Annotated in this window: 63 protein-coding genes (1 of these 63 only partly in view); 39 read left to right on the top strand and 24 right to left on the bottom strand. The window is 69.3% G+C overall.

The window, feature by feature from the left end; translation table 11 throughout:
- Both ACK4SE_RS08970 and ACK4SE_RS08965 read right to left on the bottom strand, forming a co-directional pair.
- Window positions 1-284: the 5' portion of an electron transfer flavoprotein subunit alpha/FixB family protein gene (locus ACK4SE_RS08970; RefSeq protein WP_409691397.1), read on the bottom strand. The gene continues 649 nt to the left of window position 1, outside the view; 284 of the gene's 933 nt are visible here — the first part of the coding sequence; it begins with the start codon at window positions 282-284; the stop codon falls past the left edge of the window.
- Window positions 284-1048, bottom strand: coding sequence for an electron transfer flavoprotein subunit beta/FixA family protein (locus ACK4SE_RS08965; protein WP_409691394.1), 765 nt, complete (start codon window positions 1046-1048; stop codon window positions 284-286). Before ACK4SE_RS08965 ends, ACK4SE_RS08970 begins: the two co-directional genes overlap by 1 nt.
- A gap of 129 nt (window positions 1049-1177) precedes the next feature.
- On the opposite strand from ACK4SE_RS08965, the gene ACK4SE_RS08960 reads away from it, so the two are divergent.
- The 5 genes from ACK4SE_RS08960 (at window position 1178) to ACK4SE_RS08940 (ending at window position 5150) form a co-directional block, all read left to right on the top strand.
- On the top strand, window positions 1178-1516 hold the full coding sequence (locus ACK4SE_RS08960) for a hypothetical protein (RefSeq protein WP_409691393.1): 339 nt from the start codon (window positions 1178-1180) through the stop codon (window positions 1514-1516).
- A gap of 64 nt (window positions 1517-1580) precedes the next feature.
- Window positions 1581-2339 carry an ABC transporter ATP-binding protein gene (locus ACK4SE_RS08955; protein ID WP_409691390.1) on the top strand — a complete coding sequence of 253 codons (759 nt, stop codon included), beginning with the start codon at window positions 1581-1583 and terminating at the stop codon, window positions 2337-2339.
- On the top strand, window positions 2336-3115 hold the full coding sequence (locus ACK4SE_RS08950; RefSeq protein ID WP_409691388.1) for an ABC transporter permease: 780 nt from the start codon (window positions 2336-2338) through the stop codon (window positions 3113-3115). Before ACK4SE_RS08955 ends, ACK4SE_RS08950 begins: the two co-directional genes overlap by 4 nt.
- Before the next feature lie 80 nt (window positions 3116-3195).
- The gene (locus ACK4SE_RS08945) at window positions 3196-4059 is read left to right on the top strand and encodes a hypothetical protein (RefSeq protein WP_409691385.1); all 864 of its coding nucleotides are present in this window, start codon (window positions 3196-3198) and stop codon (window positions 4057-4059) included.
- Entirely contained in the window at window positions 4056-5150 is a 1095-nt protein-coding gene (locus ACK4SE_RS08940) for a DUF2336 domain-containing protein (RefSeq protein ID WP_409691383.1), read from the top strand. The genes ACK4SE_RS08945 and ACK4SE_RS08940 overlap by 4 nt, the downstream gene beginning before the upstream one ends.
- A 3-nt stretch (window positions 5151-5153) precedes the next feature.
- Here the strand turns inward: ACK4SE_RS08940 and ACK4SE_RS08935 are convergent, their stop codons facing one another.
- The 4 genes from ACK4SE_RS08935 to ACK4SE_RS08920 form a co-directional block, all read right to left on the bottom strand.
- Complete coding sequence (locus ACK4SE_RS08935) at window positions 5154-6434, bottom strand: hypothetical protein (protein ID WP_409691381.1); 1281 nt, start codon at window positions 6432-6434, stop codon at window positions 5154-5156.
- A gap of 105 nt (window positions 6435-6539) precedes the next feature.
- Complete coding sequence (locus ACK4SE_RS08930) at window positions 6540-6878, bottom strand: hypothetical protein (protein ID WP_409691378.1); 339 nt, start codon at window positions 6876-6878, stop codon at window positions 6540-6542.
- Window positions 6879-6959: 81 nt separating this feature from the next.
- Window positions 6960-8636 (bottom strand): peptide chain release factor 3, encoded by a 1677-nt coding sequence (locus ACK4SE_RS08925; protein ID WP_409691376.1) that lies wholly within the window; start codon window positions 8634-8636, stop codon window positions 6960-6962.
- A 99-nt stretch (window positions 8637-8735) separates the two neighbouring features.
- Complete coding sequence (locus ACK4SE_RS08920; protein ID WP_409691373.1) at window positions 8736-10271, bottom strand: DUF1570 domain-containing protein; 1536 nt, start codon at window positions 10269-10271, stop codon at window positions 8736-8738.
- 172 nt (window positions 10272-10443) lie between these two features.
- Here ACK4SE_RS08920 and ACK4SE_RS08915 point away from each other — a divergent pair, with 172 nt between their 5' ends.
- Window positions 10444-10593 carry a hypothetical protein gene (locus tag ACK4SE_RS08915; RefSeq protein WP_409691371.1) on the top strand — a complete coding sequence of 50 codons (150 nt, stop codon included), beginning with the start codon at window positions 10444-10446 and terminating at the stop codon, window positions 10591-10593.
- On the opposite strand, the gene ACK4SE_RS08910 is transcribed toward ACK4SE_RS08915, so the two are convergent.
- Both ACK4SE_RS08910 and ACK4SE_RS08905 read right to left on the bottom strand, forming a co-directional pair.
- Complete coding sequence (locus ACK4SE_RS08910) at window positions 10594-10974, bottom strand: hypothetical protein (RefSeq protein WP_409691368.1); 381 nt, start codon at window positions 10972-10974, stop codon at window positions 10594-10596.
- A gap of 97 nt (window positions 10975-11071) precedes the next feature.
- Window positions 11072-11410 (bottom strand): DUF1491 family protein, encoded by a 339-nt coding sequence (locus ACK4SE_RS08905; protein ID WP_409691366.1) that lies wholly within the window; start codon window positions 11408-11410, stop codon window positions 11072-11074.
- Window positions 11411-11465: 55 nt separating this feature from the next.
- On the opposite strand from ACK4SE_RS08905, the gene ACK4SE_RS08900 reads away from it, so the two are divergent.
- Window positions 11466-12329, top strand: coding sequence for a hypothetical protein (locus ACK4SE_RS08900; protein ID WP_409691364.1), 864 nt, complete (start codon window positions 11466-11468; stop codon window positions 12327-12329).
- Between the two features lie 66 nt (window positions 12330-12395).
- Here ACK4SE_RS08900 and ctrA read toward each other — a convergent pair whose 3' ends face one another.
- A complete protein-coding gene (gene ctrA, locus ACK4SE_RS08895; protein ID WP_021698001.1) occupies window positions 12396-13097 on the bottom strand; it encodes a response regulator transcription factor CtrA in 702 nt (233 codons plus the stop codon).
- Window positions 13098-13439: 342 nt separating this feature from the next.
- On the opposite strand from ctrA, the gene ACK4SE_RS08890 reads away from it, so the two are divergent.
- The 4 genes from ACK4SE_RS08890 (at window position 13440) to ACK4SE_RS08875 (ending at window position 17254) form a co-directional block, all read left to right on the top strand.
- Window positions 13440-13844 carry a helix-turn-helix domain-containing protein gene (locus tag ACK4SE_RS08890; protein WP_409691361.1) on the top strand — a complete coding sequence of 135 codons (405 nt, stop codon included), beginning with the start codon at window positions 13440-13442 and terminating at the stop codon, window positions 13842-13844.
- Window positions 13841-14548, top strand: coding sequence for a DUF6456 domain-containing protein (locus ACK4SE_RS08885; RefSeq protein ID WP_409691358.1), 708 nt, complete (start codon window positions 13841-13843; stop codon window positions 14546-14548). Before ACK4SE_RS08890 ends, ACK4SE_RS08885 begins: the two co-directional genes overlap by 4 nt.
- A gap of 148 nt (window positions 14549-14696) precedes the next feature.
- The gene (locus ACK4SE_RS08880) at window positions 14697-15959 is read left to right on the top strand and encodes a hemolysin family protein (protein ID WP_409691356.1); all 1263 of its coding nucleotides are present in this window, start codon (window positions 14697-14699) and stop codon (window positions 15957-15959) included.
- Window positions 15956-17254, top strand: a complete 1299-nt coding sequence (locus tag ACK4SE_RS08875; RefSeq protein WP_409691354.1) for a hemolysin family protein — start codon at window positions 15956-15958, stop codon at window positions 17252-17254. The genes ACK4SE_RS08880 and ACK4SE_RS08875 overlap by 4 nt, the downstream gene beginning before the upstream one ends.
- An 81-nt stretch (window positions 17255-17335) precedes the next feature.
- Here the strand turns inward: ACK4SE_RS08875 and ACK4SE_RS08870 are convergent, their stop codons facing one another.
- Window positions 17336-17779 (bottom strand): SufE family protein, encoded by a 444-nt coding sequence (locus ACK4SE_RS08870; protein WP_409691689.1) that lies wholly within the window; start codon window positions 17777-17779, stop codon window positions 17336-17338.
- Window positions 17780-17964: 185 nt separating this feature from the next.
- Here ACK4SE_RS08870 and ACK4SE_RS08865 point away from each other — a divergent pair, with 185 nt between their 5' ends.
- Window positions 17965-19617 carry a sensor histidine kinase gene (locus tag ACK4SE_RS08865; protein WP_409691352.1) on the top strand — a complete coding sequence of 551 codons (1653 nt, stop codon included), beginning with the start codon at window positions 17965-17967 and terminating at the stop codon, window positions 19615-19617.
- A gap of 207 nt (window positions 19618-19824) precedes the next feature.
- Here the strand turns inward: ACK4SE_RS08865 and ACK4SE_RS08860 are convergent, their stop codons facing one another.
- The 6 genes from ACK4SE_RS08860 to ACK4SE_RS08835 all read right to left on the bottom strand — a co-directional run bounded on the left by ACK4SE_RS08860 (window position 19825) and on the right by ACK4SE_RS08835 (window position 24194).
- The gene (locus ACK4SE_RS08860) at window positions 19825-20253 is read right to left on the bottom strand and encodes a MucR family transcriptional regulator (RefSeq protein ID WP_409691349.1); all 429 of its coding nucleotides are present in this window, start codon (window positions 20251-20253) and stop codon (window positions 19825-19827) included.
- A gap of 157 nt (window positions 20254-20410) precedes the next feature.
- Window positions 20411-21628, bottom strand: a complete 1218-nt coding sequence (locus ACK4SE_RS08855) for a DUF2336 domain-containing protein (protein WP_409691346.1) — start codon at window positions 21626-21628, stop codon at window positions 20411-20413.
- 31 nt (window positions 21629-21659) lie between these two features.
- On the bottom strand, window positions 21660-22028 hold the full coding sequence (locus tag ACK4SE_RS08850; protein WP_409691344.1) for a type II toxin-antitoxin system VapC family toxin: 369 nt from the start codon (window positions 22026-22028) through the stop codon (window positions 21660-21662).
- Window positions 22029-22041: 13 nt separating this feature from the next.
- On the bottom strand, window positions 22042-22308 hold the full coding sequence (locus ACK4SE_RS08845; protein ID WP_409691341.1) for a type II toxin-antitoxin system VapB family antitoxin: 267 nt from the start codon (window positions 22306-22308) through the stop codon (window positions 22042-22044).
- Between the two features lie 60 nt (window positions 22309-22368).
- Window positions 22369-23349, bottom strand: a complete 981-nt coding sequence (gene cysK / locus ACK4SE_RS08840; protein WP_409691338.1) for a cysteine synthase A — start codon at window positions 23347-23349, stop codon at window positions 22369-22371.
- 233 nt (window positions 23350-23582) lie between these two features.
- On the bottom strand, window positions 23583-24194 hold the full coding sequence (locus ACK4SE_RS08835) for a DUF3800 domain-containing protein (protein ID WP_409691335.1): 612 nt from the start codon (window positions 24192-24194) through the stop codon (window positions 23583-23585).
- A gap of 156 nt (window positions 24195-24350) precedes the next feature.
- Here ACK4SE_RS08835 and fliI point away from each other — a divergent pair, with 156 nt between their 5' ends.
- Both fliI and ACK4SE_RS08825 read left to right on the top strand, forming a co-directional pair.
- Complete coding sequence (gene fliI, locus ACK4SE_RS08830; protein WP_409691333.1) at window positions 24351-25706, top strand: flagellar protein export ATPase FliI; 1356 nt, start codon at window positions 24351-24353, stop codon at window positions 25704-25706.
- Window positions 25703-26113 carry a flagellar FliJ family protein gene (locus ACK4SE_RS08825; RefSeq protein WP_409691331.1) on the top strand — a complete coding sequence of 137 codons (411 nt, stop codon included), beginning with the start codon at window positions 25703-25705 and terminating at the stop codon, window positions 26111-26113. Before fliI ends, ACK4SE_RS08825 begins: the two co-directional genes overlap by 4 nt.
- Here ACK4SE_RS08825 and ACK4SE_RS08820 read toward each other — a convergent pair whose 3' ends face one another.
- Window positions 26114-27268 carry a helix-turn-helix transcriptional regulator gene (locus tag ACK4SE_RS08820; protein ID WP_409691328.1) on the bottom strand — a complete coding sequence of 385 codons (1155 nt, stop codon included), beginning with the start codon at window positions 27266-27268 and terminating at the stop codon, window positions 26114-26116.
- Between the two features lie 160 nt (window positions 27269-27428).
- On the opposite strand from ACK4SE_RS08820, the gene ACK4SE_RS08815 reads away from it, so the two are divergent.
- The 4 genes from ACK4SE_RS08815 to recA all read left to right on the top strand — a co-directional run bounded on the left by ACK4SE_RS08815 (window position 27429) and on the right by recA (window position 31123).
- Complete coding sequence (locus ACK4SE_RS08815) at window positions 27429-28109, top strand: hypothetical protein (protein WP_409691325.1); 681 nt, start codon at window positions 27429-27431, stop codon at window positions 28107-28109.
- A complete protein-coding gene (locus ACK4SE_RS08810) occupies window positions 28106-28771 on the top strand; it encodes a hypothetical protein (protein WP_409691322.1) in 666 nt (221 codons plus the stop codon). Before ACK4SE_RS08815 ends, ACK4SE_RS08810 begins: the two co-directional genes overlap by 4 nt.
- A 48-nt stretch (window positions 28772-28819) precedes the next feature.
- Window positions 28820-29893: an endo-1,4-beta-xylanase gene (locus ACK4SE_RS08805; RefSeq protein ID WP_409691320.1), complete on the top strand. Its 1074-nt coding sequence runs from the start codon at window positions 28820-28822 to the stop codon at window positions 29891-29893.
- A gap of 156 nt (window positions 29894-30049) precedes the next feature.
- Window positions 30050-31123: a recombinase RecA gene (gene recA / locus ACK4SE_RS08800; RefSeq protein ID WP_409691318.1), complete on the top strand. Its 1074-nt coding sequence runs from the start codon at window positions 30050-30052 to the stop codon at window positions 31121-31123.
- A 251-nt stretch (window positions 31124-31374) separates the two neighbouring features.
- Here the strand turns inward: recA and ACK4SE_RS08795 are convergent, their stop codons facing one another.
- Complete coding sequence (locus ACK4SE_RS08795) at window positions 31375-31767, bottom strand: response regulator transcription factor (RefSeq protein ID WP_409691315.1); 393 nt, start codon at window positions 31765-31767, stop codon at window positions 31375-31377.
- Between the two features lie 213 nt (window positions 31768-31980).
- On the opposite strand from ACK4SE_RS08795, the gene ACK4SE_RS08790 reads away from it, so the two are divergent.
- On the top strand, window positions 31981-34647 hold the full coding sequence (locus ACK4SE_RS08790; RefSeq protein WP_409691312.1) for a M14 metallopeptidase family protein: 2667 nt from the start codon (window positions 31981-31983) through the stop codon (window positions 34645-34647).
- Window positions 34648-34656: 9 nt separating this feature from the next.
- Here ACK4SE_RS08790 and ACK4SE_RS08785 read toward each other — a convergent pair whose 3' ends face one another.
- On the bottom strand, window positions 34657-34995 hold the full coding sequence (locus ACK4SE_RS08785; RefSeq protein WP_409691309.1) for a DMT family transporter: 339 nt from the start codon (window positions 34993-34995) through the stop codon (window positions 34657-34659).
- Window positions 34992-35552, bottom strand: coding sequence for a TetR/AcrR family transcriptional regulator (locus ACK4SE_RS08780; RefSeq protein ID WP_409691306.1), 561 nt, complete (start codon window positions 35550-35552; stop codon window positions 34992-34994). Before ACK4SE_RS08780 ends, ACK4SE_RS08785 begins: the two co-directional genes overlap by 4 nt.
- A 105-nt stretch (window positions 35553-35657) precedes the next feature.
- On the opposite strand from ACK4SE_RS08780, the gene ACK4SE_RS08775 reads away from it, so the two are divergent.
- From ACK4SE_RS08775 to ACK4SE_RS08755, 5 genes are all read left to right on the top strand, one after another.
- Window positions 35658-37490 carry an ABC-F family ATP-binding cassette domain-containing protein gene (locus tag ACK4SE_RS08775; protein ID WP_409691305.1) on the top strand — a complete coding sequence of 611 codons (1833 nt, stop codon included), beginning with the start codon at window positions 35658-35660 and terminating at the stop codon, window positions 37488-37490.
- The gene (locus tag ACK4SE_RS08770) at window positions 37478-37966 is read left to right on the top strand and encodes a YcgN family cysteine cluster protein (RefSeq protein ID WP_409691686.1); all 489 of its coding nucleotides are present in this window, start codon (window positions 37478-37480) and stop codon (window positions 37964-37966) included. Before ACK4SE_RS08775 ends, ACK4SE_RS08770 begins: the two co-directional genes overlap by 13 nt.
- A gap of 53 nt (window positions 37967-38019) precedes the next feature.
- Window positions 38020-40818: a PAS domain-containing protein gene (locus ACK4SE_RS08765; protein ID WP_409691302.1), complete on the top strand. Its 2799-nt coding sequence runs from the start codon at window positions 38020-38022 to the stop codon at window positions 40816-40818.
- Between the two features lie 394 nt (window positions 40819-41212).
- A complete protein-coding gene (locus ACK4SE_RS08760) occupies window positions 41213-41668 on the top strand; it encodes a hypothetical protein (protein ID WP_409691299.1) in 456 nt (151 codons plus the stop codon).
- Window positions 41625-42842, top strand: coding sequence for a DNA-packaging protein (locus ACK4SE_RS08755; protein WP_409691296.1), 1218 nt, complete (start codon window positions 41625-41627; stop codon window positions 42840-42842). The genes ACK4SE_RS08760 and ACK4SE_RS08755 overlap by 44 nt, the downstream gene beginning before the upstream one ends.
- Window positions 42843-42845: 3 nt before the next feature.
- Here the strand turns inward: ACK4SE_RS08755 and ACK4SE_RS08750 are convergent, their stop codons facing one another.
- Window positions 42846-43250, bottom strand: a complete 405-nt coding sequence (locus tag ACK4SE_RS08750) for a type II toxin-antitoxin system VapC family toxin (RefSeq protein WP_409691294.1) — start codon at window positions 43248-43250, stop codon at window positions 42846-42848.
- The gene (locus tag ACK4SE_RS08745) at window positions 43243-43506 is read right to left on the bottom strand and encodes a type II toxin-antitoxin system Phd/YefM family antitoxin (protein WP_409691291.1); all 264 of its coding nucleotides are present in this window, start codon (window positions 43504-43506) and stop codon (window positions 43243-43245) included. The genes ACK4SE_RS08750 and ACK4SE_RS08745 overlap by 8 nt, the downstream gene beginning before the upstream one ends.
- A gap of 156 nt (window positions 43507-43662) precedes the next feature.
- Here ACK4SE_RS08745 and ACK4SE_RS08740 point away from each other — a divergent pair, with 156 nt between their 5' ends.
- From ACK4SE_RS08740 to ACK4SE_RS08690, 11 genes are all read left to right on the top strand, one after another.
- Window positions 43663-44805, top strand: coding sequence for a phage portal protein (locus ACK4SE_RS08740; protein WP_409691289.1), 1143 nt, complete (start codon window positions 43663-43665; stop codon window positions 44803-44805).
- Between the two features lie 96 nt (window positions 44806-44901).
- A complete protein-coding gene (locus tag ACK4SE_RS08735) occupies window positions 44902-45123 on the top strand; it encodes a hypothetical protein (protein WP_409691286.1) in 222 nt (73 codons plus the stop codon).
- Between the two features lie 57 nt (window positions 45124-45180).
- Window positions 45181-45633, top strand: coding sequence for an HK97 family phage prohead protease (locus ACK4SE_RS08730; RefSeq protein WP_409691684.1), 453 nt, complete (start codon window positions 45181-45183; stop codon window positions 45631-45633).
- 84 nt (window positions 45634-45717) lie between these two features.
- On the top strand, window positions 45718-46119 hold the full coding sequence (locus ACK4SE_RS08725; protein WP_409691284.1) for a hypothetical protein: 402 nt from the start codon (window positions 45718-45720) through the stop codon (window positions 46117-46119).
- Window positions 46119-46637: a hypothetical protein gene (locus ACK4SE_RS08720; RefSeq protein ID WP_409691282.1), complete on the top strand. Its 519-nt coding sequence runs from the start codon at window positions 46119-46121 to the stop codon at window positions 46635-46637. The genes ACK4SE_RS08725 and ACK4SE_RS08720 overlap by 1 nt, the downstream gene beginning before the upstream one ends.
- 8 nt (window positions 46638-46645) lie before the next feature.
- Entirely contained in the window at window positions 46646-47125 is a 480-nt protein-coding gene (locus ACK4SE_RS08715) for a hypothetical protein (RefSeq protein WP_409691280.1), read from the top strand.
- A 201-nt stretch (window positions 47126-47326) separates the two neighbouring features.
- Complete coding sequence (locus ACK4SE_RS08710) at window positions 47327-48577, top strand: phage major capsid protein (RefSeq protein ID WP_409691277.1); 1251 nt, start codon at window positions 47327-47329, stop codon at window positions 48575-48577.
- A gap of 335 nt (window positions 48578-48912) precedes the next feature.
- Window positions 48913-49179, top strand: coding sequence for a head-tail connector protein (locus ACK4SE_RS08705; RefSeq protein ID WP_409691274.1), 267 nt, complete (start codon window positions 48913-48915; stop codon window positions 49177-49179).
- Complete coding sequence (locus tag ACK4SE_RS08700; RefSeq protein WP_409691271.1) at window positions 49176-49472, top strand: phage head-tail adapter protein; 297 nt, start codon at window positions 49176-49178, stop codon at window positions 49470-49472. Before ACK4SE_RS08705 ends, ACK4SE_RS08700 begins: the two co-directional genes overlap by 4 nt.
- On the top strand, window positions 49469-49876 hold the full coding sequence (locus ACK4SE_RS08695) for a DUF3168 domain-containing protein (RefSeq protein WP_409691268.1): 408 nt from the start codon (window positions 49469-49471) through the stop codon (window positions 49874-49876). Before ACK4SE_RS08700 ends, ACK4SE_RS08695 begins: the two co-directional genes overlap by 4 nt.
- A complete protein-coding gene (locus tag ACK4SE_RS08690; RefSeq protein WP_409691265.1) occupies window positions 49873-50289 on the top strand; it encodes a phage major tail protein, TP901-1 family in 417 nt (138 codons plus the stop codon). Before ACK4SE_RS08695 ends, ACK4SE_RS08690 begins: the two co-directional genes overlap by 4 nt.
- Here ACK4SE_RS08690 and ACK4SE_RS08685 read toward each other — a convergent pair.
- The gene (locus ACK4SE_RS08685) at window positions 50286-50654 is read right to left on the bottom strand and encodes a hypothetical protein (RefSeq protein WP_409691262.1); all 369 of its coding nucleotides are present in this window, start codon (window positions 50652-50654) and stop codon (window positions 50286-50288) included. The genes ACK4SE_RS08690 and ACK4SE_RS08685 overlap by 4 nt on opposite strands.
- A gap of 25 nt (window positions 50655-50679) precedes the next feature.
- Here ACK4SE_RS08685 and ACK4SE_RS08680 point away from each other — a divergent pair, with 25 nt between their 5' ends.
- From ACK4SE_RS08680 to ACK4SE_RS08670, 3 genes are all read left to right on the top strand, one after another.
- The gene (locus ACK4SE_RS08680; RefSeq protein ID WP_409691259.1) at window positions 50680-50985 is read left to right on the top strand and encodes a GTA-gp10 family protein; all 306 of its coding nucleotides are present in this window, start codon (window positions 50680-50682) and stop codon (window positions 50983-50985) included.
- Window positions 50986-50996: 11 nt separating this feature from the next.
- Window positions 50997-51149: a phage tail assembly chaperone gene (locus tag ACK4SE_RS08675; RefSeq protein ID WP_409691256.1), complete on the top strand. Its 153-nt coding sequence runs from the start codon at window positions 50997-50999 to the stop codon at window positions 51147-51149.
- Window positions 51150-51277: 128 nt separating this feature from the next.
- Window positions 51278-51814, top strand: a complete 537-nt coding sequence (locus tag ACK4SE_RS08670; RefSeq protein ID WP_409691254.1) for a phage tail tape measure C-terminal domain-containing protein — start codon at window positions 51278-51280, stop codon at window positions 51812-51814.
- Here the strand turns inward: ACK4SE_RS08670 and ACK4SE_RS08665 are convergent, their stop codons facing one another.
- Entirely contained in the window at window positions 51815-52486 is a 672-nt protein-coding gene (locus ACK4SE_RS08665) for a DUF805 domain-containing protein (RefSeq protein ID WP_409691252.1), read from the bottom strand. It lies immediately after the preceding gene.
- A gap of 78 nt (window positions 52487-52564) precedes the next feature.
- On the opposite strand from ACK4SE_RS08665, the gene ACK4SE_RS08660 reads away from it, so the two are divergent.
- Window positions 52565-53176: a TIGR02217 family protein gene (locus ACK4SE_RS08660; RefSeq protein WP_409691250.1), complete on the top strand. Its 612-nt coding sequence runs from the start codon at window positions 52565-52567 to the stop codon at window positions 53174-53176.
- Window positions 53177-53265 lie beyond the last annotated feature (89 nt).

The raw sequence follows: 53265 nt of genomic DNA, 5'->3' as shown, positions 1-53265 counted from the left end.
TCCGACGAAGCGGGCGACAGGATGGCGTCATAGTCCCCGGCCATGGGGACCACCACGGCCTCGACGGCTTCGGCGATGGTCTTGCCCAGTTCCGCGGACTCGGCCAGCAGCACCTTGCGCACGCCCGAGATTTTCGCAGCCGCATCGGCGGCGGCCTGGGCGCCCTGGCCCACCACCAGGATGTCGATGTCGCCCGCGTTCAGCTGCTGGGCGGCGGCGACGGTCTTGTGGGTGGTGTCGCGCACGTGGGCGTTGTCGTGATCGGCGATGACGAGAACGGCCATTACAGGACTCCTTCGGACTTGAGCTTGGCCACCAGTTCGGCGGCGTCGGCCACCTTGATCCCGGCCGAGCGCTTGGGCGGCTCGGTGACCTTCAGCACCTTCAGGCGCGGCGCCGTGTCGACGCCGTAGTCGGCGACCGCCTTGGTGACGATCTCCTTCTTCTTGGCCTTCATGATGTTGGGCAGGGAGGCGTAGCGCGGGGTGTTCAGACGCAGGTCGGTGGTCACCACCGCCGGCAGGGTCGAGGCCAGGGTCTGCAGCCCGCCGTCGATCTCGCGGGTCACCACGGCCTTGCCGTCCTTGATCTCCAGCTTGGAGGCGAATGTGCCCTGCGGCCAGTCCAGCAGGGCGGCCAGCATCTGGCCGACAGCGTTGTTGTCGCCGTCGATGGCCTGCTTGCCCATGAGGACCAGGTCGGGCTTTTCTTCCTCGACCACGGCCTTCAGCAGCTTGGCCACGGCCAGCGGCTCCAGGTCGGCATCCGACTGGATCAGGATGCCCCGGTCAGCGCCCATGGCCAGGGCGGTGCGGATGGTCTCCTGCGCCTGGCTCGGGCCGATGGAGACCACCACGATCTCGTCGGCGGTGCCGGCGGCGTGGTGCTCCTTGCCTTCCTTGAGACGCACGGCCTCCTCGACGGCGATCTCGTCGAAGGGATTCATGCTCATCTTGACGTTGGCGAGGTCGACGCCCGACTGGTCCGCCTTCACGCGCGCCTTGACGTTGTAGTCGATCACCCGTTTGACGGGGACAAGAACCTTCATGCCGAACCCTTTTCGAAACTTTGGTCTGGAAAGCCGCCCGGCCGCGGCCTTATTGGTGCGGCAGGACATGGAACGGCCGTCGCGGCCTGTCAACGTAACGCCAAGTCAACTTCCCGGGGATTCTCGCGCGTGTATCTGAGCTTCAAGCGGCTAGGCTTCCTGTTTCTGATCGTATTCGCCGTTCTCCTGATCGGCGTCGTGATCTTCCGCGTGTTCTGGACCGCGCCCGGCGACCGCTGCGAGGCGGACGGCGGCTGGTACGACATCCAGACCCGCACCTGCGCCACGCCCATCTACATTCCCGACATCACCGGCCGTCAGCCGGGCGAGAGCCGCGAGGACGCCTCGCGCCGCAACGCCAACGAACTGGTCCAGCTCGAACGCCAGATCGCGGCCCGCGAGGCCGCCCGCCGTCAGGCTATCGAGCAGGAACGCGCCCGCATCCGGCAGGCCCGGCAGGACGACTGAAACAATTCTTCCGTCGCGCCCCGGCTCGTGGAACAGTCCAGCCTTCTGACCGGGCTGGACGGCCATGACCCCTGACCCTTCCCTGATCGCCCGGCTGGACGGAGTGGTCGTTCGACACCCTGATCGCGGCCCCATCGGCCCGGTGGATCTGGATGTGACGCGCGGCGAGATCGTCGCCCTTGTGGGGGCGTCAGGCTGCGGCAAATCCACCCTGCTGCGCCTGCTTGCCGGGCTGGAGACGCCCGACGCGGGCCGGGTGGAGCGGCGGGTCGACAGGGGCCGCACCGGGCTGGTGTTCCAGAACGCCACCCTGATGCCGTGGGCCGCCGCCGTCGACAACGTGGCCCTGCCCCTGCGGCTGTCCGGCCAGCCGAAGGACCAGGCCGATGCGCAGGCGCGGGCCGCCTTGGCGCAGGTGGGGCTGGGCGACCGGGCGGGGGCGCGGCCTCACCAGCTGTCCGGCGGCATGGCCATGCGCGCGTCCCTGGCCCGGGCGCTGGTGACCGATCCCGACCTGCTGCTGCTGGACGAGCCGTTCGCGGCGCTGGACTCCGCCACCCGGCGGGCCCTGATCGAGGACATTCACGCCCTGTGGGCGCGGACACGGCCCGCCGTGGTCTTCGTCACCCACGACGTTGAGGAAGCGGCTTACATGACCGGGCGGGTGCTGGTGATGGGGGCCGCTGACGGCCGCATCGCCGCCGAAATCAGGACGCCCGGCGCCCTGCCGCGCCCCGCCGGCCATCGCCTGGACCCGGCCCACGCCCGCTGTGTCGAGCAGATCGCCACGGCGCTGGATGCGGCCATGGAGCCTGCGGCATGAGGCGCGCGGGCGACATGCTGGCCCCGCTGGTCCTGCTGGCTGTGCTGCTGGCGGGGTGGGAGATCGCCTGCCGCGCGCTGGCCGTGCCCGCCTACTTCCTGCCGCCACCCAGCGCGGTCCTCATGGCCCTGGCCGAGACCGGTCCGCGTCTGGCGGCCTCGGCCTGGGCCACCTTCTGGATGGCGCTGCAGGCCCTGATCGTCGCGGGCCTGATCTCGACGGCGCTGGCCCTGACGGTGTCCCTGAACGCCACGGCGGAGCGGGCGGTGCGGCCGCTGGCGGTGACGCTGCAGGTGACGCCCGTGGTGGCCATCGCGCCTTTGGTGCTGATCTGGGCCGGACTGGACAACGCCGACCGGGCCGTGGTGGCGCTGGCCGCGACCGTGGCCTTCTTCCCTCTGTTCTCCGGCGTGCTGACGGGGCTCAAGGCGGCGGATCCGGACCTTGAGCGGCTGTTCGACCTTTACGGGGCCTCGCCCCTTCAGCGACTGTGGCGGCTGCGCATCCCCGCCGCCGCGCCTTTCGCCCTGGAGGGCCTGCGGGTAGGGGCGGGCCTGGCGGTGATCGGGGCGGTGGTGGCCGAATTCGTCTCGGGCACAGGCCAGACGCAAGGGCTGGCCTGGCGCCTGCTCGAGGCGGGCAATCGCCTGCGCACCGCCGAGCTTCTGGCAGCCCTGACCTGCCTGGCCGTGATGGGGGTGGCGCTGAACGCCCTGATCGGCGGGATCGAGCGCGCGGTCCTGCGCCGCCGGGGTGGAAATCGAGGCCCCCGTTAGCGACGGGTTAAGGCCGGCCCGGCTAGCCTTGACCGATATCCGGCCGATGTTGCGGCCATGATTTCGAGGGGGCTTCGGCCATGGCGCCACGACGAGGGAACCACAGCGTCCTGTGTTCAGGTCTGCTGGCGGCCGGCCTGGTCATGGCGGCCTCGTCAGCGGACGCCCAAAGCGCCGGGGATCGGGGCGCCAGCCGTCAGGCTGGCCTGCGCATGCTCAGCTGGCCCGGCAAGGCTGAGGCGCCGCGCCCTGAACAGCCTGCCGCCGTCCCCGTCGCTGAAGCCCTCGACGTCGGCCCGCCCGCGCCGCTCCAGATTCAGCCCAGCGTGCTGCCCGACTATACCGCGGCCGCCCGGCCCTTTCCCCAGCGCCTGACGCCGGCCAACGCCTTCGGATCTCCCCCGGTGGTTTCCAGCGGCCAGGCCCGTTCGACGCCGGTTCCCTACAGCCAGGTCGCGGCGGTCGAGACTGCGCCGGTTCACACCACCCCGGCGCCGCGCACCCCGGCGGCCCAACCTCCGGCGGCCCAGACGCCCGTGACCCAGACTCCGGTCCGCTCGCCCCGCACCCAGGCGGCGCCCCATAACGCGCCCCAGCCCCCCTCCCAGATCGCGCCGCAATCGGCGCCCCCGACCGATCCCATGGCGCCGCGCGCGGATGCCCCCATCTGGCGCATGGGCGCTTCCGGGGGCCAGGCCGCACCGCAGCCGGCTCCCGAACCGGCTGCGCAGGCCGTCCCCCAACCCCGCCCGAGCGCCGACGGCCGTGACGGCGCACGCTATTATTCGGTGCATCGCGAGGCAGGCCGCACGCCGGACGTCACGACGCTGCCGGCGCCCTTCTTCCTCGACAGCGCGCCGGTGGATCTGGCCGAGCCGCCACCGCCGCCGACCCTGATGCGCAACCAGGGTGGCCTGGCGCCTTCGGTGGCGGGCGACCTGTGAGCGACGCCGCCGTGACCAGTTCGCGCCTGCCGGAGCTGATCGGGCTCGCACGCGAGGATTCCAGCGAAAAACGCCGCACTCTCCTGCGCGAACTGACCGAGCACTTCTTCGGCTCTACGGCCCATTCCCAGGCTGAGAACGAGCACTATGGCATCGTGCTGGCGCACCTGGCTGACGACATGGAGGAAGCGGTCCGCGCGGAGCTTGCGGAGCGCTTCGCCGCCGTGTCTGACGCCCCGCGCCGCTTGATCCGTCGCCTTGCCGAGGACGGATCCGATGCAGTCGCCGCCCCCGTGCTGGCGGCGTCGCCGGTGCTGGACCATGCCGATCTCATGAAGGCGGTGCGTGAAGGCGGGCAGGAGCGGCTGCGGGCTGTCTCCAGTCGGTCGTCCGTTTCCGAAGACATCTCATCGGTCATCGTGGAGCGCGGCGACGACGAGACCCTGGGCGCGCTTCTACGCAACGAGGGCGCGCGCCTGTCGCGAGCCTCCAGCGAGGCCGCTGTGGACCGCGCGCGAGCCAACCCCGCCCTGCATGAAGCCGTGGTCAACCGCCAGACTTTGCCGCCCGACCTGCTGAACGAGATGTATTTCGTGGTCGAGGCCCGGCTGCGCCAGCAGATACTGGAGCAGAACGCGCAGATGGATCCGGCTCTGCTGGAGAACGCGCTGGAGGCCGGCCGCACCCGCGTGGCCGCCGCCGACGGGGTCCTGCCCGCGGACTACAAGGAACAGCTGGCCTATGTGCATGAGCTCAAGGCCGCCAACCAGCTTACCCCCCAGGTGCTGGCGCGGTTCCTGCGCTCGGGTGGCCGCACCGCCTTCCTGATCGCCCTGGCTGAGTTGGCGGACATCGATTTCCACACCGCCCGCAACATCGTCGAGCGGCGCGAGATGGATGCGCTGGCAGTGGTGTGCAAGGCGGCGGACCTCGATCGGGCCCTGTTCCTCACTTATGCCGTGGTGCTGCTGAACCGCGAGGACAACGCCATGGGCAAGGCGCGTCAGTACGCCGCCCATTACGCCGAGCTGCCCCGTGAGACCGCCATGCGGACCCTGCGGTTCTGGCGCCTTCGTCGTCAGGCGGCCTGAGTCTCAGGCGGGGCTGCTGGGGAAGGTCTGGCGCACCGCGGCCAGCAGCTGGTTCGCCCGATCCGCGATCAGCCCGGCCCCCAGTTCGCGCGCCGTCTCGGCCGCTTCCACCAGAACCAGTCCCAGATGCCCGGCGTCGCCGCGGCCGGTCATCCGCATGCGCGTCAGCTGCACCTGGGCCAGGGTGATCTGGTCCACGGCCCAGTCCAGCGGATTGTCGCTCGCCTGACCGGTGGTCAGGCGGCGGCGCAGGCGCGTCTCCATCCGGCCCAGCCGGCTGGCGTCGCGGCTCTGTTCCGCCTGTTGCGTCTCCACGGTCACTCGCCGCTCCCGGGCCAGGGCGCCGAGGATCAGACCCTCGCCTGCTGTGACGGCCTCGATCTCGATCAGGCGATTCAGGTCGGGATTCATGTCCCGGGCGGCGCGGGCCAATTCGATGGCGGCCCAGTCCAGCGGGCTGTGGTCGGGGGTGAAGGTGTCGGCGGCGGCGTCGAACAGTTCGTGCGCCTTGGCCCGGGCGGCTTCGTCGTCGGCCAACGCCGCCAGCGCAGAAAGACCCGCCGCGCACAGGGTCAGGGCCCGAGCCCGCGTCACCGGCCGGTATTCGGGCGAGGCGGCGGCGACCAGGGCGCGCAGGTCGCGCCCCGCCTGGTCCAGCAAGCGCGTGTCGCCGCGCAGCAGGCCCGCCTCCAGCGCCAGGGACGCCCGGTCCAGCTGAACCTCGGCGGCTTCCGGAGCCAGGTCGGGTCGGTTCGCCACATCGTGCAGGGCGGAATCCATCAGGGCGGAGGCGTCCAGCATGGCGGCCGCCTCGCCGTTTCGCCGGGCCTTCAGGGCCTCGAGCCGGGCGTGGGCCACGCCCAGACGCGCGGCGAGGGCGCCCGGCCGCTTGGGGTCGTGACCGTCCAGCACCAGATCGATCTGGTCCAGCAAATCCGTGCCGCCGCGCTGTTCATACTGCAGCATCAGACACAGGGCGGTCTCCATGGCCGCCTCGGTATGCTGGTCGGGGGTCACGGCGGCCCCTGCGGCGTCGGTGGCGGCGGACAGGGCCCGGGCCAGACTGGCGCGGCGGCCGGTCCGGCGGGCATGCTCGCGCCACAGGGCCGCCGCCTTCAGACCCGTCAGCACCGGTTCGCGGCAGCTCGTCCGGTGGGCGTCGGTCGCCTGACCGCGCGCCTCGGCTTCCAGCAGGTCGGCGCCGATCAGCTCGATCCAGCTTCGGTCGCCGCCGTCCCGCGCCTGGGCGAACAGCCGTCTCAGATCCCGCCCGAACTCGAACATGCCCATACTCGCCTTCTGTCCCGTATCGGGATCGTCTGACCTCATCCGCCTACAGACAAGCAAACGCAGCGCCGCCCCGGCGGTTCAGCGCCAAGCTTGCAACCCTCAACCCAGGTCCGGCGTCCGGTCCAGACATCGGGAGAGGGCATCGCGCGCAGCAGTCTCGCCTGCGCTCAATTCACGCACGGCCCGGATCCGGGCGCGGGTCTGATCATTGTCGCTGACGGTGGGCGCGCGGCCGGCCGCATCAGCGGCCTGGCCCACGGCCAGGGACCAGTAGAGCGCCGCGTCGAACAGCATGCGCCCGCGCGGCGTCTCGCCGCCTTCCAGCTCGGACGCCGCCTGAGACAGGCCCGCGCAGCGCACGGCCGACTCATAGCCGGTCAGCACCGCTGCCTGCCCTGAAAGGCTTGTCAGAACCGCAATGGCGACCGCGACGATCATGAAAAGGGGTTCCTGCGACGCCCCCGCGTCAACCGGAAGGAGAGCACGGAATCAGGGCCTCGGGAAGGCGGCCGCCGCGCCTTATCCCCGCTCTTTCGTGCGTGAGAACGCCACCTTCGGGAAGCGTTCGCCCACATAGCCCGTCTCCCACGACGACTTGGCCAGGAACACGGGCGCGCCGTCGATGTCGGCGGCCATCTGGGGCCGGTACTTGCCCATGAAGTCGTCCAGATCAGCCTTCTCTCCGGTGACCCAGCGGGCCTCCGCCCAGGGGCTGGGCTCGAACATGGAGTCCAGGCCGTATTCGCTGTTCAGCCGGTCGGCCATGACCTCGAACTGCAGGTGGCCCACCGCGCCGACGATGAAATCCGCGCCCAGCTCGGGGCGGAACAGCTGGGTCACGCCTTCCTCGGCCAGACCCTCCAGCGCCTTCTTCAGGTGCTTGGCCTTGAGCGGGTCCTTGACCCGCACACGCTGCAGGATTTCGGGCGCGAAATTGGGCAGGCCGGCGAAACGCACCAGTCCGGTCTCCGACAGGCTGTCGCCCACCCGCAGCACGCCGTGGTTGGGAATGCCGATCACGTCGCCGGCATAGGCGTCGTCGGCCAGCTCGCGATCCGAGGCGAAGAACATGATGGGCGCGTTGACGGACAGGGACTTGCCGGTGTTCTGCACCTTCAGCTTCATGCCCCGCTGAAACCGGCCCGACGCCATGCGGAACATGGCGATGCGGTCGCGGTGGTTGGGGTCCATGTTAGCCTGGACCTTGAAGACGAAGCCGGTGACCTCGGCAGCGCCCGGCTGGACGACGATGGCCTCGGGTTCCGGCGCGTTGCGGGTCTCGGGCGGGGCCTCTTTCTTCGCCTTCATGACCTTGGGCGCCGGGGCCCAGTCGCCGATGGCCTTGAGCAGTTCGTCGATGCCGAAGTGGCGCAGCGCCGAACCCCACAGCACCGGCGTCATGTGGCCCTCAAGGAACGCCTGCACGTCGAACGGCTTGTAGCCGCCCTCGACCAGCTCCGCCGCCTCGATCAGGGCCTCCTGCTCGCCTTCCTCGAAGTACTCGGCGGCGCCGGACAGGGGCAGGGCGGGGGGATGGTCCGGATCCTCGGTCGCCCCGGCTTCCTTGCGGGCATAGGGCTGGAACCGGCCGGTTCCCATCTCCACCATGCCGCGAAGGCGGTTGCCGCTCTGGGCCGGCCACCAGATGGGGGACGGATCGAGCTGCAGGCGGGACGCGATCTCGTCCAGCAGGGCCATGGGATCCTGAGCCTCGCGGTCCAGCTTGTTGATGAAGGTGATGATCGGGATGTCGCGCAGGCGGCAGACCTCGAACAGCTTCAGGGTCTGGGGCTCGATGCCCTTGGCCGCGTCCAGCACCATGATGGCGCAGTCCGCCGCCGTCAGGGTGCGGTAGGTGTCCTCCGAGAAGTCCTCGTGGCCCGGGGTGTCCAGCAGGTTGAACATCTTGTCGTCGTGCTCGAACGTCATCACCGACGCCGAGACGGAGATGCCCCGCTCCTTCTCGATCTTCATCCAGTCCGAGCGGGTGCGCCGGTTCTCGCCGCGCGCCCGCACCGCGCCCGCCGCACGAATGGCGCCGCCGGCCAGCAGGATGTGCTCGGTCAGGGTGGTCTTGCCCGCGTCGGGGTGCGCGATGATGGCGAAGGTGCGCCGGCGCGCGGCCTGGGCGGCGAGTGTCTTGGGGGCGGAAGCGGCCGCGGGCGCCGCCGCCTCGGGCAGTGTTTGTTGTGACATGGCCGGGCCGATAGCGCGGACAGGGCGCGCTGTCACCTCGGGTGATCAGCCGCAGACCCCCGCCCGATCAAGCTGCCCGCAGGCTGCAAGGGGGCAGGACTACTCCGGATCGAAGGAGTCGGTCGCTTCGAGGGCCTCGTCGTCCCACGCAGTCGCGGCCTCGTCGCTGCTGTTCAGTCCTGCCTCGGCCCGGGCGATCAGCGTACGCGCGACCTCAGCAATCTGCGGGTTGTGCGCATTGTTGGCCAGCGGCTGTAGCAGGGTGACGGCCTCGGCGTTCCGGTCGTGGGCCATCAGCGCCTGCGCCAGACCAAAGCGCGCCTGACCCAGCTGCGGCGCGATGGTGTAGGCCAGTTCCCATGCCAGCAGATCATTGTCGGAGGGGTAGCCCGGTTCGCCGATCCGGTTCTGGGCGATCAGCAGGAAGGTAAAGTAGTTCGCATCGTCGGCCTGATAGGCCCGCTGCAGGAAGCCGCGCATCTCATTCATGGCCACGTCGTAGCCGTCGGGGTGTTCGGACGCCCCGTCCATCCGCGCAAGGGCCAGAAGCTGGAGGGCTTCGACGTGGTCGGGTTGCTGCTGCAACAGGGCGGTGAGGGTCGCTTCCCCCTGCTGCGGGTCCCCGAACATGATTTCCGCCCGCCCCAGCACCAGTTGCGCAAAGGGATCGCCGGGGTGCCGGGCGGAGAGAGTGCGAATCTGCGCGACGAGCGCGTCATGATCGTCTCCCTGCACAACCTTGAGCTGTTGATTGACGAGCAATAGGTCGTTGGCCGAGGGCGGCAGTCGCTCCACGGTCACAGGAACCGTGGGGAAAACGTAGTTCACCCGGGTAATGGAGATGCGCTCCCGCATGTAGGATCTCAGGGCGGCGCGCAGATCGCGTGTCGTCAGGCCGGTGTGCGTCTGCAGGGCCTCGACCGGGTCGCCGCCCGAGCCCACATCCAGCAGGTAGGCTTGCATGCTGGCCCGCCGCTCCTCGTCGCCCATGAACCAGTGCATCAGCAGCCACGCCAACGGATAATAGGTTGCGTTGAACCGGTCGCCGCTGGCGTTGAGCGCCCGGCCGGCCAGCAGATCCTCCATCTCCATCCACTGGCCGTGCTGAAGCCAGCCGACCGCCTGCTCGTTAGGCAGGCCCACTTCAACCCGACCCGTCTGGATGTTGGTGGCGGCGTAATACTCGGCGAAGCCCTCCACGAACCACGCCGGGTAGGGGAAGTTGAAGTTCTGGAACATGAAGTGGTGGGCGTACTCGTGCAGCAGGGTGGAATCGTCGTTCCGCGATCGCGTGGCCACGGCGAAGATGTCCTGTTCGGCAGGGATGTACACCCCCGTCTGGTTCTGGACCGCCCCGGGCAGCACATGCACCAGGTCCCGCTGATTGCCGATCAGATAGATGGGCAGCTTGCGCGGCGGGGCTTCCTCCATGGGCAGGCCCATGAACAGCCGCAGCACCCGGTCAAAGGTCTCGAGCTTCTGGACGTAGACTCTCAGAGTGCGCTCATCGCCGTCGCTGTAGATCACGAAGCGGTCGCTCTCGGCGCGCAGCCAGTCCGCCCGGGCCGGCGACACGGCCAGCAGCAGTAGCGCCGTCGCCGCCATGGCGACCCGCGCCAGTTTCATTCCCGACATGCTGAAATCCCCCGTTTCCGACGGAAATCTAGCGTTCCAGGGAGCCGGGAGTCGAGATGGGTCGCTTGGGGCCAATAACCCCTCGCGGAACGAGGCTATTCGCGGTACATTACATATCCGTAACGCGAGACGGTCGGGCCATGAGCCCTCCGCCGCTGAAGGAGGAAACCATATGACCATGACCCCGCATTCGCGCGAGGACGCGCCGCCGGCTTTCCGCAACCCGGGGGAACTGCACCCTGGCCTTTACCTTGTCATCGGCTTCGCCCTGTTGCTGGGCGTGGCGTTCGCGGTGAACGCCCTGTTCCGCGTGATCCTGTAGTCAGGCGGCCAGACGACCCCAGACCGCCTTGTCGGCGGTGACGGCGTCCAGCGCGCCCTTGGCCGCGCGGGCGTGAAGCTGGCGCATGACCGGGGCGGGCAGGGCGCAGAAGCGCGGCTCCACCAGCTCGGGCGCGCAGTCCTTTTCGGGCGCGGCGAACATGGCCGCGTTCAGCTCGGGCGCCCGGTCGGCGATCAGCCAGGCCAGGCGCAGCGCCCGCTCGGGATCATTCTGGTGCAGCATGGGGTCTTCGGCGAACAGCTCGCACGCCAGCTCGATCACATAGTCCAGATCCAGCCGGTCGAACCGGCGCGCGTCGGCCGCCGTGACCGGGCAGGCCGCGTCCAGGTCGAACACCACATCGTTCAGCAGAAAGAGCACCGCACCATCACCATCTTTGTCAGGCGCATTCTTCGCCCGTTGATGATGAGACTAACGGGGCGCGCTTTCGGCCCGGTTCACGAACGCGGTTAAGGATTTACGACCGCTCGCCCTGCACCGTCTCGGTAATGAAGTGACGGCCCTGGCGGTCCTCGACCTCCACCACCCACAGGTCCGGATCATAGCCCACCTGCTTCTGTATAAAGGCGTCGAGCTCGTGCTCCTGGTCGCTGGAGACGGGCTGGATCCACAGGCGATCCCCGTCCGGACCAAAGGCTTCAGTGTACAGCCGCGCCTTGCGCTCGGAGGTGTCGTAGGCCTTGACGATGACGCTCCCGGCCCGGGCGTCGCCCTTGCGCACCACCGTGGCGAAGGCGCCGGACAGTTCGGCGCGGCGGATCAGGGCGCTGACCCACACGTCACTGGCGATAAGCAATTCGCTAACCCTGAAAGGAAACGGGACCGGAAGGGGTATGGCCTAGTCTGGCCCCATGTTCAAAGGCCTGACAGAACGTCTGGCGACAGGTCTGGCCGTGGCCGCCCTCTCTGCGGGGGTCGCGCACGCCGGCGCCGACCGCCTCTATTACGAGCGCAGCCTGATGCTGGCCGCTGACGCCCGCTGCGGCCTGTTCGCGCCCACGGTGCGCGCGGCGCTCGACGTGTCCGCTCATCAGGCGCGGGGCGCGGCCCTGCGCGCCGGGACGGCCGAGCCGGCCCTGGCAGCGACAAGGAGCCGGGCGGTGCGGCGCGCCGGGTCGACGGACTGCGCTTCCGATGACCTGACCACCGCTGCGGCCCGCGTGCGCGACGGCTTCGCCGGCTGGCTGCGCACGGCCCGCATGACCTTCCCCGGCGAGCGGCAGGACTGGACCGCGGATCGCTCCCGCTACGCCCGCGACGCCTGGCGCCTGTCCCAGACCGGCCGCTTCCGCGGCGCCCCCGTGACCTTCGGGCGTGTGTTGTCGGCGGACGGCGAACAGGGCCTGGCGGCCGTGGTGTCCTTTCCCGGTCGCCCGCGTCCCTACGGCGCTCGCGTCGTGATGCGCGACCCGGGCCGGGCGCGTCAGCCGTGGATCGTCCAGGCCAGCCTGGCGCCCCTGCCTCCCGCCAACGCCCGCCGCGCCTACTGGGCCTCTTCCAGCGAGGCGGCGCCGACGACCCTGTTGTCCGCAGGCCGCGCGCAAGGCGAACTGTGGCGCTTCCCCGACGCAGCGGCCGAGGCCATCGCTGACCTGGACCCGCGCGAACGGTTCACGGTGGAGTTCCTGTTCCGCGACGACAGCATCATGCGCGTCCACTTCGAGGCCGGCGACTACGCCGCCGCCCGCGCTTTTCTGGCGCTGGGGGAGATCTAGCTCCCGAAAGCAGAAAGGCCCGCCGGAGCGATCCGGCGGGCCTTTCCTTATTGTATGATCGAGAGATCAGGCCGCGTTGGCGGTTGCGTTCTCGTGCGGGTCGCGCAGGACATAGCCCCGGCCCCAGACGGTCTCGATGTAGTGCTTGCCGCCGGCGGCCGTGGCCAGCTTCTTGCGCAGCTTGCAGATGAACACGTCGATGATCTTGAGCTCGGGCTCGTCCATGCCACCGTACAGGTGGTTCAGGAACATTTCCTTGGTCAGGGTCGTGCCCTTGCGGAGCGAGAGCAGCTCCAGCATCTGGTATTCCTTGCCGGTCAGGTGGACCCGGTGGCCGTCCACCTCCACCGTCTTGGCGTCCAGGTTCACCGCGATCTCGCCGGTGGTGATGATGGCCTGGGCGTGACCCTTGGAGCGCCGCACCACGGCGTGGACGCGCGCCACCAGCTCGTCCTTGTGGAACGGCTTGGTCAGATAGTCGTCGGCGCCGCCGCCGAAGGTCTTGACCTTGGTCTCCACCTCGGTGGAGCCCGACAGGATCATGACGGGGGTGTTGATCTTGCCCACGCGCAGCTGGCGAAGCACCTCAAGGCCGTTCATGTCGGGCAGGTTCAGGTCCAGAAGGATCAGGTCGTAGTCGTAGATCTTGCCCAGATCGACGCCTTCCTCACCCAGGTCGGTCGTATAGACGTTGAAGCCTTCCGACTTGAGCATCAGTTCGATGCTCTGCGCGGTCGCGCTGTCGTCTTCAATCAGCAGAACACGCATTGATGCCCCTCCAGGCGAACCTTGACCATAAGGCCGCTCGCACAGGAGCGGGTAACCTTTCCGACCAGTTAAGGCCGCAAAAACCTTAAGAACGGTTAATGCCGAATCGATAGTCTGATTTGCGAATCGGCGTCCAGCAGAACGAGTCAACGATTCGATATTTCTTTGCCCGCCTTGGATTGGCGGCGATCAGGGCGTTGCCACGATCGCGATGACGGACGCGTAACTGCGCGCTTGATCCCGCATCTCCGCCTTGCCAATGCCGCACTCCTTAACGGGATACGTCCGAAATTGGCGCACAAAATAGGAATATAATCCTCACTGCTTCCGGGCGGGTCCAGCATGGCGTCGCGCCGTTGGGGCGCCGGAACCGGAGTGAGGATGATGGACGAGCACGACGAAACACTGGAGCTGAGGGTGGAGCGGGTCCGCGCTGACCGCGCCCGCGCCCTTCTGGCCATGCAGGCGGTGGCCAACGTGACGGGGGTGCCGGCCGCCGCCATGCAATCGCGCTGCCGGGTCAACGACGAGGTGCGCCGCGCCCGCTCGTTCGCCTGGTACCTCAGCCACACGGAATACGGCTGGCCGATGTATCGGGTGGGGGCCGCCTTCGATCGCGACCGCACCACCGTGGCCAAGGCGTGCCACGATGTGGAGGACATGCGGGATGACCCCGCCCTGGACGGCCTGCTGGAGCGGGTCGGGCGCGGGCTGGCCGAGATCACCGGCGTGACGGAGGCGGCATGAGCGATCGCCTGCGCGCCCTGCTGGTCCGCCCCGGCGCCTGGATCGAGGCGGCCCCTGAGCCCGGCCGCTATCGGCTACGGCTCAGTCCCGACCGCCGCCGCCGCCCGGTTCTGACCCTGGACGAGGCGACCTTCCGCGAACTGGCGCGCGAGCCGGGCCTGGCGGTGCGCGAGGGCGGTGGGTGGAAGGCGCGGTCGGGTGCAGTCCCGCCCCGTCTTTCCGCAGGCGGCCGTCCCGGTTTCATGGCGGGGACTCGCGCCGTGCCGGCCCCGGACGGGACGATGAAGCTCCGCGCCGTCAATCTCGGCGAGTCCCCCATCCTTTGGCTGGCCCGGCGCAAGGACGTCAACGGCCGCCCCTGGCTGTCGCCGGCCGAGGTGGCGGCGGGTGAAAAGCTGCGCACCGACGCCGAGCTGGCCAGCCTGGGTCCGTCCCTGACCATGCGCTGGGACGCCTGGCCGCGCGCCGGAGCCGGGCAGGGGACACCGTCAGGGCCAGGCGAGCGCGCCCTCTCGGCCCGGCGTCGGGTCCAGGCCGCCCTTGACGCCGCCACGCCCGGCCGCCGCGCCATGCTGGAGCGCATCTGTATCCACGGCTCGTCTCTTCAACTGGCCGAACAGGGCCTCGGCCTGCGCCGGCGCCAGGGCAAGACGGTCCTGAAACAGGCCCTGGCCGATCTGGCGCGCCACTACGGGATCGGATGACCGGCCCCTGGCGTTCCAGGCGCATTCGTCGTCCGGCCGTGCTCCTGCGATTGTTGTTGTTGCAACCCGCTGGTATGGCCGGTGATCCCACCATCAAGGCGCCCGCACCATTCTCAGCTTTCTGATCCCCGTCGGCGTCATTCTCCTCATGGTCGCGGCCAACGCCCTGTACGTGGCGGCCGAGTTCGCCACCGTCGGCGCGCGCAAGTCCCGGGTGCAGGAGGGCGCCGAGGCCGGCAGCCGTCCCGCCGGTCAGTTGCTGACCATCCTGCGCGACCCGGCGAAGCTGGATGACTATGTGGCGGGCTGCCAGGTCGGCATCACCATCTCGAGCCTGGTGGCCGGCGCCTATGGTCAGGCCCAGCTGACCCCGCTGCTGGCTCCGCTTCTTGGCGCCGTGGGCGGACAGGTGACGGCGATCATCATCGTGCTGCTGGCCGTGACCATGGTCCAGGTTGTGCTGGGCGAACTGCTGCCCAAGACCATCGCCATCCGCTATCCCGAGCGGCTGTCCATGGCGACCCTGGCGCCCATGCGCGTCAGCCTGATGCTGTTCCGGCCGCTGATCTTCATCTTCAACGGAACCGCCTTCGCCATCATGCGGCTGTTCCGCCTCAGCGCCGACCACAGCCACACCCACGTCCATTCCCCCGACGAACTGGAAGGCCTGTTCAAGGCCAGCGCCGCCGGCGGGCTGATCGATGCGGACGAACGGGACATGCTGTCCGGCGCCCTCAGCGTCCACGGTCGGCTGGTGCGCGAGATCATGACCCCGCGCACCCGCATGGTCCGCGTCAAGGCGCAGGAGACCGTCGAGGAGGCCCTGAAGCGGGTCGCCCAGACGCCCTATTCGCGCTTTCCCGTCACCGGCGACACCACCGATGACGTGGTGGGCATCATCCACCTGCGCACCCTGTTCGCCACCTTCGAGAAGTCCCCCGACGCCCTGGTGGGCTCCATCAAGCGCGACCCCCTCATCGTGGCCGATGTGATGAGCGTGCCCAGCCTGTGGCAGACCCTGCGCGAGCGCGGCCGGCGCAGCGCCATGGTCATCAATGAATACGGCAGCTTCACCGGTCTGGTGACGCTGGAGGACGCGCTGGAGGAAGTCTTTGGCGAGGTCCAGGACGAGTTCGACAACGAGGACGAGCTGTTCGTCGCCGACGGGTCGGACCTGAGCGTGCGCGGCGACGTCCGCCTGTCCATGCTGGCCGACCGCCACGGGGTGGTGCTGCCCGAGGACCGGGCCGACACCATCAGCGGCCTGGTCTGGCACGAGCTGGGCCGCCTGCCCGCCGTGGGCGACCTCGTGACGGTCGAGGACTCCCCCGTTCGGCTGCTGGTCGAGGCCATGGAAGGCCACGCGGTGCGCCGCGTCCGCATCAAGCGCGGACCGGAGGCCCAGGCATGATCGATGTCCTGCTTCCCATCGCCGCCATCCTGGCTCTCGTGATCGTCAACGGGGTGTTCGTGGCGGCGGAGTTCGCCCTCGTCGGCGCCCGGCGCAGCCGCATAGACACCCTCGCCCAGGACGGCAACCGCGCTGCCCAGTGGCTGCTGCGGGTGTTCGACCGCGAGGCCGGCAAGGACGCCTACATCGCCATCGCCCAGCTGGGCATCACCCTGGCCAGCATCGGCCTGGGCATGTACGGCGAGCCGGCCGTCGCCCGCTGGCTTTACGGGCCGCTGGAAAATCTCGGCCTCAGCTATGACCAGTCCCACGTCGTGGGCTTCATCATCGCCCTGAGCGGGATCACCTTCCTGCACGTGGTCTTCGGGGAAATGATCCCCAAGGCCATGGCGCTGCAGTCGCCCGAGAAGGTCAGCATCTCCCTCAACCCGGTGATGCGCCTGTTCGGCATCCTGTTCCGGCCCATGGTCATGTTGCTGAACAAGATCGCGTTCGGCCTGATGCGCCTGCTGGGCATTCCGGACCCGGGCAAGGGCGCCATGCTCTACAGCTATCAGGAGCTGGAAATCGCCACCGAAGAGATGATGTCCGGCGGCCACATGAACGCCGCCCAGGCCCGCCTGATCGAGAACATCTTCGAGATGGAGGACCGCACGGCCCAGGAGCTGATGACCTCGCGCGCCCGCATGGTCGCCGTTCCGCTGTCGTCCGACCCCGACGAGGTGGCGGCCATCATCACCCGCCACACGCTGGCGCGCTATCCGGTGTTCGGCGCCTCGCTCGACGAGGTCGTGGGCGTGCTGCACGTCAAGGACTTCATCCGCAGCCGCGTAGCCAATACCGAGATCGACCTCAGGGCCCTGGTGCGCCCCGCGCCGCGCGTGGCCGCAGGCATGTCCGCCTACGACCTCATGGCCCTGTTCAAGAAGCAGCGGGTGCACGCCGCCCTCGTGGTCGACGAGTTCGGCGGCGTCCTGGGTTTCGTCACCATGGACGATCTGGTCGCCGATCTGATCGATGACGAGGGTGCGGCCTCCGACTGGCTCACGGTGCTGCCTGACGGCGCCCTGCTGCTGGACGGCGAGGTCACCCTGGCCGAGCTGGAGGAGGATCACGACCTCGACGTGGCCCATCCCGAGGTCGCCACGGTCGCCGGCCTGTTTCTCGCCCGGAACGGCGTGCTGCCCCAGCGCGGCGACACCCTGGACTTCAAGGGCGTCCGCTTCATCGCCGAGGATGTGCGCGGCCTGAAGATCGTGCGCGTCCGCGTCGAGCGCAGGCCCCAGAAACGCTAGGCTGACCCCGTCATGGGTTTGGGTCGAACGGCCCGGATTGCACCAACTGCACCAATTGCACCGTGCAGTCCGCGGCGTGGTTCAGGCCCCCGACGCAGCTTCCTGACGGATGCGCCCGATCATGGCGTTCAGGCCGTTGGCGCGCTGCATGGTCAGGGCCTGGGGCAGGCCCAGCCGGTCCATGGCCGCGCGGGCGTCGAAGGCCAGGATCTCATCAGGTTCCCGACCGGAGTACAGCCGCAGCAACAGGGCGATATTGCCCTTGGACAGGTGGCTGTCGGAATCGGCCAGGAAGAACAGCCGCCCCCCGTCGCGGATCACATGCAGCCACACCTGCGCCGCGCAGCCGGGCACCTTGTTGGCCTCGACCCGCGCAGGGTCGGGCAGGGGCGTCAGACCCTTGCCCAGCTCGATGACGTATTCGATGCGCGGCTCCCAGTCGCCCAGCAGGTCGAATTCCTCGGCCAGATCGGCCAGGGTCTCGTCGATGCTCTGGTCAGGCGGGGTCAGGGCGGCGTCGGTCATGAGCCGCAGATAGACGCCCCGGCGGCGGCCCACAACCATCCCCGTCCCCAGCGCCGCACGGATGCTCCACCGGAATCTGGTCGCCTGCGACGCGAGCGATCTCGCCGCCTTCCCCCCGGACCTCTAGTCTGGTCTGTCGCGCCGACTGCCGCGCTGACTCGAAATCACAACGGACCCCGCCGCGCTTGACCACCTCGCCCGCCGCCCCTCCATCCGAGCCTGACGCCGGGCTGTCCGTCACGGGCGCGCCGCCGCCGCTGGCCATGTGGCATGCGGGCTGGGCGACCGCCTGCGCGGTGCTGGCCTTGGGCGGCCGGTTCCTGGGCGCCGGGGTGGAGGGTCCCACCGCCCTGGCCCTGATGGTCATGGTGGCGCCCGGTCTGGGCGGATTGCTGTTGCTGCGGGGCGACGGGTTTCGGCAGCGTCTCGGGCTGCTGACCGCGTGGAGCCTTGCGGCGATCGTGACGGCGGTGCTGTCCGATGGTCTGGGCGGACCGCTGGCGGCCTTCGTCTTCATGCCGCTGATCGCAGGACTGGCGCTTGGGGGCGTCAGGCTGGGCCAGATGGGGGCCCTGGGGAGCGGCCTTGCCTCCATTGGCGGACTGGCGGCCGTGGTGATTGGGGCGTCAACCGCAGACAACGCCGTGCTGGCCGCCCTCGCCGGCGTGCTGACGGCCGCCGCCGCGGCTCTGGCGTTGCGGCTGTCCTTCTCCGCCCGCCAGGCGCGGCTGGACCGGGCCGAAGCCTTCATGGCGCGCAGCGAGGCGATCCTGACCAGCCAGCCGGGCCTGACCGTGGTGCTGGCGCCCTCTGGCCGTGTGCTGGCCGCCTATGGCGCCCCGCCGCCGGGTCTGACCGCGGAGGTCCTGTTCGACCAGGGCCTGATCGCCGCGGTCCACGGGCCCGACCGGCCCGCCGTGCTGTCGGGTCTGGACAAGGCCCTGAACGGCCTCGACGCCCAGACCCGCTTCGCCCCGCGCGAGGCGCTGGACCGGCGGGTCATGCTGGCGCTGAAGCGGCTGGAGGACGGGCGCCTGATCGGCCAGATGCACGACGCCACCGCCCAGTATGCGCGCGAAGCCGCCCTGGACGCCGCCCGCGGCGAGGCCGAGGCCCGCGACAAGGGCAAGACCCGCTTCCTCGCCGCCATGAGCCACGAACTGCGCACGCCCCTGAACGCGGTGGTGGGCTTCTCGGACATCATGCGCCAGAGCCTGTTCGGCCCGCTGCCCCCGAAATACGCCGACTACGCCGTCTCCATTCACGAGGCGGGCGGGCACCTGCTCGCCGTCATCAACGACGTGCTGGACGTGTCCAAGATCGAGGCTGACCGCTACGAGCTGGCGCTGGAGCGGTTCGACGCCCGCGACGCCCTGTCCGAAGCCGTGGCCATGGTGCGCCTGAACGCCGACGAGAAGGGCGTGGCCCTGACCAGCGTGCTCACGCCCGAGCCCCTGACCGTCATGGCCGACCGCCGCGCCCTGAAGCAGATCACCCTGAACCTTCTGGCGAATGCGGTGAAGTTCACCCCGGCGCCGGGCTCGGTGACCGTGTCCGCCGAAGCGGTGGGCCCCTATCTGGAAATCGTCGTCGCCGACACCGGCGTGGGCATCGCCGCCGAGGATCTGGGCCGTCTGGGCCGTCCGTTCGAACAGGCGGGCGACGCGGGCCAGAAGAAGCAGGGCACGGGCTTGGGTCTGGCGCTGGTGCGCTCCCTGACCGAACTGCACGGTGGCCGGCTGATGGTGGACAGCACCCTGGGCGAGGGCTCGGCCTTCACCGTGCGCATGCCGGTGGTGGAGCTGGCCCCGCCGGTCACGAACGAGCCTGTGGCCTGAACGCTGTTCCTATCCTCTCCCGAAGCGCAGCTTCGGGGGAGGGGGACCATCCGAAGGATGGTGGAGGGGGCGACCCCGGACGCCGGCCTTGAGGCCTGCCCCCTCCACCGCTTCGCGGTCCCCTCCGGGGGAGGATGGGCGAGCCGCGTAAAAACGCCCGCCCCGGCGACCGGGACGGGCGTTTCAGATCCTGACGGGCAGGCTGTCCTACTTGGTGGCGCGCGGACGGCGGGCGGGTTTGCGGCCGCCCTGGCCCAGGCCCATCTGTTTGGCCAGTTCCGAACGCGCCTTGGCGTAGTTCGGGGCGACCATGGGATAGTCCTTGGGCAGGCCCCACTTGGCCCGATACTCTTCCGGGCTCATGTCGTACTTGGTGCGCAGGTGGCGCTTCAGCGACTTGAATTTGCGGCCGTCCTCCAGACAGATCAGGAAGTCCGGCGTGATCGACTTGCGCACAGAAACCGCCGGCTCCTGGGGTTCCGGCTCAGGCTGGGCGCCGCCCGCCTTGACCACCACCAGCGCCGAGTGAACGCTCTGGATCACGCCCGGCAGGGCTTCGGCGTCGATATTGTTGTTGCTGACATAGGCCGAGACGATGTCGGCGGTCATTTCGAGGAGTTCTGACGTTTCGTCCATGATCACGCTTCCGGAGTTCTGTTGTGTGTACGGGTCAGAAGCTGCTCGCCGCTCCCCATGGGGTGTTGGCAATAGAGTTGTTTTGACGGGTTATCAACAGCTATACGCATCGAGACGGCCATTATCCGTCTCCTGATCTATAAAGTCGTCGATCAGTTCAGCGCCCGAAGTTTTCGGCCAGGGCCAGCATGGCGGCGCGCTCGGGCGCAGAGTATTCGTCCAGCGCCTCTTCATCGCCTTCCCGGATCGCCTGCATCAGTTGCGGCGTCAGGGCTGAGGACAGGGACCAGTTCCAGTATCGCAGCACCGTCTGGGCCCGGTCCACAGCGAACATGTCATAGGTGATCATCACCCGCTCCCACGCTGGATGCCAGTTTCCGTCCGGCGTCGTCTCGGGCCGGCGCATGGAGCGCCACAGGCCCAGCAGGTCGCTCTTGGAGAGCCCCGTCGCCTTGCACAGGATCGCCAGGGGTTCGCCGCCGACGTCGCCCAGGATCTTGGCCCCGGTCAGCGGCTTGATGCCCGACAGATATGAGATCTCGGCCACCAGCTCGCGCGTAAGCCCGCTGGACGCCGCCGCCGCCACGGCCTGTTCAAGACTGTCAAAGGGGCTCTTGTCGATGGCGGCGCGGTTGCGCTGGCGCCGCTCGATGAACTGCAGGGCCTTGCGCGACACCGGATCCTGCCAGCCCTCTGCGGCGGCCATGGCGAAGACGTCCTCCACCACTTCCTGCATCACCTCGCGCGACACCGCGAACCGCTGCAGGATCGCTCGTCTCTCGTCCGGACCGGCCCACCAGAACATCACATAGGCGCCCGAGGGCCTCATCTCGGGCCGCCGCAGCACATGCTCGCACAGCTGCGGCTGGGTGCGGCTGAGGCTGACCACGGTCTCGATGCCTGGCTGGGACAGCCGTGCGGTGGTGTTGCGCAGCACCGCCTCGATCACCGCCGGCTCGTTGTGGGCCAGCAGGGCGTCGGTCAACACCTCGGACAGATTGCGCCGGGCGGCCAGCAGGAAGCGATGCTCGGTCCCCGCCTCGGCGGCGCAGGCCATCAGGTCGGAGTCCGACAGGGCGGCGCACTGCTCGATCAGCACGCCGGCGATCCCGGGCTCGTCGCGCAGCAGAAGCCGGGCCAGGCTGTGGGGAATTTCGCCCAGCGGGGCCAGACGAACCGCCACCCGGCGACGATCTTCCGGTGTGGCCAGGCGCAGCATTTCCACCAGCAGATCGCCGACCACCGCGCGCTCGAAGGCGTTCACCCGACTGGCGGGCAAGGCCGCCACATCGGCCAGGCGCTTCAGCAGCGCATGGCGCGCGCGCGGCCCCGGCGAGGGCGCGCCGTCAGCGGATGTGGCCGCAGGCTCGGACATGTCGGCGCGAGCCTAGGCCCCAAGCGGTTAATCAGGGATGATGAGCCGCCTCGATGTCGGTCTGGCTGAAGTCGTCGCCCTTGAACAGAAGCGGCGTGTTTCGCGACTTCGCCAGGGCGTAGGCGGCGCAGTCCATCAAATTGAGGCGTGCGGGATGACGCCCCTTGCCAAAACGTTCGTAGGCAAGTGTCGCCAACCGCGCCTGTTCGCCGTCGAAGGGGACGATGTCAACGCGGGCGTCTGCGAGCAGTGCACGCACGTCCGACACATGATCGGGGCCCACGCGGCGAAGCAGGGTGACCTCGGTTTCGAACACGTTCGCGGCCGACATGAAGCCGCCCCGGCGCCCCAGGAGCATGGCGAAGGAGTCCGCCTCCGGCTCTCCCAGAAGGATGGCCACGAGCGCGGAACTATCAACGACCATCGAGGACGTCGTCGTTCAGTTCATCCATGATCTCGTCGGCGGGGCGCGGGTCAAGAACGGGGGCGGCCGCAATTCGGGCCTGGGCCTTGCGGACCTTCGCGAGGAAGTCGCGGGTTTGTTTCTCCCGCTCCTCTTCCAGCAGAACCACGTCGCGCTCAAGCGCCGCCTGCACCGCTTCGGTGATGCCTGTTTCGCGCAGTTCGGCGGCGCGACGAGCCAGACGATCCACCTCGGCATTCTTGATGTTCAGCGCCATGTCTTCCTGCTCCTGATGAGGAACATAGCACGCAACAGGAAGAAATGTGCGTCCGTCTGCCTACAGCCCTTCGAACAGAGCCGTGGACAGATAGCGCTCTGCGAAGCTGGGGATGATGGCGACGATGGTCTTGCCGGCGTTCTCGTCCAGCGCGGCCTGGCGGAAGGCGGCGGTCAGGGCGGCGCCGGAGGAGATGCCCACCGGCAGACCCTCCACCCGCGCGGCGCGCCGCGCCATGTCGAAGGCGTCCTCGTTGGAAACCTGCTCCACGCCGTCGATCATCGATTGATCGACAATGGACGGGACGAAGCCCGCGCCGATCCCCTGGATCTTGTGCGGGCCGGGCGCGCCGCCGGACAGCACCGGGGAGGCGGTGGGCTCTACCGCGATCATGCGCACCGAGGGCTTGCGCGCCTTCAGCACCTGGCCCACTCCGGTGATGGTGCCGCCGGTGCCGACGCCCGCGATGACGATGTCCACGGCCCCGGCGGTGTCGTTCCAGATTTCCTCGGCCGTGGTGGCGCGGTGGATGGCGGGGTTGGCCAGGTTGTCGAACTGCTGCGGCTGCACCGCGCCGGGGGTGGCGGCGAGCAGCTCATTGGCCGTGGCGATGGCGCCCTTCATGCCCTTCTCGGCCGGGGTCAGCACAAGCTCGGCGCCCAGCAGGGCCAGCATCTTGCGCCGCTCGATGGACATGCTCTCGGGCATCACCAGGATCAGCTTGTAGCCCTTGGCGGCGGCCACGAAGGCCAGGGCGATGCCGGTGTTGCCGCTGGTGGGCTCGATGATCACGTCGCCGGGCTTCAGCTTGCCGGCCTGCTCCAGCGCCTCGATCATGGCCACCCCGATGCGGTCCTTGACCGAGGCGATGGGGTTGAAGAACTCCAGCTTGGCCAGCACGGTCGCTTTCGGATTCAGCTCCGCCGACAGCCGCGGCAGCCGGATCAGCGGCGTGTCGCCGATGGTGTCGACGATCGAGTCATAGACCTTGCCCCGTCCGGTCTTGGCGTGCCGCGAGGCGTCGTAGGGGGTGTCGGTCATGGAAAGGCTCCTGTCGGGGTGGTCCAGCATACGCATACAGATAGGCCCTTTGCGCGCGCATCAAAGGCAGAAATGCTGAAGGCGGCGGTGAAGCTGTCTGAAACGGCGCCAGCTTGAAAATTTCAGCGTGCGGGGGCATATGGGCTTTGCAAAGTCCTTCCCGTGTCCCGAACTGTCGCCGTAGGGCGTGCGTGTCCTGGTTCCGCCAGGACTAGGGGCCGGGAAGGCGACCTTCACTGAAATCGCCAGATGTCGTCGATGCGCGGACCCAGCATGCCGCGCCAACGATTGCGATCTTGCCGATCCTCCCGGAAAGATCGGGCGATGGCGCCCGCGCACATATCCGCCAGTTGGATCAGGGGGTCGTTCCTTGAATCCGAGAACCGGCAATCCCTCACCGCGCCCTCACGAACCTTTCGGCGGATTGCGGTGGACAACTTCTGCCGAAACTCGCGATCTCCGGAACCGTCAATGATGATCTTAGCGTTCATCAGACGATCATTGTCGTGACGCAGCATCTGCTTGACGAAGAATTCGTAGAAACTGTCCTTGTCCGTTCTCAGGTAAGCCGAATGGATAATCGACTTCTCCACCACGATCGCCCGCAGCCGGAACGGCGCCGCCGCCACGGCGCGGAAGAACTGGTCCCGCACGATGTCGCGGCTCTTGGAGAATTTGAACTCGCCCCTGTGCTGACGACGCGCAGCAGACCCTTCGATCAGGCGTCGGGTGAAGGCCGCATCATCCGCATCGGCAAAGAGAACCATCGCTGCAACGAAGACGGGTGAACTGCCCTGCTCGAGGCGAAACCCGGCGTCTCCGCTCTCGTCAATATAAACCAGCATGCGGCCCGCCCACCCAGAGCAAGAACGGTGTTCGTTACAGCCTCGGCCCGATCCTGACAAATCTCAACGTCAAGCTTTCCTTCACTCCCGCTTAACCGTTTCGCAGCAATTGTTAACGGGAGAACGGCCGGGGCTGTTCAGTGCTGAGGGGCTGGTTTGCGCAATCTTGTCGCCGCTGTGGAGGCTGTGGACCCGCTGGTCGTGACCGGGAAGGTCGCGGGCGTGTCGGGCCTGCTGATCGAGGCGCGCGGCGGCATGAGTCGGCTGGCCGTGGGCGCCCGAGCCGAGATCGTGCGCCGGGGCCATGCGGGCCTGCCCGCCGAAGTGGTGGGCTTCCGCGACTCCAAGGCCCTGCTGATGCCCTACGGCCCGGTGGAGGGCGTGGCGCCCGGCGCGGACATCCGCATCCTCGACATGGCCGCCAGCGTGCGGCCCACCACGGCTTGGCTGGGCCGCATCATCGACGCCTTCGGCGATCCCATCGACGGCAAGGGGCCCCTGCCGCCAGGACCCGCTCCCTATCCCCTGCGCGCCGCGCCGCCGCCGGCCCATTCGCGCGGCCGGGTCGGCGAACGGCTGGACCTGGGCGTACGCTCCATGGACGTGTTCACCACCACCTGCCGGGGCCAGCGTCTGGGCATCTTCGCCGGCTCGGGCGTGGGCAAGTCGGTGCTGCTGTCCATGCTGGCGCGCCAGGCCACCTGCGATGTGGTCGTCGTCGGCCTGATCGGCGAACGGGGCCGGGAGGTCCGCGAGTTCATCGAGGAGACCCTGGGCGAGGAGGGGCTGAAGCGCGCCGTGGTGGTTGTCGCCACCTCGGACGAGCCGGCCCTCAAGCGCCGTCAGGCCGCCTACATGACCATGGCCGTGGCCGAGTATTTCCGGGACCAGGATCTGGAGGTCCTGTGCCTGATGGACTCCGTCACCCGCTTCGCCATGGCGCAGCGCGAGATCGGCCTGGCCGCGGGCGAGCCGCCGACCACCAAGGGCTACACCCCCACCGTCTTCTCAGAACTGCCCAAGCTGCTGGAGCGCGCCGGGCCGGGCCAGATCCGGCCGGACGGCACCCAGGCGGGCCCCATCACCGCCTTGTTCACCGTGCTGGTGGACGGCGGCGACCATGACGAGCCCATCGCCGACGCCGTGCGCGGCATTCTGGACGGCCACATCGTCATGGACCGCAAGATCGCCGAGCGCGGGCGCTTCCCCGCCATCGACGTGCTGAAATCGGTGAGCCGCACTCTGCCGGACTGCCAGACCCTGCCCGAGCGCGAGTTGAACCGCCGCGCCCGCCAGTGCCTCAGCGCCTATTCGGACATGGAAGAGCTGATCCGCATCGGCGCCTACCGCGCCGGGGCCGACCCCATCGTCGACCGCTCCATCGCCCTGAACCCCGCCCTGGAAGCCTTCCTGGGCCAGGACAAGGACGAGGTGACGCGCATGGCCGACTCCTTCACCCGCCTCGAAGCCATCCTTAATCAGGGCATGATCCCGCCGGAGACGAGCCAATGACCAGCTGGGCCCACTCGCTGATCCGCATTTCCAACTATGAGGTGGAGACGCTGCAGAAGCGCCTCGCCGAGATCACCGCCCGGCGCGCGTCCACCGAGATGCGTCTGGCTGTGCTGGACGCCGAGGCCGAGGTGGAGCGCGAACGCAGCCGCCACGACACCCAGGCCGGCATGATGCTGAGCGCCTATCTGGCCGGCTGGAAGGCCCGCAAGGCCGTCGCCGAATCCGATCTGACCACCCTGGACGCCGAGGAAGCCGGCGCCCGCGACGCCCTGACCTCGGCCTTCGAGGAACTGAAGAAGTTCGAACAGGTGGCCGAGACCACCCGCCTCAACCGCCTCATCGCCGCCGCCCGCCGCGAAACGGCGGCGTTTGACGAGCTGGGGCTGCGCAAGCGGGCCAGCTGATCATTCTGCCGCCTGTGACGCCACGCCCCTGCGGTAATCCTGCGGCGTCTGGCCGGTGCGCGCCCTGAAGGCCTTGTAGAAGGTCGAGCGGGAGTTGAACCCCGCAGCGATGGCGATATCGAGGACCGACATCTCCGTCTCCTTCAGCCAGCCCATGGCCGTGTCGATGCGCTGGTCGTTGACGTAGTCGAAGAAGGTTCGTCCCAGGGTGTCGTTCAGCGTCTGGGACACCATGTTCGGCGCCGCCCCGACCCGTCGGGACAGCCGTGTCAAGGACAGGTTCGGATCCAGATGCAGCTCGTCCTCGCGCATGGCCCGGCCGATCCGCTCGGCCAGTCGCTCCGCATGATCCCGGGTCAGGGCCGAGCGGGCGTATTTGCGCGGCCCGGGCGTGCCGGGCTCGGGACCGCCGACCGGTCCGGCGTCCATGGGCGCCACCGTTCGGCCATCCAGCGAAAAGCCGATCAGCAGAAGCAGCAGGACGCCGGTCATCACCAGCATGATCTCGCCGGCCGGGGCAGGCGTCGAAGAAAGATTGTCGGTCAGAAGGGCCGCCGCCGCGCATAGCCAGAGCAGGGCGACCACACCCATGAACCCCTCCACCCAGCGCATCTCCATCCGGTCGATGTTGGAGAACCGGTGCTTCAGCCGCGCGCGGTAACGCGCCATCAGCCTGACGATGGAGACGACGTAGACGCCCGCCACCGCCGGCCAGGCGAGCACCAGCGCAAAGGTGGCCAGGGCCAGGATCGCGGGCGCCGCGCCGGGCGGCAGATCGCCCTCCACGAACAGGATCCGCCGCTGGGCGTCAGACAGGGCCATGTATCCAAGCGCCGTCAGCACCCCCAGCGTGGGCAGGACCAGATGCCGGCGGCGGATCGGCGGGGCGACGGGTAGATCCGCTGCCCGCGCCAGAACGAAGGCGTGAAAGGCCGCCGGCGCCGCCAGCAGCACCGGCAGGAGCCAGGGCGTCAGGAGCGGGACCAGAGGTCGGGCGAAGGCCGCGAGCAGGGGCGGGGTCGCCAGCAGGGTCAACACCACGAAGACGGCGGCCAGGGCGATGCGCCCGGCCCTGACCGGCCCGGTCAACGCCACCGCGACGCCCGCGACGCCCAGCCCCGCAACCCAGGCCGCAAGGGCGACCATGGCCGTCATCGAACCTTCCTCCCCCATCCGGCGCGATCCTCCCCTGCATGACCAGAACAGGACATCCGCGCGGGCGGCGCAAGCGGCCGGGCTGTCCGTCCCGTCCCGTTCGGACGACAGGCCGCGATTTCTCCGGCAGGTCCGGCGCCGGAAGTGGAGGGAACACACCGTGCAGGCGGAACTCATCATGGCGGCGCATGTGGCCCCCGGCGCGCTGGCGGTGGCGGCCGGCGCTGCGGCCCTGGCCGCGCCCAAGGGGCGCTGGACCCATGTCCACGCGGGCCGGGTCTTCGTGATCGCCATGGGCCTGTCGTCGGCTGTCGGCGCCGGGCTGGGGCTTGTGCGGGCCGAGACCTTCTACATCACCTTCCACGCCGGGGTGCTGGCCCTGTGCCTGCTGGCCAGCGGCTGGCTGGCCGCCCGGGCGCGGTCAGGCGCGCCGGGCCCCGCCACGGGCGTGGTCGCCGCCGCGAACCTGATCAACGTCGTGGCGCTGGTGGTCATCGGCGTGCTCGCCGCCCGATCCGGCCAGCCGTTCCGGGGCTTCCCGGCGCAGGACTATCTGGTCCTCGCCGGGATGGGCGCGACCGCCGCAGCGGGCGACATCACCCTGCTGTGGCGCGCCCGTCTCGGCGACCGTCACCGCACCGCGCGGCACCTGTGGCGCATGTGTCTGGGCTTTTTCATCGCCGCCGGCTCGGCCTTCACCGGCCCGGGCGCGGCCGCCTTTTCTGAAGCGGTGCGCCAGTCCGGCGTTCTGGCCCTGCCCGAGCTGACGATCCTGCTGCTCATGCTCTTCTGGCTGGCCCGCACCCTGCTGGCCCGGCTCCGCCCGGAGCCGGCGTCATGAGCGAACCCCATCTCGTCGCCGCCGGTCATTTCCTCGTCGGGGGCGTCAGCATCCTCGCAGGCCTCGTCGCCTTCGCGGCGCCCAAGGGCCGCCCGGTGCACCGCGCCGCGGGCGCCGTGTTCACGGTGAGCATGCTGATCCTGTGCGCCAGCGGCCTGTGGATGAGCCTGGCGCGGGGCATCCTGTTCACGGTCTTTCTGGCGTGGATCGCGGCCCACGCGGTGACATCGGGCTGGGCCGCCGCGAACACCGGCCCGCTCGCCCGCTGGATCACCCGGCTGGCGGCCCTGTCGTCCTTCAGTCTGGTCGCGAGCGCGCTGGCGGGCGGCGTCGTGGCGGGCCAGGCGCCCGGCGGAGCCCTGAACGGTCTGACGCCGCCCGCCTTCTTCGGTCTCGCCGGCTTCGCCCTGCTGCTGGCGGTGTTCGACCTGGCCTTTTCCCGCGCGAGGGCGCCCTCGAGGGGCCGGCGGCTGGCCCGGCACGCCGGACGCATGGGGCTGTCCATGTTTCTGGCCACGGGCATCTTCTTCTTCGGCAACAACCATGTGCTGCCCGAGGTCATGAGGACGGGGCCGATCCTGTCGGCTCCCGTCCTGCTGGTGCTGGCCCTGACCGCGTTCCATATGGCCCGGGCGCGGCTCTTCGGGGCGCGCACGGCCTGACCCGACCGCCCCTACGCAGGCTGGCCCGCTCCTTGCACCGTGCGCCCCATGACCCAGCCCCTGTTCAGCCGTCGCGCGCTTCTGGCCTCCACCCTGGCGCTGGCCGCCTGTGACGGGCGCCCGGCGGCCTCCCAAGTGGTCGAAGGGCCGATCCGACCGCTGCGGGACGTGGCGTCCTTTCCCGTCGGCGTGGCGGCCATGACCGACCACTTCCGCGATCCCCAGTGGGTCGAGCTGGCCTACACCCACATGTCCCAGCTCACCCCCGAGTGGGAGATGAAGATGGAGTACATCCTGGGCCCGGGCGGGCGCCTGCGCTTCGCCGCGCCGGACGCCATCGCCGACTTCGCCGACCAGCACGGCATGAGCCTCTTCGGCCACGCCCTGATCTGGTACTCGCAGGGCCGCGCGTACTTTGAAGGTCTGGACGAGACCCGCTTCGCCGCAGAGCACGACCGCTATATTCGCGAGGTCATGGGCCGCTACCGGGGCCGGGTCACCGGCTGGGACGTGGTCAATGAGGCCGTGGCCGAAGACGGCAACGGCCTGCGCGACTGTCACTGGTCGCAGCGCTTCGGGCAGGACGGCTACATCCGCCGCGCCTTCGAGGTGGCGGCCGAGGCGGACCCGGACGCGGTGCTGTTCATCAACGACTACAATCTGGAACATAACCCCCGGAAGGGGGCGACCTTCCTGCGCATGGTCGAGCGGCTGCTGGGGCAGGGGGCGCCCATCGGCGGTCTCGGGACCCAGTCCCACATCGACTACAGCATCGAGCCGGGGCGCACGTCTGCCTTCATCAACGAGATGGCCCAGTTCGGCCTGCCCATCCATGTGTCGGAGCTGGACATGTCCATGGGCCGCGCGCGCACCGATCTGACCGGCATCGAACGTCGCCGCGAGCTGCAGACCGAGCGGGTGCGCGAGATCGCCGACGCCTTCATGGCCCTGCCCGAGCGCCAGCGCTTCGCCTTCACGGTCTGGGGCCTGCGCGACCGCGACAGCGTGCTCCGGCGGGGCGACTGGGACGACGGCCGCGACGAGCCCCTGCTGTTCGACTGGCTGGGCCGCCCCAAACCCATGCTCAAGGCGCTGGAACAGGCGTTCGGCGCCCCGGGCTGACGCCCTGGATACGTCAAAATCGGACGCAACTTCTGAAAAGAACATATTGCGAACGAGAACAAACCATGCACATATGACGTCAGTCGCAAGGGCGGGTCGGTAGCGGGCCTCTTCCGGAACGACATACGGGGAATCGTGGCAAAGGGACCGAAAGTAATGGCGCAGGCGGCATTGAAACTCGTGGGCAAGGAAGACGGCGACAAGGCAAAGGCGCTGGAAGCGGCGCTGGCCCAGATCGATCGGGCGTTCGGCAAGGGCTCGGTGATGAAGCTTGGCAAGGGCGGGGTGGTGGCGGAGATCGCCAGCGTCTCGACCGGCTCGCTGGGCCTGGACATGGCGCTGGGCATCGGCGGCCTGCCCTATGGGCGGGTGATCGAGATCTTCGGTCCTGAATCCTCGGGCAAGACGACCTTGGCCCTGCACACCGTGGCCGAGATCCAGAAGGCGGGCGGCACCGCGGCCTTCGTGGACGCCGAGCACGCCCTGGACCCCAGCTACGCCCAGAAACTGGGCGTCAATCTGGACGACCTGCTGGTCAGCCAGCCGGACAACGGCGAACAGGCGCTGGAGATCACCGACACCCTGGTGCGCTCGGGCGCCGTGGATATCGTGGTGGTGGACTCCGTCGCCGCCCTGACGCCGCGCGCCGAGATCGAGGGCGAGATGGGCGACAGCCTGCCGGGCCTTCAGGCGCGCCTCATGAGCCAGGCGCTGCGCAAGCTGACCGCCTCCATCTCGCGCACCAACTGCATCGTCATCTTCATCAACCAGATCCGGCACAAGATCGGGGTGATGTACGGCTCGCCCGAGACCACCACCGGCGGCAACGCGTTGAAGTTCTACGCCTCGGTGCGCCTGGACATCCGCCGCACCGGCGCCATCAAGAACCGTGACGAGGTGGTCGGCAACACCACCCGCGTGAAGGTGGTCAAGAACAAGGTGGCCCCGCCGTTCCGCGAGGTGATCTTTGACATCATGTACGGCGAGGGCATCTCCAAGATCGGCGAGATCATCGACCTGGGCGTCAAGGCCGAGGTGATCGAGAAGTCCGGCTCATGGTTCAGCTATGACAGCCAGCGCATCGGTCAGGGCCGCGAGAATGTGCGCGAGTTCCTTAAAGCAAACCCCGACATCGCCGCCTCCATCGAAAAGGCCGTCCGCGCCCATTCGGGCCAGATCGCCGAGGAGATGCTGGGCGCCCCTGAGCCCGACGAAGGCCAGGAAGACTGAGATCCTTCTCCCACTGGGAGAAGGGGCCCCGCGCAGAGCGCGCGCAGGGCCTTCAGGAGACACTCCGCCCGGCTGGTCCCTGCGACCCGCCGCCGACCCCGCGGGGATCGGGCCGGACGGACGTGCTGGCCGCCGGGGGCAACCCCGGCGGCCTTTTTCGTGAGGTATGGCCGGGCGGCGCCACAAGGCCCGCGGGCGTTGCACAGTCTGCCTGGAAGCCACCGCGATCGCCGGCTCGCCGGCTGGCGGGGTCAGTCGTCCAGATAGTGGGCCGAGCGTTTGCCGGGCTTGAGGGCCAGACGAACCCGCGCGATCAGGTCCTGCGGCTCGAACGGCTTGAGCAGATAGCCGCTGCCGCCGGAGGCCATGACATCGCGCACGGTCTCCGGGCGGTGGTCCGCCGTCATCATCACGATGGGCATGGCGAAGCCCGACGCGCGCAGCTCGCTCAGCACGGTCAGTCCGCTGATGTCGGGCAGGCGAATATCCAGCAGCACCAGATGGGGACGGAACCGGGCGATCAGGTCGACCGCCTCCCGTCCCACCGCTGTGGTGGCCACCTCGAAGCCCGCATGGCTCAGGATCATGTTCACCGCTTCACGGAGGAGCAGGTCGTCCTCCACCAGAAATACACGCTGTTTCATACGCCACTCCCCGGTCCAGGACCTGAACACCCCCCTGAAGCCCGCAGGCCAGAGTCCCTGTCGATTCGAGTCTCGCAGGATTCGGTTACCAGCTCGACGCCCCCCTGAATTGCACCAATTGCACCAATTGCACCGTGCACGTCCCGAAGTCCGGTCTTGCCCCCCGGCCGTCATCCGCTAAGCCTGTAGCCCTGTTCCCGGGGGCTCTGTTTCATGATCCGTCTGCTGTCTGTCGTCGCGCTGGTCTGCGGCTTGCTTCTGGCCCCCGCCGCCCAGGTCCAGGCGCGGGCCCAGGACCTGTTCCCCGGGGCCAATCTGGACACGGCCATCCCGGCGCCCGAGGGGGTCATCGGCCACCCGGTGGGCGCGCGCCTGACCCCTGTGGCGGACATCCATCGCTACCTGGAGACCCTGGCCGAGGCGGCGCCCGACCGCATGGTCACCGGCGAATACGGCCGCACCTGGCAGGGCCGGCGCCTGATCTGGGCGGCCATCTCCTCGCCGGAGAACATCGCCCGGCTGGACCAGATCCGCGCCGCCTCCCGCGCCCTAGCCGACCCCCGCACCACCGATGCGGCCGAGGCCCGGCGGCTGATCGCTGATACCCCCGCCATCGTCTGGCTGGCCTATTCGGTGCACGGCAACGAGGTCGGCCCGGCCGAGGCGTCCATGGCCGTGGCCCGCCACCTGCTGGCGGCCCGGGGCGACCCCCGCATCCAGCGCATGCTGCAGGACACGGTGGTGGTGTTGATCCCCACCCAGAACCCCGACGGCCGCGACCGCTTCATCAACGGCTACCGCGCCGGACAGGGGCTGGAATCCGACCCCGACGTGCAGTCGGTGCAGGGCCGCGAGCCGTGGCCCAGCGGGCGCTTCAACCACTATCTGTTCGACCTGAACCGCGACTGGTTCGCCCAGACCCAGCCCGAGACCCGGGGCCACGCCGCCCTGCAGATGCAGTGGAAACCGCAGGTGGTGGCCGACATCCACGAAATGGGCACCGACCAGACCTATTTCTTCCCGCCCGAGGCGGACCCCTTCAATCCGCTGTTCACCGACAGCCAGCTGGCCATGCGCGAGGTCATCGGCAGGGCCCATGGTCAGGTCTTCGACGCCGCGGGCATCGACTATTTCACCCGCGAGTATTTCGACGCCTTCTACCCCGGCTTCGGCGACAACTGGCCCGGCTACTCCGGCGCCATCGCCATGACCTATGAGCAGGGCTCGGCCCGGGGCGACGTGCGCCGCCGGTCGGACGGCAGCCTGCTGACCCTGTTCGAGACCGTGCGCAGCCAGTTCCTGATCTCGCTGTCCACCATCGACGCGGCGGCGGTGAACCGTCGGCAGCTGATGAGCGACTTCCACGCCTATCACGCCTCGGCCATCGAGGACGGTCGCCGGCTGGGCGCGATCCTGCTGCCGCGCACCGGCGCCGACCCCACCGCCGCCGACCGGCTGGCCCGCTTGCTGGCCGGGCAGGGCGTCGAGGTGGGCGTGGCCGGGGCCGGCTTCTCGGCCTGCGGCTCGCACGCCGCCGGGACCTATGTGATCGATCTGGCCCAGCCCGCCGGGCGTCTGGCCCGGGTGCTGCTGGATCCGTCCATCAGCCTGCCCGCTGATTTCACGGCGGAACAGGAGCGCCGCCGGGCCCAGGGGCTGGACCACCAGCTCTATGACGTCGCCGCCTGGGCCCTGCCGCTGGCCTACAACACCCCGGCGATCCAGTGCCGCAGCCGCCCCGGCGTGGCCGTTACGCCCCTGTCCGGCGATGCGCCCCTGTCCGGCGGCGTCATCGATGGCCAGACCGCCGCCGCCTGGATCGTGCAGCCCGGCCTGTCGGGCATGCGCTTCCTCACCGCCGCCCTGCGCGAGGGCCTGACCGTGCGGGTGCTGGAGGCCGGCTTCACCCTCGACGGCCGCGACTGGCCCGCCGGATCGCTGGTCCTGACCCGGGGCGCCAACCCCGACGACGCCCCCGCCCGCATCGCTCGCATCGCGGCGCAGGCCGGGGCGACGGTTCAGGGCGTGGGCGACACCTGGGTGACGTCAGGCCCCAGCCTCGGCTCGGGCCGGGCCCCGGTGGCCCGCGCGCCGCGCATCGCCATGGCCTGGGAGGCGCCCACCGGCGCGACCTCGGCGGGCGGTCTGCGCTGGATGATCGAGCAGGCCTACGGCTATCCGGTCACCATCATCCGCACGGCCCAGATGGCGACCTCGAATCTGGGCGAATACGACGTCATCATCCTGCCCGACGGCGGCGGCTACGCCTCGACGCTGGGCGAGCGGGGCGTGGCCAATCTGCGCGACTGGGCCCGACAGGGCGGCGTCCTGATCGGGGTCGGCGGCGGCATGGGCTTCATGTCCGAGCCCGGCTCCCAGATGCTGGCCACCCGGCTGGAGGGCCGCGTCGCCGATGAGGACGCCAGCGAGCCCGCTCCCGCCGACGAGGCCACCGTGCCCGGCGTGATCCTGACCAGCCCCGACCAGCTGCGCGGCGCCATCCGCCCGGCCGAGGGAAGCCCGGACTCCATCCCCGGCATCCTGCTGCGCGCCACCACCGACCCGGACCACTGGCTGGCGGCCGGCGTGGCGCACACGCTGAACATCCTGGCCTCGGGCTCTGACATCTATGCGCCGCTGCGGCTGGACCAGGGGGCCAATGTGGTGCGCTTCGCCGGGCCGAACGACCTGCTGGCGGCGGGCTACATCTGGGACGAGAACCGGGCCCAGCTGGCCTACAAGCCCGCCGTGGTGGCGCAGTCTCTGGGCTCAGGCCAGCTGATCGGCTTCGCCCACGATCCGTCGGCGCGGGGCTTCATGCGGGGGCTGGACGTGCTGTTCCTCAACGCCGTGTTCCGGGGGCCGTCGCACACCCGGTGACGCCCGGTCTCAGTGGGTGACGGTCTTGGAGAAGACGTTGATGACGATGACGCCGCCCACGATCATGGCCAGACCGAGGATGGCCGGGGCGTCCAGCCGCTGCTTGAACACCACCCAGCCGATCATGGCGATCAGCACCACGCCCATGCCGCTCCAGATGGCGTAGGCCAGGCCCACCGGGATCTCCTGGAGCGCCACGGACAGCAGGTAGAAGGCGGCCAGGTAGCAGCCCGCCATGCCCAGGGTCGGCACGGGCCGGGTGAACTGCTGGGAGGCCTGCAGCAGGCTGGTGCCCACGACCTCCAGCAGGATCGCGGCCCCCAGCGCCAGCCAGGTGACCGGGCTCATTTCGTCGCCGGGCCGGTCAGCAGGGCGCCGATGGCCCGGCGCTGGTCAGGGGTCACGTCGAACAGGCCGAACAGGTCCGACATCCACAGGCCGTTGGCCAGCAGCCGCAGCATCAGGGCGTCGTCGCGCCCCGCCGGATCGACCGGATCGTCTTCGGCCAGCACGTTGAGGCCCGCACGCCAGCGTTGGGCCAGGGCGGGATCGATGGCGCAGGCCACCAGGGCCGCGCGGCCCAGCACCAGATCCTGCTCGTCGCCCGGGTTGGCCACGCTGACCCGCATGGCGGCCCGGGCGTTGCGGTTATAGGGCTCGGGGTCCGTCGCCGCCTCGGCCCGCACCTCCTCGACGTGCTGGCGGGCCAGTTCGTCGATCATGCCTTCCAGCAGCGCCGCCTTGGTGGGGAAGTGATGCAGCAGGGCGCCCTTGCTGACCGGCAGGCGTTCGACCACCGCGTCCAGGGTCAGGGCCAGCGACCCGCCCTCGGCGGCCACGACGATGGCGGTGTCCAGGATCAGCTGGCGGGTCTGCTCGGCGGTGCGGCGGGGGACGGGGACCATGGATCGTGCATACCGGCTGGACGGTTTCTTCTCAACCTGTCGTGAAGGTGGCCATCAGCGCCCCGGATGACGTATAGGGCGCGCCTCCCCATCTGACGGAACATCATGGCCGCCAAGAACGCCTCAAGACCGCCCCTCATCGCGCTCAAGGAAATCCGTCTGCAGGACGGACCCCGCCCCCTGTTCGAGGGGGTGGATCTGGCTATCGAGCCGCGCATGCGCGGCTGTCTGGTGGGCCGCAACGGGGCGGGCAAGTCGACCCTGATGCGCATGGTCATGGGTCTGATCGAGCCGGACTCCGGCGACCGCACGGTCCAGACCGGCACCCGCTTCGCCTATGTGCCGCAGGAGCCGGTGATCACGGGCGAGACCCTGCTGGACTACGCCGTCTCGGGCGGGGCCGAGTCCTGGACCGCGGAAAGCTGGCTGGAGACCTTCGGCCTGTCGCCGGCCAAGGCGGCCACGGGCCTGTCGGGCGGCGAGATTCGCCGCGCCGCCCTGGCCAAGGCGTTCGCCGAGGAGCCCGACGTTCTGCTGCTGGACGAGCCCACCAACCACCTGGACATCCTGGCCATCGAGCGGCTGGAGCAGGAGCTGGCGTCGTCGCGCATGGCCGTGCTGACGGTGAGCCACGACCGGGCCTTCCTGAACAAGGTCACCAACACCTGCTACTGGCTGGAGGGGCGTCAGGTGCGGACCCTGAACCGGGGCTTCGAGCATTTCGACGACTGGGCCGATCAGGTCACCGCCGAGGAGGCGGAATCCCTGCGTCGCCTGTCCAAGGCCATCGAGTCCGAGACCCACGCCTTCTACCGCTCCATCACCGGGCGGCGCACCCGCAACGAGGGCCGCGCTCGGCAGTTGCGGGCCATGCGGGCCGACCGCTCCGAGCGGCTGCGCGACCAGCCCCGCGAACTGAACCTGGACGTGGATTCCGGGGGCCAGTCGGGCAAGCGGGTGGCCGAGCTGAAGGGCGTGAGCAAGGCCTTCGGCGACCGGGTCATCCTGCCGCCCTTCACCACCCGCATCCTGCGCGGCGACCGGATCGCCATCGTCGGCCCCAACGGGGCGGGCAAGACCACCCTGGTCAAGCTGATGCTGGGCGAGATGGCGCCCGACGCCGGGTCGGTGAAGCTGGGGGCGGGGCTGGAGCCGGTCTATCTGGACCAGGCGCGGGCCGAGCTGACCAGCGACATGACCCTGCGCGACGCCCTGACGCCCGGCGGCGGGGACTCGGTCATGGTGCGCGGCACGCCCAAGCATGTGGCCGCCTACGCCCGGGACTTCCTGTTCACCGAGGCCCAGTTGCGCCAGCCGGTCTCGACCCTGTCCGGCGGCGAGCGCAACCGGCTGCTGCTGGCCCGCGCCCTCGCCCAGCCCGCCAATCTTCTGATCCTGGACGAGCCCACCAACGACCTGGACATGGACACGCTGGACCGGCTGGAGGAACTGCTGGAGAGCTATGACGGCACCCTGATCCTGGTCAGCCACGACCGTGATTTTGTTGACCGTCTAGCCACCTCCACCATCGCCCTGAACGGCCGGGGCGGGGTGGTGGAGACGCCGGGCGGCTGGACCGACTTCATGCGCCAGAACCCGGGGTTCCTGACCGGGGACAAGACCGCCAGCGCCGCCCCTGCGCCCGCCGCTGCGAAGCCGGTCGCTGCCGCCAAGGCCCAGGCGACGCCCATCCGCAAGCTGTCCTACAAGGACGCCCGGCGGCTGGAGGAGATCGAGCGCCTGATGGCCGAGGCGCCCGCCGCCATCGCGGCGAAAGAGGCGAAGCTGGCCGACCCGGACCTGTACGCCCGCGACCCGGCCGCCTTCCAGCGCCTGACCGACGAGCTGCAGGCCCTGCGCGACCAGGTGGACGCGGCCGAGACCGAGTGGCTGGAGCTGGAAGAGAAGAAGGCCGAACTGGCGGGATCCGGGGGATGAAACCCTTCTGGGAAACCAAGTCCCTGGAGCAGATGAGCCCCGCCGAGTGGGAGAGCCTGTGCGACGGGTGCGGGCTGTGCTGTCTGGTGCGGTTTGAGGATGAGGACACGGGCGAGGTGATCCCCACCCGGGTCCACTGCCAGCTGTTCGATTCGAAGGTCTGCGCCTGTTCGGACTACGTCAATCGTCAGGCCCATGTGCCGGACTGCGTCAAGCTGAGCCCCGGCAATATCGGGGGGCTGAAGTGGATCCCGCAGTCGTGCGCCTATCGTCGGCTGCACGAGGGCCGGGGGCTGGCGGACTGGCATCCCCTGATCTCGGGCGACCCCGAGAGCGTGCACCGGGCCGGGGTGTCGATCCGTGGACAGACGATCAACGAGCTGACCCTGAACGAGCCCGAGGACGCGCTGGACTACGAGGCGCCCGAGTGGATGGCGGAGCGTGGTCTGCCGGGCAGAAAAAACCGCGCTCGCTAAGAAAGCCTTTTCCTTATGGCGCCACTCTCTCCCGCTGACGGAGGACAGGGCGCTTGTCGGACGGAGAATCCCACAGCAACCGCGAGATCGACGGCGAGGGATCGCCGTTCGACCGGTTGACCAGTCTGGCGGCGACTCTGTTCGAGGCGCCGGCCGCCCTGGTGTCGATCACCGATGGGTCTCGCCAGCGGTTCCGCTCGCGCCTGGGCATCGACGTGGTCGAGGTGGACCGCGAGAACGCCTTCACCCCGCACGCCGTGGCTCTCGGCCAGGGCGGGGTGCTGGTGGTCGAGGACGCCAGCAAGGACCCCCGGTTCGAGAACAGTCCCCACGTCACCGGCGAGGGCGAGGTGCGGTTTTACGCCGGCGCCGTCATCACCACGCGGGATGGCCGGAACGTGGGCGCCTTGTGCGTGCTGGACCGGGTCCCGAGGGCCCGGCCGGACGAGGCGAAGCTGGCGGCGCTGAAAAGCATGGCCGAGCTGGCCGCCGACATGCTCGAGAAGCGGGAACGCATGCGGGCCAAGGCCGAGAAGCTGGAGATGCTGGACATGGCGGAGGCCATGTCGGGGGTCGGGCACTGGCGGCTGGACGTGGCCACGAACCGGGTGACCTGGTCGGAGCAGGTCTATCATGTACATGGTCTGGACCCGGATGGTTTCGATCCCAATCTGGACAGCGCCATCGACGCCTATCACCCGGACGACCGCGCCGCGATCAGCGCGACGGTTCAGCGGGCCGTAGAGACCGGCGACCCCTATGATGTGCGGCTGAGGCTGGTCCGGCCGGACGGGGAGACGCGTCTGGTGCGGTCGCAGGGGACGGCCGAGCGCGACGAAGGCGGCGGGGTCGCCGCCCTGTTCGGGGTGTTTCAGGACATCACCGAGCAGGAAGACGCACTGGCCCGGGCCCGCAAGAACGAACACCGCTATCGCCTGCTGGCCGACAACATGGCCGATGTGGTGGCCCGGGTCCGGCCGGACGGGCACAGCCACTACATCTCGCCCGCCGTGGAGGCGATCAGCGGTTATGCGCCGGCGGAAATGTTCGGCAAGACGGCCCAGGACTATGTGCTGGAGGAAGACAAGCCGATCTTCCTGAACGCCATGGCCGAGGTGCTGAAGACCGGTAAGAACCGCCGGGTCCAGTACCGGGTGGTGCACAAGAACGGCGAGCTCATCTGGGTGGAGACCCAGCTGCAGCGGGTGGAGAACAGCCGCGGCGAGGGCGAGGTCATCGTCGTCATCCGCGATATCCGGGATCGCAAGATGCTGGAGGACGAACTGGTCGAGGCGCTGGAGAGCAGCCGGCGACAGGGCAGCCGGTATCGCCTGCTGGCGGAAAACATGGCCGACGTCATCTGTCGGGTGCGGCCGGATGGAACCTGCCCCTATCTGTCGCCCGCCGGGGAGCAGATCCTGGGCGTGACCCGCCAGGAGATGATCGGCCGCAAGTCGCAGGACTTCCTGGTGGAGGCCGACAGACCCCGCCTGCTGCGGGTGCTGGCTGAGGTGCACCGCACGGGCCAGAGCGCGACCCTGGAGTACCGGGTCCAGCCCAGGACCGGCCCGCCGGTGTGGGTCGAGGGCAGCTTCCGCAAGGTGGCCGAGGAGGACCCGGAAGGCGAGCTGATCGCGGTGATCCGCGAGATCGGCGCGCGCAAGGCGCTGGAAGCCGAACTGACCGCCGCCCGGGACCGGGCCGAGACGGCGGTGCGGACCAAGAGCGAGTTCCTGGCCAACATGAGCCACGAACTGCGCACGCCGCTGACCAGCGTGGTCGGCTTCGCCGGATTGCTGGGCCAGAGCCGGACGCTGGGCGACGAGGAGCGGCGCTATGTGGAGCGGATCGCGGCGGGCAGCGAAGCCCTGCTGGCGGTCATCAATGACATTCTGGACTACTCCAAGCTGGAGGCCGGGGCGGTAGAGCTGGACCCGCAGCCGTTCGATCCTCTGGCGCTGGCCCAGGCCGGGGTCGAGCTGATGGAGGGACAGTGCCGGGCCAAGGGCCTGAGCCTGCGTCTGGTGGCCGATCCGGACATGCCGCCGGGGCTGATCGGGGATTCGGGCCGGTTGCGGCAGGTTCTGCTGAATTTCCTGTCCAATGCGGTGAAATTCACGGCGGCGGGCGGGGTGACGGTGAGCGCCTCGTGCGAGCCCGGAGCGGACGGGCGGGCGTGGCTGTCGCTGTCGGTGAAGGACACCGGGGTGGGGATTTCGGACGATCAGGTGGAACAGCTGTTCGACCGCTTCACCCAGGCCGACGCCTCGACCACGCGGACCTTCGGCGGGACCGGGCTGGGCCTGGCCATCTCGCGCCAGCTGGTGGAGATGATGGGCGGCGAGATCGGCGCCTTCGGGCGGCCGGGCGAGGGGGCGACCTTCTGGTTCCAGGTCCCGCTGCCCATGGCGGAGGCGACGGAGCCTCGGGCGGAAGGCGAGGCGGTGCGTTCGATCGGCGCGGCGCGCATCCTGATGGCCGACGACGCCCCGGCGAACCGGGAACTGGTCAGCGTGCTGCTGGGCGGCCTGGGGCTGGTGGTGGACACCGTGGAGAACGGCGCCGAGGCCGTGGAAGCGGTGCGGCAGGAGGCCTACGATCTGGTGCTGATGGATGTGCACATGCCGGTCATGGACGGGCTGGACGCCACCCGGGCCATTCGCGGGCTGGGCGGCGACATCGGCGGCATCCCGATCATCGCCCTGACCGCCAATGTGGGCCGCGAGCAGGTGCAGGCCTGTCTGGAAGCGGGAATGAACGGCCACCTGGCCAAGCCCATCGATGTGAGCCAGATGGCCCGCACCCTGTCCGACTGGCTGAACGCAAGCGAGGTCCGGCAGGCGGCGGGGTAGGGTGCTTGATCCTCCCCCAAAAGCGAAGCGCATGGGGGAGGGGGACCGCCGTCAGGCGGTGGAGGGGGCGAACTTCACGCCCGTGGATGGGGTGGGGGGCCCCCGCCCCCCCCCCCGCGGGGGGGCGCGGCCCCCCCCCCCCCCCGCGGGGGGGGGCCCCCGCGGGGGGGGGGGGGGCCGCCCCCCACTTCACGCCCGTGGATGGGGTGGCCCCCTCCACCACGCCCTGGCGGGCGCGGTCCCCCTCCCCCGCCTCGCGGGGGAGGAGCAGATGCGGGCGTTCGTCGGCGGTTCGTCCCGCATTTTTCAGAGCCAATGCCAATGCGGACAAGGGCTGGACGTTTTTTTTCGTCTGGTTTTCCGACCGTGGACGCTGGTCCCGTACTCTTTGGGCATGACGGAAAGAAGCGAACAGAGCGGGGCGGGCGACCTGACGGCGTGGTGCCTGCGGGAGCTGGAAGAGATGCTGGCCGAACAGGTGCGCCTGTTGAGGGCCGACACGCCGGTGAAGCCCGAGGACCGGCCCAAGCACATCCGCAGGATCAAGGACCTGACCGTGGCCACGCGCATGCTGGCTGTGGCCAAGGGGGCGATGGCGCGCGCGGCGGGGGCGCTGGACCGGGTGGCGACCGAGCGGGCCGCCATGACGCCGGGCCGGGGCGGGCGCGCGGATGCTGCTGAACACGGGGATGAGCACTGGGCGAATGACCACAATCTCGAACAGCGCCAGGCCGCTATTAATGCTCGCTTCGCTGCGATGGCTCCAGGGCCTCACGGCGGCGGAACGGAACGCGATGGGCTTTGTCGTGACGAGCGCGATGGAGCAGTCCTGGCTGTTGCGGGCGCGTGATGACCAGAAGGGCCCATACGAGGCCCCCCCGGTCTGGCTGATGCTGGGCGGGCGCGGGTCGGGCAAGACCTTCGCCGGGGCCGGATGGGTGCTGGACCGGGCCTGGGAAGGCGGGCGCATCGCCCTGGTCGGACCCAGCCTGCACGATGTGCGCGAGGTGATGATCGAGGGACCGTCGGGGGTGATGCAACTGTCCCCGCCCAATGACCGGCCCCGGTGGGAGGGGTCGCGGCGGCGGCTGGTCTGGCAGGGCGGCGCGATCGCCTACGCCCTGTCGGCGGAGGACCCCGAAAGCCTGCGGGGGCCGCAGTTTCATGCGGCCTGGGCCGACGAACTGTGCGCCTGGCGCGAGCCGCAAAGGGTGCTGGACACCCTGCGCTTCGGGCTGAGGCTGGGACGGCGACCGCGCCTGACGGTGACCACGACGCCCCGGCCGATCCCGGCCCTGAGGCGGTTGATGACGGCGCCGGGCACGGCGGTGACGCGCATGGCCACGGCGGACAACGCCGCCAATCTGTCGCCAGGATTTCTGGAGCATCTGACGTCGCTTTACGGCGGCACGCGGCTGGCGGCGCAGGAACTGGAAGGGCTGGTGACGGAGGGCGAGGGCGCCCTGTTCCGGGCGGGGGACCTGAGCCGGGCGCGCGAGGCGTTCACGGGCGAGAGTCCCGCGCGGTTCGAGCGGGTGGTGGTGGCGGTGGACCCGCCCATCAGCGCGGGCGGGGACGCCTGCGGGATCGTGGCGGCCGGGCGGCTGGACGGCCGGGCGTATGTGCTGGCGGACCGGTCCGTGCGCGGGCTGACCCCCGGCGGCTGGGCGGCGCGGGTGGCGGAGACGGCCCGGGCGTTCGGGGCCGACCGGGTGCTGGCGGAGGCCAACCAGGGCGGGGAGATGGTGTCCGCGGTGCTGAAACAGGCGGGGTGCGCGGTGGAGGTCAGTCTGGCCCACGCCAGCCGGGCCAAGCGGGCGCGGGCCGAGCCGGTGGCCATGCTCTACGAACAGGGCCGCGTGATCCACTGCGGCGCCTTCACCGAGCTGGAGGAGGAACTGATGGCCTTGGGCTCCGAGGAAGGGCCCAAGCGCTCGCCGGACCGGGCGGATGCCCTGGTCTGGGCGGTGACGGATCTGATGCTGGGCAAGCGGGGCGAGGGGCCGAGGATCCGGGCGCTGTAGGGGTCACCAGATGACGGTGACGTCCCCGGCGTGGCGACGCAGCACGGCGTCGGCGCTGATGAGGGGGACGTCGAGGTCGCGGGCCTGGGCCAGCAGGATGCGGTCCCAGGGATCGCCATGGGGGATAGGGAGGTTGGCGGCCATCCACGCCTGACGCGGTGTCATGTCGATCAGGGTGTAGCCAAGGCCGGGCAGGACCGAAGTGAGATCCGCCGGAAGAAAGTGCAGGTCGTCGGCCTTGGCCCTGCGCTGTCCGCCAACGCGTCGCTTGGCGTCGATCTCATAGATGCTGACGGCGCTGACCAGGGACTGTTCGGCCTCATCAATCAAGGCATGCGCGGCGGCCGAAAGGCGACGCTCGAACAGGCTCCATACCAGCACGTGGGTGTCGATCAGAACCCTATTCACTCGGGAAGATGTCCTTGTCCGGGTCGAAATCCGGATCGGGTTCGAGGAACATGTCGAGGAACTCTTCGGAAACCGGCCCATGGTGGGCGAAGGCGCCGATGCGGAAATGCCGCGGCCGGTCAGAGACTCCGGCGGGCACGAGCCGGATGACCGGCTTTCCAGAGCGGGCCAGGACGATGTCCTCGCCGGCCTCGGCGCGGGCGACCAGTTCGGAAAGACGGGCCTTGGCCTCGGCGATGTTCACCTGGGTGGTCATGCCGGGAGGATAGCACAGGATGGGAGTTGGACCAACCTGGATTCCAGGTTGGACCAAGTGGACGATGGACCCCTCACCCTGGTCGCGAGGAGCGGCTTGCTGCGCGGTCCGCTGCGACTCAGGCCTCTCCCACAAGGGGAGAGGCAAGGAGGATGAATGTTTGAATTTCTGAAGAAACGACGGGCGCCGGAGGTGAAGGACTCGGCGGTGGGGCGGGTGATCGCCTGGACCCAGCAGGGGCGAGCCGTGTGGACGCCGCGGGACTATGAGAGCCTGGCGCGGGAGGGGTTCGGCAAGAACCCGGTGGCCTATCGCTGCGTGCGGATGATCGCCGAGGCGGCGGCGTCGGTGCCGCTGGCGGTGTTCCAGGGCGGCGAGCGGGCGGGTGAGGATCATCCACTGGTGCGCGTGCTGGCGCGGCCCAATCCGGAGCAGGGGCGGGCCGAGCTGTTCGAGGCGCTGTATGCGAACCTGCAGACGGCGGGTAACGCCTATCTGGAGGCGGCGGGCGAGGGGGTGGAGGAGGTCTATGGCCTGCGTCCGGATCGGGTGAAGGTGGTTCCGGGGCCGAGCGGGTGGCCGGCGGCCTATGACTATACGGTGGGGGCGCGGACCGTGCGGCTGGCCCGGGGGCCGGACGGGTTCTCGCCGGTGCTGCACCTGAAGCTGCACAATCCGGTGGACGACTGGTACGGGTTTTCGCCGCTGGAGGCGGCGGCCTTCGCCATCGATGTGCACAATGCGTCCGGGGCGTGGAACAAGGCGCTGCTGGACAACGGGGCGCGGCCGTCGGGGGCGCTGGTCTATGGCGCCAGGGACGGCGAGCGGCTGACCAGCGAACAGTTCGAGACGCTGAAGGCGGAGCTGGGCGAGCGGCATCAGGGGGCCATGAACGCGGGACGGCCGCTGTTGCTGGAAGGCGGGCTGGAGTGGAAGCCCATGGCCTGGACGCCGGCGGACATGGACTTCATCGCCGGCAAGCACGCGGCGGCGCGCGAGATCGCCTTGGCGTTCGGGGTGCCGCCGCAGCTGCTGGGGATCCCCGGGGACGCCACCTATTCCAACTATCGCGAGGCCAACGCGGCGTTCTGGCGCGGGACGGTGGTTCCGCTGGTGACCAAGACGGCGGGGGCCATGACGGCCTGGCTGGCGCCCCGGTTCGCGGACTGCCGCATCGAGGCGGATCTGGATCACGCCCCCGCCCTGCAGTCGGAGCGCGACGCCCTGTGGGCGCGGCTGGAGGCGGCGAGCTTCCTGAGCGAGGCGGAGCGGCGGGACATGGCGGGGGTGGGGAAGTGAGTGGCGAGTGGTCAGTGGCGAGTGGCGAGCCATGTTGTCTGAGACGCGGCCTCGACTCGTCACTCGCCACCCGTCACTCGCCACTGAGGGGATGACATGAGCGAACGAAAAATCCCGTGGGCGGTGATCGTCGCGGTGGCGGTGCAGACGGCGGCGGCGCTGATCTGGGCCGGGGGCGCGGCGGCGCGGATCGAGGGGCTGGAGAGCCGGGTGGCCGAACAGCGTCTGGTGGCCGAACGGCTGGCGCGGCTGGAGGAGCAGGCGGCGGCGACACGGGCGTCGCTGGAGCGGATCGAGGCGAAGGTGAGTGGCGAGTGATCAGTGGCGAGTGACGAGGTGTTCGGAGAGTGGGGGACGGGCGTGACCATTGAAGACATGACTTCTGCGGCGTCCCGGTCGGACTCGCCACTGATCACTCGCCACTCGCCACTCCTCATTCAGGGCTACGCCTCCCTGTGGGGCGTGGCGGATCTGAACGGGGACGTGGTGGCCAGGGGGGCGTTCGCGGAGAGCATCGCGCGCAGCGGGGCGGCGGGCGTGAAGATGCTGCACCAGCACGAGGCGCGGGCGCTGGTGGGGGTGTGGGATGAGCTGGTCGAGGACGAGCGCGGACTGTTTGTCGCCGGGCGCATTATGGATTGGTCGCCCGAGGCGCGCTTCGCCGGCGCCCTAGCGCGGGCCGGGGCGCTGGATGGCTTGTCGATCGGGTTCCGGGCGGTGCGGGCGCGCAAGGACGGGCGCCTGCGGGTGCTGAGTGAAGTGGACCTGTGGGAGGTGTCGCTGGTGACGTTTCCGATGCTGCCGGGGGCGCGGTTCGGCTGTAGCTGACAAAGTTTGAAGGTAAAGGACGTTGGCGAGCAAGCGCCTGCGCGTTAAAGGACCAGCAAGGGCTGTCCACGCAAGTTGCGACCGATGAACGAAATGAACAATGATTTTGACGGGCCTGTGCCCGAAGTGGGTGACGAACTGGTTGTGCCAGTGGTGACTCATGTAGGTCGGAGTTCGATATTTCCAGACCAGATTGTTGTTTTAAAACAAAGTCAAACTCATCTGGAATTGGTTCTCCTTCGCCAGGAAGTGGTCATTAAAACGCAACGGGGAGTGGTGCTTTCCAAAGATGGCGATGAGGTGGCTATCGAATTTTCGCCTCACCAGGTCCGCCCTGAGCTCCTTGATGTGGGGCATGTGCGAGTTGCAAATCCGGCTGCCGCTGATATGGCTATCGGCGTTCTCGCAACGCTCATTCTCACCGGTGAAGCAGAATACGCGGACATAGCGAAACGCTTGCAATCCATGATCGTTAAAGACATCTAATGGAAATGCAGATGAATCGAACAATGATTTCCCGCAGCAGCGCGTTTGTGGCGCTGGCGGTGGCTACTGCGTCTCTGCCGGTTCAATCCGCTTCTGCGACGGTTTCTAATACCGTCATGCACCACATGTCGTCTGCTGATTGGCAGGCCATGCGCGAAACAGCCGGTTGGTCGCGTTTGCGATCCAAGCTGGTTCGCTGGAAGCATCTGCCGAGCGATTGGGACGGTAATGATGGCGTTGCGCCGTCCTGCGACACGACAGACGCTTGCTCGGCTTTTTTAGAGGAGCTTCAACACGTTGAAGCTCCTTTGCCAGAGGCTATGGTAGCGGGCGATGGAGAAGTTTCTTATGAGTGGTCAAAGGGGGAGGCCTTTGCGTCCGCGTCCTTCACTGCGGATGGCGCCATCTTCATTTTCCTGAGAGAAACAGAGAAGACCATTCCCCTCCGCCTCGAACTGTCGAGTCTGGACTTGGCCGCACTGAATCCGTTCTTTCAGCGAATCGGCGCTTTTGCTTAAAAAGCTGGATGAGTTGGTCAGACCGTCGAGACGATGAGCAGTGTTGTGCGGGCCCACTCGGGGGCGTCGGCTCTGAGGAAAGTGTAGCCAGACTGCTGCATTCCAAGATCGCAGTGCCAGAACAAGCGGCCTTTACGCGCAAGGAGTTGACGGGTGAAGGTAGCGTCAGCAACGAATGCGGTAAGCAAAGTGGTTGCTCAGTGGATCGGGCGAGCGGCCTGAGCCAAGAGGACATTTTGGTCAGAGCGAAAGCTCTCGCGGAAGCAAAAACTGGGCGCAAATCGGAAGGCGCGTTTCTGGCGAGCGCTAAAGACCTGCGCAGAATTGCTCATGAGGAAATTCCTCAAGCGGTGCTCATCTACGACGACGCCAAATCAGATAACGATCGTCATGCGGTATTGCGTGTTCATTCCTCTGTCCCAAAAACGGATTTTGGATTGATCCGAAATGCGATCATGAAGGCGTTCTCCCGGCGAATATTGCCGTAAGTCAGCTTAGCATTTTAGCATGTTTTAGTCGGTCCGGATCGCCCAGGGCATCCGATGCGCGCTTGCTGATGCGCTAAACGCAATACAGATCAAAGCTTTGTGAAATCCGACACGGGCGCCCCCAAAGCGTCTGAACGGGACCGGCGGCGAGCCGGGGATTGAGGGTGCGGCTTGTCCCGCCCGTTTTCAACTGGAGACATGATGAGAGAGACCAAACAGGCCGCCGCCTCGCCTGAGGCGCGGGCGGCGATGCATGAGCTGATGGCGGCGTTCGAGGCGTTCAAGGGCGCCAATGACGCGCGCCTGGTGGAGATCGAGAAGAAGGCCTGCGCCGACACGCTGCTGGAGGAGAAGGTGGCGCGGATCGACGCGGCGGTGGCGGGCGCCCAGGCGCGGCTGGACCGGGTGGTGAGCGAGGGGCGACGGCCGGCCATGGAAGGCGCGACCATCGCGGCGCCGGAGGCGAAGGCGGCGTGGGAGGCCTATCTGAGAAGCGGACAGACCCCCTCCACCCCTTCGTGGTCCCCCTCCCCCAATGGGGGAGGATTGGAGGTGAAGGCGGGGCTCAACAGCGGGTCCGGGTCGGGCGGGCTGACGGCGCCGGCGGAGACGGAGCGCCTGGTGGAGCGACGCCTGATGGCGGCCTCGCCCATGCGCGAGATCGCCACGGTGCGGACGGTGGCTTCCGGGGTGTTCCGCAAGCCGGTGTCCACCGACGGGGTGGAGGCCGGATGGGTGGCCGAGACGGCGCCGCGGCCCGAGACCGATCCGGCGACCCTGAGCCTGCTGGAGTTCCCGTCGGCCGAGCTCTACGCCAGCCCGGCGGCGACCCAGACCCTGCTGGACGACGCGTTCGTGAGCCTGGACGAATGGTTGGCGGGCGAGATCGAGGACGCCTTCGCGGCGCAGGAGACGGCGGCCTTCGTGGGCGGCGACGGGGGCAACAAGCCGAGGGGGTTCCTGACCTATCCGACCGTGGCGAACGGCGCGCATCAGTGGGGCGAGATCGGCCATGTGGCCACGGGCGCTGCGGGCGGCTTCGGCGACGCGCCGGTGGATCGCCTGATCGACCTGATCTATGCGCCCAAGGCCAAATACCGGACGGGCGCGCGGTTCGTGATGAACCGGCGCACGGCCAGCGCCATCCGCAAGTTCAAGGACGCGGACGGCAACTATGTCTGGTCGCCGGCGACCCAGCCGGGGGCCACGTCCAGCCTGCTGGGCTATGCGGTCACCGAGATCGAGGAGACGCCGGAGATAGGGGCCAACGCGCTCGCGGTGGCGTTCGGGGACTTCCGGCGCGGCTATCTGATCGTGGACCGGGCGGGGCTGAGCGTGCTGCGCGATCCCTACAGCGCCAAACCCTATGTGCTGTTCTACACCACCAAGCGGGTGGGCGGCGGGGTGCAGGACTTCGACGCCATCAAGGTGCTGAAGTTCGCCATCAGCTGACGCTGACGGCGGGCAAGGTGCTGAAGTTCGCGGAGAGCTGACGCGCGGGTCTGAAGTCTCCTCCCCCATGAGCGCAGCGAGTGGGGGAGGGGGACCGCCGTCAGGCGGTGGAGGGGGCGAACCCTGGGCTCAGCGGATGGGGTGGGGGGGGGGCGCCGGCCCCCGGCCGGGGCGCGCCCCCGGGGGCGGGGGGCCCCCCCCCCGCGGCCCGCCCCCCCCCCCCCCCACCCTGGGCTCAGCGGATGGGGTCGCCCCCTCCACCATGCTGCGCATGGTCCCCCTCCCCCGCAGGCGGGGGAGGAGACGGACCGCCTTTCATTTCAAGGAAAACCAAAATGACCGCACCCGTTTCCATGGCGGAGGCGAAGGCGTTTCTGCGCGTCACCCATGACGCGGAGGACGAGCTGATCGCCCTGCTGATCGATGCGGCCCGCAAGCGGGTGGAGGGGGAGGCGGGGGTGGCCCTGACCTCGACCTCGCCTCCGGCCCTGAGGCTGGCGGTGCTGATGCTGACGCTGCGGGCCTATGAGCGCGGCGAGGACGAAATGCCCATTGCGCCGGTGGAGGGCTGGATCGCGCCGTACCGACAGGTGCGGCTGTGAGGAAGCTGGCCGAACTGCTGGCGCGGGTCGAGGGCGTGACGCCCCAGGGCGGACGCGCGGTGAGCTACGAGCCGCTGGGCTTTGTCTGGATCGCGCCGGGGGCGGTGCGGCGCGGGGTGCGCACGGGTGGGGAAGGCGTGGCGGAGGTCCTGAGCCTGACCGCCGAATGCCGGGCCGACGCGCGGCTGAGCGAAGGGCGGCTGCTGCGGTGGGACGGGGCAGACTGGCGCATCGCGCTGGTGGACGAGGCGGCGCCCGGAAGGGCGCGCCTGATGCTGGAGCGGGACCGATGATCAATCATGAAGCGGCGCTGCAGGCGGCGCTGATCGCGCGATTGCGCGGCGACGACGCGCTGGATGCGCTGGTGGCCGGGCGGGTCTGGGACGGGGAGCCGGCGAAACGGGTGTTCCCCTATGTGACCGTCAGCCGGGTGGAGAGCCGACCGGTGCGGGCGGACGGCGGCGGGGTGGAGCAGGTGCTGACCCTGACCGGCCACTCGCGGTTCGAGGGGCTGGAGGAGACGCGGGCGATCTCGGCCGCGATCCGGGCGGCCCTGCACGAGGCGGATCTGACGGCCGACGGGGTGCGGGTGGTGAACCCGCGCGTGACCTTCGCCGATGTGTTCGGGAGCCCGGAAGGGCGGCGCAGCCACGCGGTGGTGCGGGTGCGGGCGGTGACGGAGGAGATCGAGGCATGAGCGCGCAGGCGGGCAAGGACATATTGCTGAAGATCGGCGACGGCGGGGCGCCGGAGGGGTTCGCCACGGTGGCGGGCTTGCGGGCGCGGACCATCGCCCTGAACGCGCGCACGGTGGACGTGACCGACGGCGACAGCGCCGGACGCTGGCGCGAACTGCTGGCGGGCGCCGGGGTGCGCTCGGCGGCGGTGAGCGGGCAGGGAATCTTTCGCGACGCGGCGTCGGACGCGGCGATCCGGGAGGCGTTCTTTGAACAGAGCGCGCGGACCTGGCGGCTGATCGTGCCGGACTTCGGGGTGTTGGAGGGGCCGTTTCTGGTGGCGGCGCTGGAATACGCCGGGGAGCACGAGGGCGAGGCGAGCTTTGCGCTGAGCCTGGCCAGCGCGGGCGAAGTGACGTTCGAGGCGGTCTAGCGAGCCAGCTCGAGAACGGTCGCGTTGTAACGGGCGGCGTAGTCATTGGCTGCTCGATTGAAGCGCTGACCGTGTCGACCTTCCCAGACATCCGACGTGCCGGCGATGAAGACAACGCCGTGGGACCAGCCGGCGGGCGCCTGACTGTTCGGCCCTCCGGGCACGACGGCGGTGTAGCCATAGACCCCCAGGAGGTGACGGCGCCCCTCGGCCCAGTTGCGGCGAGCGTCCCCGGGCGCTCGAGCCGTATTGAGTGCGTCCAGGCTCATTTCCAGCTGCAAGTCGCCCTCGTGGATTGTCACCACGGTCGGGTGTTCGACGGGGGACAGGGCCAGGACGGTGGATAGCAACAAAGAGACGATCATGACGGCATCTCCGGAAACCGCAGGCATGCAACGACAGATTGGCGCCAATGCCGCCAGAGGGGAAGTGCTCGCCGACCTGGCCGGGGCGCCGCGCAGGCTGTGCCTGACGCTGGGGGCGCTGGCGGAGATGGAGGGCGCGCTGGGGGTGCAGGGCATCGAGGCCCTGGCGGGACGAATGCGGGCGCTGTCGGCGGGAGACCTGATGGCAGTGCTGGCGGCGCTGCTGCGCGGCGGCGGCGAGCATGAACTGGCGGACGGGCTGGGCGCGGCACGGGTAGACGCGCGGGCGGCGGCCGAGGCCGTGGCGGCGGCGTTCGCGGCCTCGGTGTGATGTGGGCGCCGATGCTGCGCGCTGCGCTGGCGATGGGGATTCCGCCCGAGGCGTTCTGGCGGCTGTCGCTGAAGGAATGGCGGATGCTGACGGCGGTGGAACGCGGACCGGCGCCGATGGGGCGCGGACGGCTGGATGAGCTGATGGGGCGGTGGCCTGACTGATCCTCACCCGCGCAGCGGGGGAGGGGGACCACGCGCAGCGTGGTGGAGGGGGCAAACCTCGAGCGCGGTGGATGGGGTCGCCCCCTCCACCGCTTCGCGGTTTCGCTGCGCTACTCGGGGGAGGATTGATGACGGATTCAATGGAGTTGGACGCCCTGCCTCAGCAGGCGGCCGAGGCGGGCGAGGCGCTGGAGGCGTTGCGGGAGCCGGCGGAGCGGGCGGCGGCGTCCATCGAAGAGGCGTTCGGACGCGCGGGCGAGGGCATGGCGCGGTCGCTGGCCCGGGCGGCGGCGGACGGGGAGGTGAGTCTGGCCGAGCTGGCGCGGGCGGTGCTGGCGGCGGTGAACGCGGCCTCGGGGGCCAAGATCGGAATTGGACGAGGATCGCTGGGGGATGTGCTGGCGGCGGCGGTGGGCGGGCTGTTCGGCGGTTCGCGGGCCGACGGCGGGCCGGTCATGCCGGGGGCCGCCTATGTGGTGGGCGAGCGGGGACCGGAGCTGTTCCGGCCCCCCGGCGCCGGGACCATAGAGCCCATGGGCGGCGCGCCCGGGGTGACCGTCAATATACGCGTGGACGGCGGCGCGCAGGGCCTGTTGCGATCCGAAGCACAGATCGCCCAGGCCCTGACGCGGGCGGTGCGGCTGGGGGCGCGGCGCGCCGGCTGACTACTGGCCCTTGGGGTTGGGCCCGAAGCGGTTTTCGCCGGGCTGGCCTTCGGTCAGGCCGATCCAGAGCAGGAACGCCAGACCGACGAGGGCGGCCACCGAGAACAGGAGCATGGCCGGACCCGCGGCCGCCAGCATGGCGAAGCCCGCAGCCTCGTCATAGGCGCCGGCTGTCCCGGCCGCCAAGGCGCCCGCGCCAAGAACCAGGAAGCCGGCGAACAGGGAAATGATGGCGATCCCGGCGGGCGCCAGCACCAGCCAGCCAGAGCGGCCCATGTCGTGCAGGCGCTTCACCGAGATGGCGAGATTGGGCCAGATCAGGGCAAGGGAGATGATAATGCCCAGGAACGGAATCCATCCGGTCACCACGCCGACGCCGAGCAGGATCAGCCAGGCGATCCAGAAGTGGGAGCGGCGCGTCCGACCCTCGAAGCTGAGGAAGAGATTCTGCCAGTCGACGCCGTCGACCGTCAGGCCGCCGACGGCTCCGCCGGCGACCACCATGATCTCGGTGGCCGTGCCGTCCGACGGCACGAAATCCACGCGCAGGCCGGGGCGCAGCGGACGCAACTGGGCCAGCGATGATCGCGTGAAGGTGTAGCGGACGCCGTCGTCGCCGCTGATCAGACCGGACCCGATGGTGTCGTCGTAGCTGAGAATCTCGCCGCGCATTTTCGCCCCTCCATGTCGTGGAGGGGGAGAGTGGACGCGCGCGGGTGCAACAATCAAGTCAGGGATCAGCTGTTAGCCATGAATTTTCATGAGGAAAGGCTTCCCGCACGCCTTGCGTTCGGATCGACGGGCGGGGTGGAGCGGCGGACCGAGGTGGTGACGTTGGGCTCCGGCCACGAGCGGCGCTCGACGCCGTGGGCCCATGGGCGCCGGCGGTATCTGATCGGGGCGGGGCTGCGGTCGCTGGATGACATGGCGGCGCTGACGGCCTTCTTCGAGGCCCGGCGCGGGCGGCTGTACGGGTTCCGGTTTCGGGACTTCGCGGACTTCAAGTCGTGCGCGCCGGGGGCGGCGGCAGCGGCGACGGATCAGACGATTGGGACGGGAGACGGCGCGACGACCGCGTTCCAGCTGGTCAAGGACTACGGCGGGCTGGTGCGCGAGATCCGCAAGCCGGTGGCGGGGTCGGTGCGGCTGGCGGTGGACGGCGTGGAGACTGAGGCCTTCGAGGTGGACGCGGCGACGGGGATGGTGACGCTGGACGCGGCGCCGGCCGCAGGGGCGGTGGTGACGGCGGGGTTCGAATTCGACACGCCGGTGCGCTTCGACGCGGACCGGATCGAGGTGACGCTTGAGACCTTTGAAGCCGGGCGCATGGCGGCCGCGCCGCTGATCGAGGTGCGGGTGTGAACCCGTCTCCTCCCCCATAGCGCAGCGCATGGGGGAGGGGGACCGCCGTCAGGCGGTGGAGGGGGCGAACCTCACGCACGGTGGACGGG

The sequence above is a fragment of the Brevundimonas sp. genome, from assembly GCF_046293315.1.
Classification (GTDB): Bacteria; Pseudomonadota; Alphaproteobacteria; order Caulobacterales; family Caulobacteraceae; genus Brevundimonas.
This window is presented reverse-complemented; position numbering and strand designations above follow the sequence as displayed.

Excerpts from the sequence above, each read along its gene's own strand:
- ACK4SE_RS08965 (WP_409691394.1), bottom strand. The coding sequence starts at position 1,048 with ATGAAGGTTCTTGTCCCCGTCAAACGGGTGATCGACTACAACGTCAAG.
- ACK4SE_RS08955 (WP_409691390.1), top strand. The coding sequence starts at position 1,581 with ATGACCCCTGACCCTTCCCTGATCGCCCGGCTGGACGGAGTGGTCGTT.
- ACK4SE_RS08950 (WP_409691388.1), top strand. The coding sequence starts at position 2,336 with ATGAGGCGCGCGGGCGACATGCTGGCCCCGCTGGTCCTGCTGGCTGTG.
- ACK4SE_RS08945 (WP_409691385.1), top strand. The coding sequence starts at position 3,196 with ATGGCGCCACGACGAGGGAACCACAGCGTCCTGTGTTCAGGTCTGCTG.
- ACK4SE_RS08935 (WP_409691381.1), bottom strand. The coding sequence starts at position 6,434 with ATGTTCGAGTTCGGGCGGGATCTGAGACGGCTGTTCGCCCAGGCGCGG.
- ACK4SE_RS08930 (WP_409691378.1), bottom strand. The coding sequence starts at position 6,878 with ATGATCGTCGCGGTCGCCATTGCGGTTCTGACAAGCCTTTCAGGGCAG.
- ACK4SE_RS08925 (WP_409691376.1), bottom strand. The coding sequence starts at position 8,636 with ATGTCACAACAAACACTGCCCGAGGCGGCGGCGCCCGCGGCCGCTTCC.
- ACK4SE_RS08920 (WP_409691373.1), bottom strand. The coding sequence starts at position 10,271 with ATGTCGGGAATGAAACTGGCGCGGGTCGCCATGGCGGCGACGGCGCTA.
- ACK4SE_RS08915 (WP_409691371.1), top strand. The coding sequence starts at position 10,444 with ATGACCATGACCCCGCATTCGCGCGAGGACGCGCCGCCGGCTTTCCGC.
- ACK4SE_RS08900 (WP_409691364.1), top strand. The coding sequence starts at position 11,466 with ATGTTCAAAGGCCTGACAGAACGTCTGGCGACAGGTCTGGCCGTGGCC.
- ctrA (WP_021698001.1), bottom strand. The coding sequence starts at position 13,097 with ATGCGTGTTCTGCTGATTGAAGACGACAGCGCGACCGCGCAGAGCATC.
- ACK4SE_RS08890 (WP_409691361.1), top strand. The coding sequence starts at position 13,440 with ATGGCGTCGCGCCGTTGGGGCGCCGGAACCGGAGTGAGGATGATGGAC.
- ACK4SE_RS08885 (WP_409691358.1), top strand. The coding sequence starts at position 13,841 with ATGAGCGATCGCCTGCGCGCCCTGCTGGTCCGCCCCGGCGCCTGGATC.
- ACK4SE_RS08880 (WP_409691356.1), top strand. The coding sequence starts at position 14,697 with ATGGTCGCGGCCAACGCCCTGTACGTGGCGGCCGAGTTCGCCACCGTC.
- ACK4SE_RS08875 (WP_409691354.1), top strand. The coding sequence starts at position 15,956 with ATGATCGATGTCCTGCTTCCCATCGCCGCCATCCTGGCTCTCGTGATC.
- ACK4SE_RS08870 (WP_409691689.1), bottom strand. The coding sequence starts at position 17,779 with ATGACCGACGCCGCCCTGACCCCGCCTGACCAGAGCATCGACGAGACC.
- ACK4SE_RS08860 (WP_409691349.1), bottom strand. The coding sequence starts at position 20,253 with ATGGACGAAACGTCAGAACTCCTCGAAATGACCGCCGACATCGTCTCG.
- ACK4SE_RS08855 (WP_409691346.1), bottom strand. The coding sequence starts at position 21,628 with ATGTCCGAGCCTGCGGCCACATCCGCTGACGGCGCGCCCTCGCCGGGG.
- ACK4SE_RS08845 (WP_409691341.1), bottom strand. The coding sequence starts at position 22,308 with ATGGCGCTGAACATCAAGAATGCCGAGGTGGATCGTCTGGCTCGTCGC.
- cysK (WP_409691338.1), bottom strand. The coding sequence starts at position 23,349 with ATGACCGACACCCCCTACGACGCCTCGCGGCACGCCAAGACCGGACGG.
- ACK4SE_RS08835 (WP_409691335.1), bottom strand. The coding sequence starts at position 24,194 with ATGCTGGTTTATATTGACGAGAGCGGAGACGCCGGGTTTCGCCTCGAG.
- ACK4SE_RS08825 (WP_409691331.1), top strand. The coding sequence starts at position 25,703 with ATGACCAGCTGGGCCCACTCGCTGATCCGCATTTCCAACTATGAGGTG.
- ACK4SE_RS08820 (WP_409691328.1), bottom strand. The coding sequence starts at position 27,268 with ATGACGGCCATGGTCGCCCTTGCGGCCTGGGTTGCGGGGCTGGGCGTC.
- ACK4SE_RS08810 (WP_409691322.1), top strand. The coding sequence starts at position 28,106 with ATGAGCGAACCCCATCTCGTCGCCGCCGGTCATTTCCTCGTCGGGGGC.
- ACK4SE_RS08805 (WP_409691320.1), top strand. The coding sequence starts at position 28,820 with ATGACCCAGCCCCTGTTCAGCCGTCGCGCGCTTCTGGCCTCCACCCTG.
- recA (WP_409691318.1), top strand. The coding sequence starts at position 30,050 with ATGGCGCAGGCGGCATTGAAACTCGTGGGCAAGGAAGACGGCGACAAG.
- ACK4SE_RS08795 (WP_409691315.1), bottom strand. The coding sequence starts at position 31,767 with ATGAAACAGCGTGTATTTCTGGTGGAGGACGACCTGCTCCTCCGTGAA.
- ACK4SE_RS08790 (WP_409691312.1), top strand. The coding sequence starts at position 31,981 with ATGATCCGTCTGCTGTCTGTCGTCGCGCTGGTCTGCGGCTTGCTTCTG.
- ACK4SE_RS08785 (WP_409691309.1), bottom strand. The coding sequence starts at position 34,995 with ATGAGCCCGGTCACCTGGCTGGCGCTGGGGGCCGCGATCCTGCTGGAG.
- ACK4SE_RS08780 (WP_409691306.1), bottom strand. The coding sequence starts at position 35,552 with ATGGTCCCCGTCCCCCGCCGCACCGCCGAGCAGACCCGCCAGCTGATC.
- ACK4SE_RS08775 (WP_409691305.1), top strand. The coding sequence starts at position 35,658 with ATGGCCGCCAAGAACGCCTCAAGACCGCCCCTCATCGCGCTCAAGGAA.
- ACK4SE_RS08760 (WP_409691299.1), top strand. The coding sequence starts at position 41,213 with ATGACGGAAAGAAGCGAACAGAGCGGGGCGGGCGACCTGACGGCGTGG.
- ACK4SE_RS08745 (WP_409691291.1), bottom strand. The coding sequence starts at position 43,506 with ATGACCACCCAGGTGAACATCGCCGAGGCCAAGGCCCGTCTTTCCGAA.
- ACK4SE_RS08740 (WP_409691289.1), top strand. The coding sequence starts at position 43,663 with ATGTTTGAATTTCTGAAGAAACGACGGGCGCCGGAGGTGAAGGACTCG.
- ACK4SE_RS08735 (WP_409691286.1), top strand. The coding sequence starts at position 44,902 with ATGAGCGAACGAAAAATCCCGTGGGCGGTGATCGTCGCGGTGGCGGTG.
- ACK4SE_RS08730 (WP_409691684.1), top strand. The coding sequence starts at position 45,181 with ATGACTTCTGCGGCGTCCCGGTCGGACTCGCCACTGATCACTCGCCAC.
- ACK4SE_RS08725 (WP_409691284.1), top strand. The coding sequence starts at position 45,718 with ATGAACGAAATGAACAATGATTTTGACGGGCCTGTGCCCGAAGTGGGT.
- ACK4SE_RS08720 (WP_409691282.1), top strand. The coding sequence starts at position 46,119 with ATGGAAATGCAGATGAATCGAACAATGATTTCCCGCAGCAGCGCGTTT.
- ACK4SE_RS08715 (WP_409691280.1), top strand. The coding sequence starts at position 46,646 with ATGAGTTGGTCAGACCGTCGAGACGATGAGCAGTGTTGTGCGGGCCCA.
- ACK4SE_RS08710 (WP_409691277.1), top strand. The coding sequence starts at position 47,327 with ATGAGAGAGACCAAACAGGCCGCCGCCTCGCCTGAGGCGCGGGCGGCG.
- ACK4SE_RS08705 (WP_409691274.1), top strand. The coding sequence starts at position 48,913 with ATGACCGCACCCGTTTCCATGGCGGAGGCGAAGGCGTTTCTGCGCGTC.
- ACK4SE_RS08695 (WP_409691268.1), top strand. The coding sequence starts at position 49,469 with ATGATCAATCATGAAGCGGCGCTGCAGGCGGCGCTGATCGCGCGATTG.
- ACK4SE_RS08690 (WP_409691265.1), top strand. The coding sequence starts at position 49,873 with ATGAGCGCGCAGGCGGGCAAGGACATATTGCTGAAGATCGGCGACGGC.
- ACK4SE_RS08685 (WP_409691262.1), bottom strand. The coding sequence starts at position 50,654 with ATGATCGTCTCTTTGTTGCTATCCACCGTCCTGGCCCTGTCCCCCGTC.
- ACK4SE_RS08680 (WP_409691259.1), top strand. The coding sequence starts at position 50,680 with ATGCAACGACAGATTGGCGCCAATGCCGCCAGAGGGGAAGTGCTCGCC.
- ACK4SE_RS08675 (WP_409691256.1), top strand. The coding sequence starts at position 50,997 with ATGCTGCGCGCTGCGCTGGCGATGGGGATTCCGCCCGAGGCGTTCTGG.
- ACK4SE_RS08670 (WP_409691254.1), top strand. The coding sequence starts at position 51,278 with ATGACGGATTCAATGGAGTTGGACGCCCTGCCTCAGCAGGCGGCCGAG.
- ACK4SE_RS08665 (WP_409691252.1), bottom strand. The coding sequence starts at position 52,486 with ATGCGCGGCGAGATTCTCAGCTACGACGACACCATCGGGTCCGGTCTG.
- ACK4SE_RS08660 (WP_409691250.1), top strand. The coding sequence starts at position 52,565 with ATGAATTTTCATGAGGAAAGGCTTCCCGCACGCCTTGCGTTCGGATCG.